Source organism: Kitasatospora sp. NPDC036755, from assembly GCF_040636595.1.
Lineage (GTDB): Bacteria > Actinomycetota > Actinomycetes > Streptomycetales > Streptomycetaceae > Kitasatospora.
The window spans coordinates 1-41,847 of sequence record NZ_JBEZUT010000031.1; the positions used below are offsets into that span (position 1 = coordinate 1).

Consider the following 41,847-nt stretch of genomic DNA (forward strand, 5'->3'; position numbering starts at 1 on the left):
CCGGCCGCCCGCCGCGCGGCCTCCTTCCCCCCCCCCCCCCCCCGCGCGGCGGCCCCGGCCCGGCCGCCGGGCGGCCCCCCCCCCCCCCGGCCGCTCGGCGGCCGCGGACTCGAAGGTGGTGGACCCGAAGGTGGTGGACTCGAAGGCCCTGGGGTCGAAGCCGCCGACCTCCGCCAGCGGGATCACCTCGAAGCGCAGGTGGGGGCTGAGCGGGTTCCCGTACAGCAGGGTGTTGAGCTCCTCGTGCGAGTCGACCCGGTAGATCAGCAGTCCGCCCGAGGCACCGACCCGGATCCAGTTGTGCCGGATGACACCCTTGTCCACCAACTCCTTGATGTACGCGAAGCCTTCGGGAAGCCGCCGACGGAAGTCGTCGGCGGAAATGCCGGTGGGGGACTGGGTCGCCAGGACCGCGAACAACGCCATCGTTCCTCCAGGACGGGGATCTCGACGTCCGAGTCTGGGCGGCCCCGGTCACCGATCGGTCGACGACCGCTGGAGCGGACGGTTCGGGGGAGACCACGGCACGTCGCCGGATGCTCGACCGGGCGCGGGCAGGCTCGGCCGGGTGAACTCCTCGCTCCCCGCCGACCGCCGGCCCGAGACGCCCTTTCCGCCCCCGCCGCGATGGCTCGTCACCGGGGCCGGCGGGCTGCTCGGGCACGAGGTGACGGCGGCGCTGGCCGCCGAGGGCGTGACCGCGGTCGCCCTGGACCGGCGGGCCCTGGACGTCACCGACCCCGACGCGCTCGTCGGGGCCTTCGCCCGGCACCGCCCCGACCTGGTGGTGAACTGCGCGGCCTACACGGCGGTGGAGGCCGCCGAGGCGGACGAGGCGCGGGCGCTGCGGGTCAACGGGGACGGGCCGCGGCAGCTGGCCGCACTGTGCGCCCGGCACGGCACCCGGCTGCTGCACCTGTCCACCGACTACGTCTTCCCCGGCGACGCCGACTCCCCGTACCCGGAGGGGCATCCGACCGCCCCGCGCAACGCCTACGGGCGCAGCAAGGCCGCGGGCGAGCGGGCCGTCCTCGCACTGCTGCCGGACCTCGGCGCGGTGGTCCGCACCGCCTGGCTGCACGGCGCGCACGGCCGCAGCTTCGTCGGGGTGATGGCCGAACGGGCCCGGGCCGGCCGGACCGTCGACGTGGTGGCGGACCTGGTGGGGCAGCCGACCTGGGCGGCGGACGTCGCGCGGCTGCTGCTCGCGCTCGGCCGGACCCCGGGCGCGCGGGGCGTCTTCCACGCCACCAACGCCGGCCGGGCCAGCTGGTACGAGCTGGCCCGCGAGGTGTTCCGGCTGGTCGGTGCCGATCCCGGCCTGGTGCGGCCGGTGCCCGCGGCGGCCGCACCAGGCCCCGCCCCCCGGCCGCGGTACACCGTTCTCGGCCACGACCGCTGGCACGAGGTGGGCATCCCGGCCCCCCGGCCCTGGCGGGAGGCGCTGGCCGAGGCGCTGTCGGCGGCGCCCCGGGAGGAAGCGGACCGGCCCCGCTGACGGCGGGGCCGGGTGCCGATCCGGCCGACTCAGCCGGTCCATGCGGCCCGCCGGTGCCGGTGGGTCAGCCCTTCGAGGACCGGGACCAGATCGGCGGGCGAGGGCATGGCCCCGATCTCGTCCCGGAGCCGCGCCGCCCCGCGCGCGAACGACGGGTCGTCGAGCACCCGGGTCACCAGCCCGTGCAGCTCCGCCGGGGTCAGCGGGCCGGTGCCGGACCAGCGCACTCCCGCCCCCGACCGCTCGATCAGCTCCGCCCGGGGGCGCAGGTCCCACAGGTCGTTGGGGACGACGACCTGCGGGACGCCGTGCACCAGCGCGTTCTGCGCGGTGCCGAAGCCGCCCTGGTGCACGATCGCGGAGCAGGACGGCAGCAGCGCGTCCAGTGGGACGAAGTCCACCGCCCGCACGTTGGCCGGCAGCGGGCCGGCCTCGGCCAGCTGCGCCGTGTCCAGGGTCGCCACCACCTCCGCGTCCAGCTCGGCCAGTGCCTCCAGCAGCACCTGCACGGAGGTTCGTTCGCCGCCCATCACCTCGCGGAAGGAGATCCCGAGGGTCAGGCAGACCCGGGGCCGGCGCGGTGGTTCGAGCAGCCACGGCGGCAGCACCGCCCGCCCGTTGTACGGGATGTGCCGCATCGGCACCCAGGGCAGGTCGGTGGGCGTGCGCAGCGCGGCCGGCGCGGGGTCGAGGGTCCACTGACCGGTCACCAGGTCCTCGCTGAACCCGCCGCCGTACCGGGCCGCCGTCCAGTCCAGCCACTCGGCGAGCGGGTCCTCGCGCAGCTCCCCGGGCCGGGCGGTCAGTGACTCCCGGTGCCGATGCCGCATCGTGCCCACCAGGTCCAGGCCGTAGAGCAGGCGCGCGTGCGCGGCGCCGGCGGCCCGGGCGGCGACGGCCCCGCCCATCAGCAGGGTGTCCCAGACGACGAGGTCGGGGCGCCAGCGCCGGGCCAGCGTGACCAGGTCGTCGACGGTCTCCTCGGCCGAGAAGTTCTGGAAGATGGCGGAGGTCATCACGGTGAACAGGCCGTCGAGGAAGTCGGGCGTCAGGTGCTCGGGCCGGTCCTCGGTCATCCGCATGAGCTCCTGGGCGTCGGGCGGGTCCGTCAGGCGCTCGGCCGCCCGCTCCTGCCGGCGCCGCAGCTCCGCCACGGACTCCTCCTGGGCGAGCGGCGGTCCCACGGCGGTCGCGGGCAGGCCGGCCGCGACGACGGTGTCCAGCAGGTCGGGCTGGCTGGCCACGCGCACCTCGTGGCCGGCGGCGCGCAGCGCCCACGCCAAGGGCACCTGGACGTGGAAGTGGGCCTTGGCGGCCACGGTCACAAAGAGCACTCGCATGGGGGTGAGCGTAGGAAGGCGGCCTCGACCCCACCTCGACGCGTTCTCGACCCCGTTCCCGGCCCGGTCCCCCGGGGGGACGTCACCGGGCGGGCAGCCACGCCTCGTCGTCGGTGGCGTGCGCCAGCACCCGCTGGAGGAGCTCGCGCAGGGTCTCGATCTCGTCCGGGTCGAGGTCGCCGAGCAGGTCCGCCTCCACTCGTGCGAGCGGGCCGTCGATCCGGGTCAGCATGTAGCGGGCCGTGTCGGTGAGTTCCAGCCGGCGCGAGCGGTCGTCGGCTCCGGGCCGGCGGCGCACGTGGTCGGCCTCGACCAGTTCGCCGACGAGCCGGTGCACCGACTGCCGGGCGATGCCGAGCTGACGGGCCAGGTCCGCCATGGTCAGCCCGGGTTCGTGGGACAGCTGGATGAGCAGGCCGTACTGGCGGACCGTCAGATCGTAGTCGTGCAGACGCTCGTCCACCCGGCGCGTCGCCACCGTGCTGGCCACGGCCAGGAGGTAGGGGATGTGGGTCCTCAAGGGCGGTTCACCTCAACCGGGGGAGCGGTGATCGTTTCCTCTCCGACGGTACGTCATGTCCCGCTGCGGTGACGACAGGGGCGGTGCTCGGCGACCAGGCGCTCCAGGACCGGCACCAGCCCCCGGGGGGCCGGCGTGCCGAGCAGCTCGGCCCGCACCCGGGCCGCGGCGCGCGCGAACGAGGGGTCCTCCAGGACCCTGGTCACCATCGCGCGCAGCCGGCTGGGGGTCAGCTTCTCCGGCGGGCAGGTCAGGGCCAGGCCGGCGGCCCGAGCCCGTTCGGCCCGCGGGGTGTTGCACCACATCCGGGCCGGCACCACGACCTGCGGCACCCCGTGGGCCAGCGCGGTGAGGAAGGTGCCGGCACCTCCGTGGTGGATGACCGCGGAGCAGCTCGGCAGCAGCTCGTTCAGCGGGACGAAGTCCACCGCGCGCACGTTCGGCGGCAGCGGCCCGATCGAGGCCAGCTGTTCGGAGTCGAGTGTGGCCACCACCTCCACGTCCAGGTCGGCGACGGCCGCGAGGAGGTCGCCGACCGACGCCTGGTCCCCGCCGACCACCTCGCGGAACGAGACGCCCAGGGTGAGGCAGATCCGGCGCCGGCGGGGCGGCTCGTCCAGCCAACCGGGCACCGCCGCCGGGCCGTTGTACGGCACGTAGCGGACCGGGACGCGGGGCGTGCGGAGCGGCAGGGCCAGGGAGGTGGGCACCGGGTCGATCGTCCACTGCCCGACCACCAGTTCTTCGTCGAAGCCGCGGCCCGGACCGGTCATCCCGTACCGCTCCAGGACCTGCCCCAGCCACTCCTCCAGCGGATCGTCCCGCAGCTCGGCCGGCCGCCGGCCGAGCACGGCCAGATAGCGCTCGCGGAGCAGGCCGACCAGGTCGAGGCCGAACATCAGCCGGGCGTGGGCGGCGCCGCAGACCCGGGCGGCGACCGGTCCCGCGAAGGTCATGGTGTCCCAGACCACCAGGTCCGGCCGCCAGTCCCGGGCGAACGCGACCAGGTCGTCGATCATCCGGTCCGGCACCGTGTTGCGGTGCACCAGCGGTGTCCAGGCGGCGAAGACACCGTGCAGGTGGTCGGCGGACAGCCGGGCCGGGCGGATCTCGCCCGGATCGAGGATCCGCAGCCAGGCGTCGTCGCGCAGTTCCGCCGGCAGTCCCGTCTCGTCGGGGTTCATCTTGGCCGCGACGTGCAGCGGTTCGCCGACCGGCACCGCGGTGAGGCCGGCCCGCGCGACGGACTCCGCCGCGTCGGGCTGGGTGGCGACGCGCACCTCGTGCCCGGCGGCGCGCAGCGCCCACGCGAGCGGCACCTGGGCGGCCACGTGGGTGGCGGCGGCGAACGGCTGGAACAGGACCCGCATCCGGGCGTTCCCCTCTCGGACGGGCCGGCGCGGTGGTCGGCGGTTCGGCGGTGGTCGGCCCGGATCTAGGTGAGCGAGAGGCCGCCGTCCACCGGCAGCACCAGGCCGTTGGCGTACCCGGCCTCGGGCCGGGTGAGCTGGACGATCCACCAGGCGATCTCCTCGGGGCGGGCGACCCGGCCGCTCGGTGTCCGGGCGGCGGTCTGCTCCAGGAAGGCCGCGTACCGCGGATCGGCGCCCGGGCCGCCCGGCGCCGGCTCGGGGGCGGTGTCGGTCACCCCGGGCGCGAGGCCGACCACCCGGATGCCGTGCGGGGCCAGTTCGACGGCCCAGGACCGGGTGAGGAAGTCCAAGCCGGCCTTGGTGGCCCCGTACAGGCTGTTCTCCGGCCAGGAACGCAGGCCGAGCGCGCCGGCCGAGCCGATGTTCACCACCGTGCCGGAGCGTGCGGCCAGCGGCGCGAGCGCGGCCCGGGTAAGCAGCACCGGCGCCAGCAGGTTGGTGTCGAGCTGGCGCCGCGCCTCGGCCCGGTCCAGGGCGTCGAGCGGGCGGTACCCCAGCGCGGCGGCGTTGTTGACGAGGACGTCGATGCCGCCGAGCTCGCGCACAGCGGCGTCGACGATCCGCTCCGGGGCGTCTGGGTCGGTGAGGTCGGCGACCAGGGTGTGGACGCCCGCGTGCCCGTCGGCGGCCTCGGCCAGGGTGGCCGCGGTGCGGCCGACGACGAGCACCCGGTCCCCGTGCGCGGTGAAGGCGCGGGCGGTGGCCCGGCCGATGCCGGTGCCGCCGCCGGTGACGACGATCCCGCGCGGGGCACCGGCCCCGGACCGGCCCGGGTGGTCGGTGTTCTCGGTTCGTGTGGTCATGCCGGACAGGATCGGGAGCGGGCCTCGCATCCGCCTCGACCCTCGCGCAGCGGCGGGGTGTGTCCGACGATTCCGGTCGGACTCGCGAATCGTCGGAAACGCCCCGGGACCCTGCGGTCAGCCGTCAGCCGTCAGCCGTCAGCCGTCAGCCGTCAGCCGTCGGCCGTCGGCCGCGAGCCCCGCCAGGTCGGCGGCGAGCTCGGCCGGGGTCGGGGCCGCCGCCACCTCATCGCGCAGCCGCCCGGCCGCGGCCCGGTAGGAGGGGTCGTCGAGCAGTCGCTCGATGCCCGACCTGATCGTCGCCTCGTCGGCGAGTTCCCCGGAGACGTGCAGCGCGGCCCCGGTGCCGGCCACCCGCTCGCCGGAGATCCGCTGCTCGGCGGCGAAGCTCGCGATGAACTGCGGCACCCCCGCCCACATGGCCGTCAGCGAGCTGCCGCCGCCCCCGTGGTGCACGACCGCCGAGGCGCCCGGCAGCAGGGTGGCCAGCGGTAGGCGCTCGGCCACCCGGACCGGGGGCGGCACCGTCCCGAGCTCGGCCAGGTCCCGGGCGGTGGCGGTGACCAGCACCTCCGCGTCCAGGCCGTCGAGGGCGGCGACGATCCGTGGGAGCAGGCAGGAGTCCGGCCCCGAGACGGTGGACAGCGCGGTGGACCAGGTGACGACGACCCGGGGCCGCTCCGGGCGCCGCGCGGTCCACGCGGGCGCGGACGCGGCGCCGTTGTACGGGACGAAGCGGACCGGCAGCCGTTCGGCCTCGACCGGCACCTTCAGCGACGCCGGGTTCGGGTCCACCACCCGCTCGATCATCGACACGTCGAACGCGCCCAGGCCGTACCGGGGGAACGAACCGCTGTGGTCGGTGGGGACGATCCGCATGTGCTCGGGGTCGTGCGGGCTCGCGGGCCCCCACAGGCACAGCGCCGACGGCACGTCGAGCAGCTTCGCCACCAGTAGCCCCTCCAGGCTCCCGGGGTCGTGCAGGACCAGCTGCGGCCGCCAGTCCCGGGCGTGGGCCACGGCCGCGTCGAAGCCGCGGGCGGCCTCCTCGGCGAGCCCCGGAGCGGTCCGGCTCTCGAAGTGCGCGAGGTCGAACGCGTCGAGCCGGTCCAGCCGGTCACCCGTCACCGGGTGGGGCGGAAGCCACGGGTACGGCCAGATCCCGGCCACCGCCTCCGCGTGGTACTGCAGCCGCAGCCGCAGGACCTCCGGCATCCCCGAGAGGACCGGCACGGGCAGCAGCCCGCACCGGGCGACCGGATCGGTCTGGGACGGGTCGCACAGCACCCGCACCTCGTGGCCGGCCGCCTGGAACGCCCACCCGAGCGGCACCAGCGCCGCGTACTGGGTGGGCCAGGACGACACGGTGAACAGCACCCGCACGGTCGGTCCCCCCGTCTCACTTCGCGCCGAGCGCGGTCCACACGTCGGCGTCCATCCACCGGGGCAGGGTGTCCTCCCCGTTGGTGCCCTTCTCGACGAAGACGATGTTGTGGTACGCGTGCACCCCGACCACGCTGCTCTGGGTGGGGGTGGGGTTCGTGACGGTGGGGTCCCGGTGCTCCCGGTGGTGCAGGTCGTCGATCAGCTCCTTGACCAGCCCGAGCGAGGTGTCCGGGCCGGCGACGCCGCCGGGGCTGCCGCCGAAGTCGGAGTAGTAGGCGGTCTGCAGGTCCTCGACGACGTACAGGCCGCCGGGCCGCACGTGCGGGAAGAGGGCCCGGAACGAGGTGCGCACGTGCTCGTTCAGGTGGCTGCCGTCGTCGATGACGATGTCGAACGGGCCGTGCTCCCGGGCCAGTTCGGTCAGGAAGTCGGGGTCGTTCTGGTCGCCGACCAGCGCCGTGAGCCGGGGCTCGGAGAGCGAGGTCTTGTCGTACAGGTCGAGCCCGAAGACGGTGCCGCGGGGGAAGTAGCGCTTCCACATCTTCAGCGAGCCGCCGCCGAGGTCGTCCTCGAACCCGCCGATCCCGATCTCCAGCACCCGTACGGGCCGGTCCCGGTAGCGGGCGAAGTGGTGCTCGTAGTGCGCGGTGTACCAGTGGAAGCTGGCCCACTTGTCGGAGCCGTACCGGATGGACAGCTCCCCGAGCTCCGGGGCGCGCCCGGTGCAGCCGGCCATCAGGGTGGCGGTGGCCTGGGCCGCCGCGCGCAGCACGATGTCCATCTCGCCGAGGAGTTCGCGCAGTCGACCGGGGTCCTCGGGGGTGGGCATGAAGGTGTTGTGGAAGTCCCCGGTGCGCGGGGAGTCCACCGGCCCGAAGAGCCGGCGGAGCAGCCCCGCGGCGGTGAAGGTGATCCGCGAGCGGACCTCGGCGGACTCCTCGGCGACCAGGCGGACCGGCTCGTCGCGCACCACGCGCAGCGCGGCCGAGTGCCGCTCCCCGCCGTGGGTGAGGTCGAGCGCCACGTCGACGGGGGCGGTGTTGGCCGGCTCCGGGCAGCGGAACCGCACCTCGTCGACGAGCACCCGGGCCACCTCGGACAGGCCGACGTCCTTCAGCAGGGCGTCGATCTCGTCGTCGGAGCCGGCTCCGGCTCGGATCAGGCGTCGGATCAGGGCGTTCTCTGCGGCATCCACCATGGCGGCGTCCCATCGGTCCACGAAGCGGTCCCGACCACCGTCGAGGGAACGCCTGGAGAGTGGCTCGACCGCCGCTGAACGCCGCCGGGCCCCGGCCTCAGAAGTCCGCGCGGTGGTCGGCCACCCACTGCGCGAACGTGCGGGCGGGCCGGCCGGTGACCCGCTCGCAGGTCGGCCCCACCGGGACGTCCACCGGGTCCTGGAGCAGCCAGTCCACGGCCTCGGCCGGCATGCCCTGGCCGAGCCACAGTTCACGGGCCGCGGGCACGGTCAGCTCCTCGAATCCGATGTGCCGGCCGAGGACCTCGCCGAGCACCCGCACCTGCTCGTGCTTGGACAGCGACTCCGGGCCCGCGAAGGCGTACGCCCGTCCGGCGTGCCCCTCCGCCAGCAGGGCGGCCAGCGCCACGTCGGCGATGTCGGCCTCGTGCACCGGGGCGCTGCGGGCCGCCCCGAACGGGGCGCGGACGGTGTTCTCGGCCCGGATGGTGGGGGCCCACCAGGACAGCAGGTTGGTCATGAACTCGCCCGGCCGGACGTGCGTCCACTCCAGTCCGGAGGCCTCCACGGCCCGCTCCACCACGCTGTGGTGGTCGCCGCTGTAGTCCCCGGCGGCGTACTCGGCCGCGATCGAGGAGAGCACGACGATCCGCCGCACCCCGGCCTTGGCGGCCCGGGCGGTGAACTCCTCCGCGGTACCGGGGAGCGGGAACAGGAAGGCCCGGTCGACCCCGGCGAGGGCCGCGTCCAGGCTCGACGGATCCGCGAGGTCGCCGCGGACCACCTCCACTCCCTCGGGCAGCGTGGCGCGCTCCGGCGTGCGGGTCATCGCGCGCACCGGCACGTCCGCCGCCAGCAGGCCCGCCACCACGTGCCGGCCCACGTTGCCGGTGGCTCCGGTCACCAGAACGGTCATGGTTTCGTCTCCTTCTGCTTCTTCTCGGGTACTGCGCTTCGTCGTGTTCAGGGGGCTTCGGGCGCGGCTTCCGCCGCGACTTGAGCGCCCGTCGAGCGGCCGTTGCCATCGTCGGGGCGCCTACGTACGTTCCACGTCACGATCCGGGAGGAACCATGAGCGGCACGGATGGACGGGTGGCCGTCGTCACCGGTGCGACCAGCGGGATCGGCCTCGCCGTGGCCCGAGCGCTGGGCGCCGGGGGGCTGCGGGTCTTCCTCTGCGCCCGGGACGGTGCGGCGGTTGCCGACACCGTGACGCTCCTGCGGGAGGAAGGGGTCGACGCCGACGGGCGGAGCTGCGACGTGCGTTCCACCGAGGAGGTGGACGCCTTCGTGCGCGCCGGCGTCGACCGGTTCGGCCCGATCGACGTCCTGGTCAACAACGCGGGCCGCAACGGGGGTGGGGCCACCGCCCAGTTGACGGACGAGCTGTGGCTGGACGTCGTCGACACCAACCTCACCAGCGTGTTCCGGGTGACGAGGGCCGCCCTGACCAGCGGCGGCATGCTGGACCGCGGCCGGGGCCGGATCGTCAACATCGCCTCCACCGGCGGCAAGCAGGGTGTGGTGCTGGGAGCCCCGTACTCGGCCTCGAAGCACGCCGTGGTCGGTTTCACCAAGGCGCTGGGCCTGGAACTGGCGAAGACCGGCATCACCGTCAACGCGGTCTGCCCCGGCTACGTGGAGACGCCGATGGCCGAGCGGGTCCGGGCGGGCTACGCCGAGGTGTGGGGCACCACGCCCGAGGCGGTGCTCGAACGGTTCGAGGCGAAGATCCCGCTGGGCCGGTACACCACGCCCGAGGAGGTCGCGGGGCTGGTCGGCTACCTGATCACGGACACGGCGGCGCCGATCACCGCCCAGGCCCTCAACGTGTGCGGCGGGCTCGGCAACTACTGAGCGCGGCCAGGTCACGGCAGCTCGTCCCAGTCCCCGCCCCCGCCCCCGTCCCCGGCGCCGACGTCCGGGTCCGGGGGCGCGGGCGTTCCCTTGAGCTCGTGGAAGCCGGGGGTGCCGGCCAGCAGTAGGGCGGCGTCCCACAGCCGGCCCGCCTCCTCTCCGCGGGGCACGCGGGAGAGGACCGGCCCGAAGAAGGCCACCGGAGGACGTCCGGGCCGTGCCGGGTCGGTGACGGCCACCACCGGTGTGCCGGCGCGCGGGCCCAGCAGGCCGAGGGCTTCGGCGTGCGAGGCGCGCAGCGCCGCGTCGTGCGCGGTGGAGGTGCCGGCCGCCGCAAGGGCGGCCGGCAGACCGGCGGCGACCAGCGCCGTGGCCGGGTCGGTGATCCAGCGCCGGCCGCTGCCGGCCCACAGAGCGCGGTGGAAGCGGACCAGGGCGTCCTGGCCGTGGGCCTGCCGGACGGCGGTGGCGATCCGCACCGGCACCAGGAGGTAGCCCTCGGGGTCCCCTTCCGGGTCGTCGTCGCGGCCCTCGTTGAGGAGCGCCAGGCTCATCAGGTGCCAGCGCGGAGCCAGCGGGCGGACCAGTGCCGCCTCCCGTAGCCAGCGGGAGGTCAGCCAGGTGTAGGGGCAGGCGGGGTCGAACCAGACGTCCACGGTGCGGGCGCCGGGGCCCGGCGCGCTGCGGTCGGTCACGGTGGCTCCCTCGGAGGATGTGATGCTTCGTCAGGGGCGGGTACTACGCTGAGGCGTTGCGCATGCCGCGGATCCCGGCCGCGACGCCCAGCATCGCGATGGCGCCGGCCGCGAGGAATCCGTACAGGACCACCGATTCGGTCAACTGACCGTCGAACAGGGCGCGTTCGGCCTCGACCACGTGGGTCACCGGGTTGATCCGGCTCAGCACGTAGAGCCAGGTCGGCGCGGCCGCCTCGGTGATCGGCAGCAGCACCCCGGAGAGAAGCAGCAGCGGGAAGAAGACCACCTGCTGTACCCCGTAGAACAGGGTCTGCCGGCGGCGGGAGTGGAGCGCCAGGGTGAAGGACAGCGCGCCGATGCCGACGCCGAAGACGCTCAGCAGCACGAGCCCGGCCAGGGCGCCCGGCAGGTGCAGCCGGAAGTCGGTCGGCAGCAGCAGGAGGAGGATCAGCAGGGCCTGGGTGAGCAGGACCACGACCTCCTTCAGTGTCCGGCCGACCAGCATGGCGGCCCGGTTGAGCGGGGTGACGAGCAGCCGCTCGAATGCGCCCGAGGAGATCTCGCCCAGCAGCGAGGCGCCCGACCCCGCGGTGGCGGACAGGCCGAGCAGGACGAGCATGCCGGGGACGAACCACTGCCAGGGTGAGCCCGCGCCGGCCGGCCCGCCGCCCGCGCCCGGGCCCGAGTTGGAGAGCAGCGGCGCGAAGAGGGCCAGCAGCAGGAACGGCAGCATCATCGTGAAGAGCAGGCCGACGGGCTGGCGCAGTTCGGGCTTGAGTTCGCGGGCGAACGCGGTGCGGGTGTCGGTGAGCACCTTCATGGTCAGGCTCCCTGGTGAGGGGTGGTCGGGATGCCGGCGTCGGCGCTCTCCCGGAGGGTGCGGCCGGTCAGGGTGAGGAAGACGTCGTCGAGGGTGGGGCGGGTCAGCCGGGTGCTGTGCACCCGGATCCCGGCCGCGTCGAGGTCGCGCAGCAGCTCCGGCAGCCGGACGTCGCCGTCGGAGGTCCGGACCCGCACCTCCCGGTCCTCGACGGTCACCTCCCGAACGGCCCGCAGGGTGCGGGCCCGGGTGGCGGCCGGGCCGGTGTCGGCGGGGTCGGAGGTCGTGAACGTGATGAGGTCGCCGGCGAGTTCGGCCTTGAGGCGCTCCGGGGAGTCGTCGGCGATCACCCGGCCGTGGTCGATGACCAGCACCCGCCCGGCCCACAGGTCGGCCTCCTCCAGGTAGTGGGTGGTGAAGACGATGGTGGTGCCGAGGTCCTTGTGCAGGCGCAGCACGTGCTCCCAGATGTTGGCGCGGCTGTGCGGGTCGAGCCCGGTGGAGGGCTCGTCGAGGAAGAGCAGGTCCGGTTCGTGGACGAGGGCCATGGCGATGTCGAGCCGGCGGCGCTGGCCCCCGGAGAGGGTGCCGACCGTCCGCCGGGACAGCCCTTCCAGTTCGAGGGCGTCCAGCAGGCGTTCGGCCCGGGCGTGCGCCTCGGTGCGGCCCAGGCCGTACGCGCGGCCCTGGGTGACGAGTTCGTCCATGACCCGGAAACCGGTGCCGGCGCTGTTGCCCTGGCCGAGGTAGCCGATCCGGCGGCGCACCCCGGCCGGGTCGGTCACCACGTCGTGCCCGGCGACGGTGGCGGTGCCCGCGGTCGGCGGGAGCAGGGTGGTCAGCATCCGCAGACTGGTGGTCTTCCCGGCGCCGTTCGGGCCGAGGAAGGCCACCACGGAGCCGGCCTCGATGTCGAGGTCGAGACCGCGGACGGCTTCGACGGTCTCTCCCTTGGCGCGGAAACTTCGGGTGAGTCCGCGGGTGTGGATCATGAGGTCTCCCGTACGGGGGCGTGGAGGGGCACGGAGGTCACGGCTGCCGGGCGGGGCCGGTCGGAGCGGCCCCGGGCAGGCGGAGGAGAAGTCGGCTGCTCCGGGCTCTTGACTTCTGAGAGCTTAGAAGCGTCAATAACGTCACTGTCAGCGCCGCTGACAGTTCTCTTCCCACCCTCGGAAGCTCGTTCGAGCGCGCCGCGTACCAGCGACCCTCCACCGGCCCGCCAGCGACGGACCCCAGGCTGACCGCCGACGGACGATCGGCCGCAGGCCGCACGGGAAGGTCGGTGAACCCCATGGCAGGACTCACGCGCAGACGGTTGATGGAGCTCTCGACCATGGCCGGGGGAGCCGCGCTGCTCGGTGCCCCGGCCGCCGCCACTCCGGCGGCCGGAGCGCGTGCCCCCCTGGGGCCGGTGGTCCTCGGCCCGGACGACCCCCGCTACACCGAACTCACCACCCGCGGGCACAACGGCCGCTTCACCGGCTCCCCGGACGTGGTGCACCTGGTCGGCTCGCCCGGGCAGGTGGTCGCCGCGGTCGAGCAGGCCGCCCGGGACCGCAGGCGGATCGCGGTCCGCAGCGGCGGCCACTGCTTCGAGGGCTTCGTCGACGACCCGGCCGTCCGGGTCCTGATCGACGTCTCCGAGATGACGGACGTCTCCCACGACCCGGAGCGGCAGCTCTTCGCCGTCGCGGCCGGCGCCACCCTCGGGCGGGTCTACCGCACGCTCTACCTGGGCTGGGGCGTGACCCTGCCGGGCGGCAGCTGCCCCGGCGTCGGGGTGGGCGGCCACGTCGCGGGCGGCGGCTACGGGGCACTGTCCCGCCGGTACGGGCTGGTCGTCGACCACCTGTACGGTGTCGAGGTCGTCGTCGCGGACCGGTCCAGCCGGGCCCGCCAGGTCACCGCCACCCGGGACTCCACCGGGCCCGAGCGCGAGCTGTGGTGGGCCCACACCGGCGGTGGAGGAGGCAACTTCGGGGTCGTCACCCGCTACCTGTTCCGGTCGCCGGGCGCCGCCGGCGCGCCGGGCGACCTGCTGCCGAAGCCGCCGACCGCCGTACGCTCGGTGTCCCTCGGCTGGCAGTGGCAGGACCTGAACCAGGAGGCGTTCGCCCGGCTGCTGCGAGCCCACGGGGACTGGCACCAACGGCACGCCGGTACGGACACGCCCTACGCCGACCTGTCGAGCGGCCTCACCCTCGGCCACCGCGCCGCCGGGCGGGTCTCGGTGGACGCCGCCCTCGACGCCTCCCGCCCCCGCGCCCGGGACCTCCTGGACGCCTTCGCCGCCGAACTGACCGCCGCGGCCGGCGTCCCGCACACGGCGACCACCACCGAGACGCCGTGGCTGAAGTCGGTGCTGGGCGTGGTGCAGTGGCCGGGCGGCGCCCGGTTCAAGTCCAAGTCCACCCTGCTGCGCAAACCCTGGTCCGACCGGCAGATCGCGGTCCTGCACGACCACCTGAACCGGGGCGGCGAGGAGTTCGCCACCGCCGGCGTCTACCTCACCTTCCTCGGCGGACGGATCAACACCGTGCCCCAGGACGCCACCGCCCTGCCCCACCGGGACAGCCTGTTCAGCGTCGTCCACGAGACCCTGTGGGGCGAGCCGGAGCAGACCGAACGCCACCTGGCCTGGGTGCGTGGCCTCTACCGGGAGCTGCACGCCGACACCGGCGGCGTCCCGGTGCCGAACGAGGCCAACGGCGGTGCCTACGTCAACTACCCGGACACGGACCTCGCCGACCCCGGCTGGAACACCTCGGGCGTGCCGTGGAGCGCCCTCTACTACCGGGACAACCACCGGCGGCTGCAACGGGTCAAGGAGCGCTGGGACCCGCTGGACCTGTTCCACCACGACCTGGGCGTCCGGCCGGCCGGCTGACGGACGGCGATGGGCCCGGCCCAGCGGTTCTCGAGTCACCGACCAGAGCCGGCCCCGACCCTGGCTCCGCTGACCGACAGCGGAGCCGGAGGAGGACCATGTCACGTCCCGGAACCCACTACACCGAACACTCGATCACCGTGTCCGCGTCCCCGCGGCGCGTCTACGACCTGATCGCCGACGTCGGCCGCTGGCCGGAGACCTTCCCGCCCACCGTGCACGTCGAACGCGTCGAACGGGGCGACACCGGGGAACGCATCCGGATCTGGGCCACCGCCAACGGCGAGGTGAAGACCTGGACCTCGCGGCGGCTGCTGGACCCCGGCCGGCTCAGCGTCCGCTTCCGGCAGGAGGTCTCCCAACCCCCGGTGTCCGCCATGGGCGGGGAGTGGATCGTCGAGCCGCTCACCGACACCGAGACCAGGGTGCGTCTGCTGCACGACTTCCGGGCCGTCGACGACGGCGCCGAGAACGCCGCCTGGATCCAGCGGGCGGTCGATCACAACAGCGGCGCCGAACTGGAGGCCCTGCGCGCCGCCGTCGAGCGCGAGGAGGCCGGGGCCGGCCCGGTGCTCACCTTCGAGGACACCGTCGCCTTCGACGGCGACGTCAAGGCCGCCTTCGCCTTCGTCGACGAGGCGCACCGCTGGCCCGAGCGGCTGCCGCACGTGGCCCGCGCGGAGCTGACGGAGGATCAACCCGGCCTCCAGGTGCTGGAGATGGACACCCGGGCGCCGGACGGATCCACCCACACCACCCGGTCCGTCCGGATCTGCTTCCCGCACGACCGGATCGTCTACAAGCAGCTGCGCACCCCCGCGCTGATGACCGCCCACACCGGGCAGTGGCTGTTCCGGGCGGACGGTGAAGGTGCCCGGATCACCTCCGTGCACACCGTGGTCCTCGACGAGGAGGCCGTGCCGGCCGTCCTCGGAGCGGATGCCACCCTCGCCGACGCCCGCGCCTTCGTGCGCGACGCGCTGGGCCGCAACAGCACCACCACCATGGAGCACGCCGTGGCGCACGCCGGCCGGCCGCGGGCGTAGCGCGACCAAGGGTGGGGGGAGGGCCGGGACAGCCGGCCCTCCCCCCACCCGTCACTCAGGCCTTCGGGCCGCCGAGCACCGCCTCGGACAGCCAATCCACCGCGTCGGGATAGGTGAACGGGTGCATGAACGCGCCCGCCCGCACGTCCCGGTAGAGCCGCGACAGCGGATGCGCCCCCGCGTAGGAGGCGCCGCCGATCACCACCAGGCAGTCCGAGACGATGTCGGGTGCCAGCCGGTTCACCATCAGCTTGGCGCACTGGAAGTCGGCCATCATGCGCCGCCCGCGCTCCGCCGGATCACCGTCGAAGCCGTACGCCAGCCAGTCCGCCACCGACAGCGTGCCTGCCACCGTCGTGCGCAGCGCGTACAGCCGGGCCTCGATCTCCGCGAGCAGCGTGCGCGTCGCGGCCGCCGCCGCCGAAAGCCCGCCCCGCTTGGCGAGTTCGGCCACCACGACGTCCCGCGCCGCCTGCGCCACCCCCGCGTAGATCCCCAGCATGGTGATCGAACTGACCGTCTGGCCCGCCAGGGACGCGTCCGACTGCTCCCCGACCGGCCCGCGCAGGAACACGTCCCCGGCCCGGATCGGACAGTCCTCCAGTACGACGTCCACGGTGCCGGAGGCCCGCATGCCCAGCCCGTCCCAGTTGTCCAGGACGGTCAGGCCCGGGGTCCCGCGCGACAGCACGGCCGCCGCCGAGCGGGCCACACCGGCCACCTCCACCTGCGCCGAGACGACGAAGTCGGTCGCGAACGGCGCCATGCTCGCCAGGGTCTTGCGGCCGGTCAGCACCCAGCCGCCGTCCGGGGCCGGCCGCAGCCTGGTCGCCACCCGGCCGCCGGGGGCGTCCTTGACGGTGGTGCACACCACGGCCTCGCCCGAGCCCATGCCGCGCAGCAGCCGCTCGGCCAGCGCCCGCGGCCCGTCGTCGCCGTGCCGCCACTCGTGGGTGAAGGTCAGCCCCCGGCTGAGCTGCATGTGCAGTGCCAGCGCGGTCGACGCGTCCGCCTCGGCGACCGTCGTCAGAGCCAGGGCGACGTCGTGCAGGGAGGTGACGCCCAGACCGCCCAACTCCCGCGGCACGGTGGCGCCGAGCACGCCGCCGGCGCGCAGGGCCGCGAACACCTCGGTGCGGAAGGCCCCCTCCCGGTCGGCCGGCCGGGCGCCGTCCCGGATCGCGGGCAGGTGCCCGGTGAGCCGGTCCAGCAGGGCCCGGCCGGCTGCGGTCCTCGGTGTGCGCAGATCCGCCGTGACCGCCCGGTATCCGTCGTGTGTCGCCATCGCGTTCCCGCTTCCTTCGCTCGATATCCGGCCGCCCGGTGCGATCGGGACGGCCTCGATGATGTCCGGTGCGGTTCGACGACCGTTCGAGAGTCGCTGCCCGTCCCGAAAGTCCCCGTCCCGTACCGGAGTTCGGCCGGTCCGGCCGGTCAGGCACCGGTCTCCCGCAGATAACGGTCCAGCGCCCGCCGGTGGTAGCCGGGCCCGAAGGGGGGCCCGGCCGACCCGGGCACCAGCCGCCGCAGCTTCGCCACCGACGGGCAGTGCGAGAAGGCGCTGTCCCCGCCGCCGACGAGTTCCTCGGCCGCCTCCAGGCCCAGTCGCCGCTTCAGGTGGGCCACCAGATCCCGGACGTCCACGCAGTCGCCGGAGGCCACGTTCACCGTCTCGTTGCGCACGCCCGCGGCGAGCAGCCCGTCCACGAGCCGGACGAAGTCCGCCACGTGCAGCAGGTCGCGCCGGGCCCCCGGGTGCACCCGGACCAGCCCCGTCCTGACCTGCGCCAGCAGGGTCGGCACCAGCCGGAAGTCGGGCTCGTGCGGCCCGAGGACGTACGCCAGGCGCAGCACCAGGTGCTCGACGCCGGACTCCCGGATCACGGTCTCCAGGGCGTGCTTGTGCCGGCCGTAGCGGGTGCTGGCGACGATCGGGTCGTCCTCCCGCCCCCGGCAGCCCGGGCCGCCGTACATGCTCACCGTGGAGAGGAAGACCAGCAGGTCACCCCGGTCGCGGCAGCGCGCGACCGTGTCCCGCACCAGCGCGGCCTCCCGCTCGTGCTCGGAGTCCGGCAGGTGCTGGCGGGGTACGCCCGCGGCCAGCACCGTCACCCCGGGGTAGGCCTCGCGCAGCGGCCGCAGGTACCGGGCGATGAATCCCTTGCCGATGATGTCCATGACCGCGTCACGCTAGGGCGTGGGTGCCACGCCCCCCTCGTGCCCGGCTCGACAGCCCGCCCGGACCCGGCCACGGGAAGTCGAGGGGTGATCGAGGGGACCTGCCTAGCGTCCTTCCCCATGACAGCGAGCATGACCGACGGCGAGTTGGGGCGTGTGCTGCTGACCCTGCGCGGCGTGCAGTGGATCCTGGGCACCAAGGGCGATCCGTACGCGCTGCTGCTTCGTGCTGCCGGGGACGACCGCGCCGAACTGGGCCGGCGGGTCCGCGAGCGCGGCCCCCTGTACCGCAGCAGCGCCGAGGCGTGGGTGACGGCGGACCACGAGGCGGCCACCGCCGCGCTGGCCGACCGGCGGCTGACGCCCCGGCCACCGGGGGCCGGGGCGTCAGCCGGTGAGCCGGCCGGCGAACCGGCGCCCTGGGACGTTCCCGCCCTGCACGAGGCACTGCCGCTCGCCGAACTGCCCACCGGACTCGACCGCGAGGAGTACGAGCGGCTGGCGCGCTGGGCCGAACCGGTCCTCGGCGAACGGGCCGTGGGCCGCCTGCGGGCACCGGCCGTACGGGCCTACCGGAGCCGGACGGCCGCCCTCGGCGAGCGGTTCGACCTGGTGGACGACCTGATCCGGCCGACCACCGTCGAGACGGCCCGGGTGCTGCTCGGGCTGCCGCGGCACCGGGCCGAGCGCTTCGCCGAACTGTGCGGCGCGACCGCCGGAGCGCTGGACGCGACGCTCTGCCCGCCCAGGCTGGACACCGCCCGCCGGCTGGGCGCCGCCCTGCCCGAACTCCGCGCCCTGCTCGCCGAGACGGTCGCGGACGCGGAGAAGGCGGTCGCCGGGAACACGAACGCCGGGAAGACGGTCGGGCGTGCGACCGGGGGCGGCCTGCCCGGCCGGCTGCTGCGGCTCCCGCCCCCGGACGGGCGTCCGGCGGCCGCGGCCGACGACGTGCTGACCGTGAGCGTCCTGCTCGCGACGGTCGGCGTCGACGTCACCACCACGCTGGTCGGCAACGCGCTCGCCCTCCTGCTGGACCACCCCGAGCAGTGGCGGGCCCTGGTCGAGGACCCCGGGCTCGCCACCGCCTGCGTCGCCGAGACCCTGCGGCACGCGCCGCCGGTCCGGCTGCGCCGACTGTACGCCCGGCAGGACCTGGAAATCGCCGGGACCGGGGTGGCCGCCGGCGAGGAGGTGGTGGTGCTGGTCGAGGCCGTGCACCGCGACCCCCGGCGGCACCCCGACCCCGACCGCTTCGACCTCCGCCGGCCCGCCCCCGACCGCCGGCTGCTCCCCGAGGACGGCCACCACGGCGGCCTCGTCGTCCCGGCGGCGCGGCTGGCGGCCGACGCGGCCCTGCGGGCCCTCGCCGCGGAGCTGCCCGACCTGACCCGAACCGGCGAGGTGCTGCGCCGGCTCCGTTCACCGATCACCAGCGGGGTGCTCCGCTTCCCCGCCGCCCGCCACGGAACCGTCCGGCGGCAGATCCCGCCCCGGGCCCGATGAATCCCGAGGAAGGCCCCATGTGCCGTGTCTGTGGAGGACCCGTCCGTCAGTTCTTCGACTTCGGGCGCCAGCCACTGTCCGACGCCTTCGTGGACCCAGAACGCGTCGACGAGGAGTACTTCTTCCGGCTCGCCGTGGGCATCTGCGAGTCCTGCGGCATGACCCAGCTCCTGGAGGAGGTCGCCCGGGACCGCATGTTCCACGAGGCCTACCCCTACCACTCGTCCGGCTCGGCCCACATGCGGCGGCACTTCGAGCGGACCGCCGCCCGGCTGTCCCGGGACCACCTGCGTGGGCCCGACCCGTTCGTGGTGGAGATCGGCTGCAACGACGGGGTGATGCTGCGCGCCCTGGCCAAGGAGGGCATCCGTCACCTCGGTGTCGAGCCCTCCGGCGGCGTGGCCGAACTCGCCCGCCAGCAGGGCGTCCGGGTCCGCTCCGAGTTCTTCGAGGAGGCGACGGCGGCCGCGATCCTGGCCGCCGACGGCCCCGCCGACCTGGTCTACTCCGCCAACACTGTCTGCCACATCCCCTACCTGGACTCCGTCTTCCGGGGCCTCGACACCCTGCTGGCCCCGGACGGCGCTTTCGTCTTCGAGGACCCGTACCTCGGTGACATCCTCGAACGCACCACCTTCGACCAGATCTACGACGAGCACTTCTACTTCTTCACCCTGACCTCGGTGCGGAACGCGGCCGCCCGCCACGGCTTCGAGGTCGTCGACGTCGAACGGCTGCCGGTGCACGGTGGCGAACTGCGCTACACCCTCAAGCGGGCCGGCCGCGGCACCCCGAACCGGGCCGTGGCCGAACTGGCAGCCGAGGAGCGGCGCAGGGGGCTGGACAACCCCGAGGTGTTCGACGAGTTCGCTGTCCGGATCGAACGCATCCGCACCGAACTGACCACGCTGCTGAGGAAGTTGCGCGCGGAGGGCAAGCGGGTCGTCGGCTACGGCGCCACCGCCAAGAGCGCCACCGTGACCAACTACTGCGGCATCGGACCCGAGTTGATCGAATGGGTCTGCGACGTGACCCCGGCCAAGCACGGCAAGCTCATGCCCGGCTCGCACATCCCGGTCCGCCCCAGCGAGGCCCTGGCCCAGCCCTACCCGGACTACGTGGTGCTGTTCGCCTGGAACCACGCCGAGGAGATCATGGCCAAGGAGCGGCTGTTCCGCGAGTCCGGCGGGCGCTGGATCGTCTACGCGCCGGAGGTCCGCGTCATCTGACCCCGCACCATCCCACCGCCGGTCCCCGCCGGCGCCACCACCAGCAACGAGGACGGTGACATGGAGTCGCGACAACTCGCCGTGGCCGGCGCGTTCGAGTTCCGGCCGAAGGTCTTCACCGACGAACGGGGGCTCTTCGTCTCCCCGTTCCAGGAGACGGCCGCCCGCGAGGCCCTGGGGCATCCCTTGTTCCCCGTGGCCCAGACCAACCACAGCCGCTCCCGGCGCGGCACGATCCGGGGCGCCCATTACACCCTCACGCCCCCGGGGGTCGCCAAGTACGTGTACTGCGCGCGCGGCCGGGCGCTCGACCTGGTCATCGACGTCCGGGTCGGCTCGCCCACATACGGCCGCTCGGACGCCGTCCTGCTCGACCAGGAGGACTTCCGCGCCGTCTATTTCCCGGTCGGCGTCGCCCACGCCTTCGTGGCCCTGGAGGACGACACCGTGATGTCGTACATGCTCTCCGGCGAGTACGTCCCCGAGCACGAGCTGTCGCTCTCCGTCCTCGACCCGGCGCTCGGCCTGCCGCTGCCGCGCGACGTCGACCCGGTCATGTCCGAACGGGACCGGGCCGCGCCGACCCTGGAGACGGCCGAGAAGAGCGGCACCCTCCCGGAGTACCGCGCGTGCCTCGACCTCGAACGGGCACTGTGCGGACGCCCGGCCCGATGACCGCCGGGCCGCGGACGGGCGCCGTCGCCGTGATCGGCGCCACCGGCTGGGTCGGCGGCGCGGTGACCGCCGCGTTCGCCCGGGCCGGCCGGCCCGTGGCCGAGGTCGCGCGCCGCCGGCCCCCGGACACCGCCGGCCGGCGCTTCCACGCCCTCGACGTCGCCGCCGCGGACCCGGCCGAGCTGGCCGCACTGCTCGCCGAGGCCGACGTGGACACCGTGGTCAACGCGGCCGGCGGCTGGGTCACCGGAGCGGCCGAGAACGAGCGCGCCCACGTCCGGCTGGTGGAGAACCTGCTGGCCGCGTGCGCGCGCACCCCCCGCCCGCCGCGCCTGGTGCAGATCGGCTCCGTGCACGAGTACGGACCGCTGCCCGCCGGCACCGCCGTCGACGAGACCTGGGCGCCGAACCCCGGCTCCGTCTACGCCCGCACCAAACTGGCCGGCGCCGAGGCGGTGCTCCGCGCCACCCGCGAGGGCGCGGTGGACGGCGTGGTGCTGCGCGTCGTCAACCTGTGCGGCCCGGGCGTCGCGGCGGGGTTCCTGGGCGCCGCGGTCCGCCTGCTGCGCGCCGCCACCCCGGACCGCCCGGCCGAGCTGACCGTGGCCGACGCCCACCGCGACTACCTCGACGTCCGGGACCTGGCCGGCGCCGTCCTCGCGGCCGCCACCGCCCCGGTGACCGGCCAGGTGATCAACGTGGGTCGCGGCGAGGCAGTACCTGTGAGCCGCCTGATCGACCTGCTCGTCGCCGCCGCGGCCCCGCCGCCCGGCGCGGTCCGGCGGCGCACCGCCCCGGTCGACTCCCGGGGCGGTGACTGGACCCTCGCCGACATCGCCCGCGCGGCCCGGCTGCTGGGGTGGCGACCGCAGGTGGACCTGCCCGCCTCGATCAAGGACATGTGGGACGCGTCCCGCACGGACCACCTGGAGCGAGCATGACCGAAGCAACCGCACGACCCGCGAGCCGGCGGCGCACCGCCGCCACCCCCCTGCGCGTCGCCGCCTCGGCCCGCGCCCGGCCCGACGGGCCCGCCTCGCGCCAGGACTTCCGCGACTGGTTCGCCGAGGCCGCGAAGCGCACCTTCACCTGGGTGGAACGGGTCCCGCTGGACGAACTCGCCGGCTGGCGCACCGACCCCGGCACCGGCAACCTGCGCCACCACACCGGTGGCTTCTTCACCGTGGAGGGCCTGGAGGTGCGGATCCCGGACGGCCCGGTGCCGGCCTGGAGCCAGCCCATCATCAACCAGCCCGAGATCGGCGTCCTCGGCATCCTGGTCCAGGAGTTCGACGGGATCCTGCACTGCCTGATGCAGGCCAAGGTCGAGCCCGGCAACGCCAACGGGCTGCAGATCTCGCCGACCGTGCAGGCCACCCGCAGCAACTACACCGGCGTCCACGGCGGCCGGCCCGTACCGTACCTGGAACTGTTCCGGGACCCGGGCCCGGACGGCCCGCTGGTCGACGTGCGCCAGTCCGAACAGGGCTCCGCCTTCCACCACAAGCGGAACCGGAACATGGTGGTCGAGGCGTACGGGGACGTGGAGGTGCACGAGGGCTTCCGCTGGTTCACCCTCGGCGAGCTGCACCAACTCCTCGCCGAGGACGACCTGGTCAACATGGACGCCCGGACCGTGCTGTCCTGCCTGCCGTTCGCCGACGCCCGGCTCGCCCGCGAACTCGGCCCGCCCGACGACGAGTTCCGGGCGGCCCTGTTCCGCTCCTGCGACCCGTCCGCCGGGGCCCGGCACTCGCTGGACTCCGTGCTGAGCTGGATCACCGAGGCCCGCACCCGCACCGAGGTCCGGGTGCGCCGCGTCCCGCTCGCCGGACTTCCTGGCTGGCACCGCACCCCGGAGCGGATCTCGCACGAGAGCGGCGCCTTCTTCGACGTCATCGGCGTACGGGTGGAGGCCGGCGGCCGGGAGGTCGCCCAGTGGTCCCAGCCGATGATCGAACCGCACGGCACCGGCGTGGTCGCCTTCCTGACCCGGCCCATCGACGGGGTGCTGCACGTCCTGATGCACGCCCGGGCCGAGGCCGGCTACATGGACGTGGTGGAACTGGCCCCCACCGTCCAGTGCACCCCCGACTCCTACGCGCACCTGCCGGGCAGCGCCCGGCCGCGCTTCCTCGACGCGGTGGAGGCGGCGGACCCGGGCCGGATCCGCTTCCGGTCCGTGCTCTCCGAGGAGGGCGGACGCTTCCACCACGCCCGCAACCGCTACCTGATCGTCGAGGGCGACGCCGACACCGACGTCGCCCCCGACGACCCCGACTACCGGTGGATGACCGTGCACCAGCTCGTCGAGCTGCTGCGCCACAGCCACTACCTGAACATCCAGGCCCGCAGCCTGGTGGCCTGCCTGCAGAGCCTGCTCGTCCCCGGCGAGCCGGCGCCGACCGCGGAGAGGAAGGTGCCGTGATGCACCCCGACAACGTACGCCCGGTCACCCGGTGCCGGGTCTGCGAAGCCTCGGACTGGCAGGAGGTGGTCTCCTTCGGCGACGTGCCGCTGGCCAACGCCTTCCTGGAACCGGCCGCCTCCTACGTGGACGAGCCGGCCTACCCGCTGGGCGTGGTGTCCTGCCGCTCCTGCCGGCTGATGAGCGTCACCCACGTGGTCGACCCCGAGGTGCTGTACCGCACCTACAGCTACGTCACCTCGGACTCCGAGACCATGACCCGGCACATGGCGAGGGTCGCCGACCTGTGCCGGGAGCGGGCCGGCCTCGCCGCCGGCGACCTGGTGGTGGAGCTCGGCAGCAACACCGGCCAGCAGCTCGCCGCCTTCGCCCCGCACGGGGCCCGGCTGCTCGGCGTGGACCCGGCCCGCAACCTGACGGCCGCCGCCGACCGGCTCGGAGTCCCCACCGTGCCCGAGTTCTTCACCGCCGCCACCGCCGGGGCCGTCCGCCGGGACCACGGCCCGGCCCGGATCATCCTCGGCCGGCACGTCTTCGCCCACATCGACGACCTCGCCGGGGTGCTCGCCGGGGTGCGGGAGCTGCTCGCGTCCGACGGCGTGTTCGTCATCGAAGTCCCGTACGCGGTCGACCTGTTGGAGAAGAACGCGTTCGACACCATCTACCACGAGCACCTGTCGTACTTCCTGGTCCGCACGCTGGACACGCTGTTCACCCGGCACGGCCTCAGCCTGTTCGACGTGCAGCGGCTCCCGGTGCACGGTGGCTCCCTCCTCGCGTTCGTGGGCCGCCCCGAACAGGGGCGGCCGGTCGGCGCGACCGTCGGGGCGCTGATCGCGGCCGAGGAACGGGCGGAGCTCGGCAGCGAGGCCGGTTACCGGGAGTTCGTTCGCGGCGTCCAGGCCGTCCGGGAGGAACTGCCCGCCCTGGTGCGATCCCTGGTCGAGGAGGGCAACCGGGTCGCCGGGTACGGGGCGTCGGCCAAGGGCACCACGATCCTCAACATCTGCGGGCTCGGCCCGGACGAGGTGGCGTACTGCACCGACACCACCGTCCTCAAGCAGGACAAGGTGCTGCCCGGCACCCACATCCCGGTGCGCAGCCCCGACTGGGCGCGGACCGATCCGCCGGACGTCTACCTGATGCTGGCGTGGAACTACGCCGACGAGATCCTGCGCAAGGAGGAGGCCTTCCTGCGGGCCGGCGGCCGGTTCGTGCTGCCGTTCCCGAAGCCCGTCATCGTCTCGGCGGACTCGCTGCGCTGACGGCACGCCGGCGCCGACGGCCGGACGAGCGAGGCCCGGCGGAACGTCACCAGGACGTTCCGCCGGGCCTCGCGCCGTGCTCAGGGCCGGTCGTCGCGGGTCACGTACCGTTCGCGCACCCGCCACTGGCCGTCCTCGACGACCAGCAGGTCCTCGCACACGCACATCAGCAGCAGCCGGGGGTCCTCGCCCTGGCGGGTCGCCACCACCTGCACGTACGAGCGCACCCGCACCGAGCCGTCCGGTGCCGCGCGCTCCACCGCCGCCGTGGACAGCACGTGCCGGCGGACCTCGCCCCCGGCCACCAGGGCTGCGTGCGCGGTGCGCACCCCGGCGGCCAGGGCGGCGCGGCCGCGGACCGGCTCGGGCAGCGACGGCGGCGCGAACAGGCCGTCCGCGGTGAAGGTGGCGGCCCACGCCTCGGCCTCGCCGGAGTCCAGCAGCTGCATCTGCCGGGCGTAGAAGTGCCCCAGGTCGGCGCAGAGCGCCGGGTACGCCTCCTGCGCCGGGCTGACGGTGTCCGTCATGGTTCTCCCTCCTCGCCCGCGGGATCGCGGGACGCTGCCCGGATGTTCGCGCCCGCGCTTGGAGCCGGGCTGGTGCCCGGGCCCGCCTCCGGCTCCAGCCCGGCTCCACCGTTGTTCCGGAGCCGGCCGGGAGGATCCGGAGCCCGACGCCGCGGCCGGCTCCGACCCGGGGCCCGGCCCGAGGTTGCGGCCCAGAGGTTGCGGCCCAGAGGTTGCGGCCCCGAGGTTGCCGCCCCGACCCCACGGAGGTGCCCTGTGCGGCTCATCGACCTGTCCTCGCCGGTGGACGCCACGCTCTGGGAACCCGATCCCGTGGAGCACGAGGTCCTCACTCCCCGCGAGGGCGCCGTGCACATGAGCGAGGAGATGCGCACCCACTTCGGCATCGAGGTCGGCCCCGACGAACTGCCCGACGGTGAGTTCCTCTCCCTGGACCGCCTCACCCTCACCACCCACACCGGCACCCACGTGGACGCGCCCTCCCACTACGGATCGCGGGCCGGCTACGGCGACGGCGTGCCGCGGCACATCGACCGGATGCCGCTGGACTGGTTCCTGCGGCCCGGTCTGGTCCTCGACCTCACCGACGCGCCCACCGGCGTCATCGGCGCGGACCGCCTGGAGCGGGAGTTCGCGCGGATCGGCCGCCGCCCCGCCCCGCTGGACATCGTCCTGCTGCACACCGGGGCCCAGCGCCACCAGGGCACCCCGAAGTACTTCACCGAGTTCGCGGGCCTCGACGGGCCGGCCGTCCACCTGCTGCTGGACCTCGGCGTCCGGGTCATCGGCACGGACGCGTTCAGCCTGGACGCGCCGTTCGGCGACATCATCGCCCGCTACCGGGCCACCGGGGACCGCTCGGTGCTGTGGCCCGCGCACGTGATCGGCCGGGACCGCGAGTACTGCCAGATCGAGCGGCTCGCCAACCTGGAGGCGCTGCCCGGCCCGGACGGCTTCCGCGTCTCCTGCTTCCCCGTCAAGGTGGCCGGGGCCGGGGCCGGCTGGGCCCGCGCGGTGGCGATCGTCGACGAATGAGCGTCCGCCGCCCGTGACCGGGCCCGCACGCCTGCCCGCACGTGTACCCGCACCCGCACCGAAGGAGTCCGATGTACGGTCAGGACCTGGCGGAGGTCTACGAACTGGTCTACCGCTCGCGCGGCAAGGACTGGGCCGCGGAGGCCGCCGCGATCACCCGCCTGATCCGGGAACGGCTGCCCGGGGCGGACTCCCTGCTGGACGTCGCCTGCGGCACCGGCGCCCACCTGGAGACCTTCGCCGGGCGCTTCGGCCACACCGAGGGCCTGGAACTCGCCCCGGCGATGCTGGAGCGCGCCACCCGCCGGCTCCCCGGGGTGCCGCTGCACCGGGGCGACATGCGCGCGTTCGACCTCGGGCGCCGGTTCGACGCGGTGGTCTGCCTCTTCACCGCCATCGGCTACCTGCCGGACCTGGCCGGCCTGCGGGCGGCGGTCGCCGCGATGGCCCGCCATCTGCGGCCCGGCGGGGTGCTGGTGGTCGAACCCTGGTGGTTCCCGGAACGGTTCCTCGACGGGTACGTGGCCGGTGACCTCGCCAGTGACGAGCGGCGCACCGTCGCCCGGATCTCGCACTCCACCCGACACGGCCGCACCACCCGCATGGAGGTCCGGTTCGTGGTCGGCGAGGCCGACGGCATCCGGGAGTTCACCGAGATCGACCTGCTCACCCTGTTCACGCAGGAGGAGTACCTGGCCGCGTTCACGGACGCCGGCTGCCCGGCGGAGTACCTCCGGCCGGACTGGACGGCGCGCGGGCTGTTCGTCGCCCGCCGCGACTGACACCGGCACCGGTGTCGAACCGGGTGCGAGACGGATGCGAGTGCCGTCGGCTGGGATCGGAGCCCGCCGGCGCCCGGTCCGAGCCCGGTCCGAGCCCGGCCCGAGCCCGGTCCGAGCCCGGTCCGAGCCCGCCGGAGCTTGTCGGAGCCTGTCGAAGACGAAAGAGAAGAGAGTTCTTGTGACCATTCGCGTATGGGGATATCTGGACGAGTACGCCGCGGAACGGGAGGACATCCTCGACGCGGTGGACACCGTCTTCGGCTCGGGCCGGCTGGTCCTCGCCGACAGCGTCCGGTCGTTCGAGGAGGAGTTCGCCGCCTGGCACGGCGTCCCGCACTGCGTCGGGGTGGACAACGGCACCAACGCCGTCAAGCTCGGTCTGGAGGCCCTCGGGGTGGGGCCCGGGGACGAGGTGATCACCGTCTCGAACACGGCCGCCCCGACCGTGGTCGCCATCGTCGGCACCGGGGCGACCCCGGTCTTCGTCGACGTGGGCGAGGACTACCTGATGGACGTCTCCCAGGTGGAGGCCGCCATCACCCCGCGGACCCGCTGCCTGCTGCCGGTCCACCTGTACGGCCAGTGCGTGGACATGGCGCCGTTGGAGGAACTCGCCGAGCGGCACGGCCTGGCCGTGCTGGAGGACTGCGCCCAGGCCCACGGCGCCCGTCACCACGGCCGCCCGGCCGGGACGATGGGCCGGGCCGCCGCCTTCTCCTTCTACCCGACGAAGGTCCTGGGCGCGTACGGCGACGGCGGCGCCGTCCTCACCTCCGACGCCGAGGTCGACGGCGCGCTGCGCCGGCTGCGCTACTACGGCATGGAGGAGCGGTACTACGTGACCGCGCTGCCCGGCCACAACAGCCGGCTGGACGAGGTCCAGGCCGAGATCCTGCGGCGCAAACTCCGCCGCCTGGACAGTTACGTGGTGGCTCGGCAGGACATCGCCCGGCGCTACGCCGTGGGGCTCGCCGACACCGACCTGGTCCTCCCGGAGACGGCCCCCGGCAACGAGCACGTGTACTACGTCCACGTGGTGCGCCACCCGCGCCGGGACGAGATCATCGAGGCGCTGCGGCCCCGGGGCATCGAACTCAACATCAGCTATCCGTGGCCGGTGCACACCATGACCGGCTTCGCCCACCTCGGTCACGGGGAGGGCTCGCTCCCCGTGACCGAGCGGCTGGCCGGTCAGATCTTCTCGTTGCCGATGTACCCCTCGCTGACCGCGGACGCCCAGGACCGGGTGATCGAGGCCCTGCGCGAGGTGCTCAAGAACCTGTCCTGACCGGCCGGTCCGTCCCGTCCGCCGCCGGCCGGGAGAGCCGGGCCGCGTAGAGTCCGTTCTCGCTCAGGCTCAGCGACCGCAGCGCGGTGGCGTGCGGGACGAAGTCCGGGTGCCCCACCGCGCGCCGGAAGGAGTCCCGGTCCCGCCACACGGCGAGGTTCACGTAGCGGGCCGGGTCGTCCACCTCCCGCAGCAGGGTGTGCCGGACGAATCCCGGCTGCCGGGCCATGAAGGCGGAGGTGCGGTCGAAGACCTCCTCGAACTCCTCGGCCGGCCCGAGCACGGTGAACCGGTTGACGAACGTCACCTCGGCGCCGCCGGGTGCTTCGGGGGACACGTGCTCTTCGTTCGGCATGGCGGGATCGTCCTCGTCTCGTGTGGGCGGATCGGCGGGCGGGGTGTCCGGCACCTCGCCCGGGCGCCTGCGCGCGGCAGCCGCGGACGCGTGCCGCCGAGCCTGACGGCCGGCTGTGGAGGATGCCTCGACAGCCGCTGACCGCCGTCGCGGGCCCGGCGGGACCTGCCGGGCCCGCCTCAGCGCACCGCCGCCTGCTGGACCAGCGGCCGGGCGGCCAGCGCGTCCTCCCGCCGCTCCCGCGCGTAGGCGCGGGCCAGCCGGTCGAAGACGTAGCGGCCGATCCCGTCCCCGCGCCGGTCGGTGGCCAGCAGGTGGTGGTCCGCCAGCTCCTCCAGGATGGTCTCCAGGTCCTGGGCCGGGCGGCACAGCAGCTCGGCGGCCCGGCTCGCGGTGAACGGCGACTCGTCCACCTCGCTGAGCAGCCGGAAGACCTCCTGCTCCGCGCCGGTCAGTCCGTGGTAGCTCGCCTCGAACCGGGAGCGCACGTCCAGCTCGCCCAGCCGGGCCACGTCCAGGATGCGGGGAGTGGCCCCGAGCCGGTCGGCGAGCACCGCGAGCGAGAGGCCCGGGCCCGCCGCGAGCCGCCCGCCCACGCAGCGCAGGGCGAGCGGGTGACGGCCCAACAGCTCGACGATCCGCAGCGCGGCCTCCGGCTGCCGCTCGACGCGGTGGCGGCCGGCCAGGGCCGCCAGGATCTCCAGGGCCTCCTCCCGGGGCGGCGCGTGCAGTTCGACGTGCTCGGCCTCCACCAGGGCGGCCATCCGGCGGCGGCTGGTGACCAGCAGCGCGCAGCGCGGGTCGGCGGGCAGCAAGTGCCGGATCCGGGCCGAGGACTCGACGTCGTCCAGCAGCACCAGGATGCGCCGCCCGGAGGTGCGGGAGCGGAACAGCGCCCCGCACTCCTCCAGGCTCTCCGGGATGCGTGAGGCCGGGACTTCGAGGGCCCGCAGGAAGCCGCGCAGCACCTCGGCGGGGTCGCGCGGCTCGGTGGAGGAGCCGCGCAGGTCCGCGTACAGCTGTCCGTCGGTGAAGCGGGTGCGGAGCAGGTGGGCGAGGTGCACGGCCACCGCGCTCTTGCCGATCGCGGGCGGTCCGCTGATCACGCCGATGCGGGCCGCGGTGCCGTGGGCCTCGGGGTCGTCCGGCTCGCGCAGCGCCGCCTCCAGCTCCTTGAGGACGGCCTGCCGGCCGACGAACCCGGCCAGTCCGGCGGGCAGTTGGGCGGGTGTCCCGATGGAATCCGGCGGCGAGAGGGGCGGCGCCGGGAAGACCGCGGCGGGCGGCAGGAGGGTGGGGGAGTGGGCGGGCGCGGGCGCGGGCGCGGGCGTGCGCTCGCCGGCCGGGGCGAGGGCGGGCGCCACCGGTGCGGGCTGCGGGCCGCGCGGCCCCGGGGGTTCGGCGGGCGGGTCGGAGAGCAGGGTGTACTGGAGCCGGGCGAGGTCGCCGCCCGGTTCGAGCCCCAGCTCGTCGATCATCTTCTGGCGCAGGATCCGGTACACCTCCAGTGCCTCGTGCCGGCGGCCGGATCGGTGCAGGGCCACCATCAGCAGCCCGTGCAGGTGTTCGTGCAGCGGGTGGGCCAGGACCAGCGCCTTGAGCTCGCTGATGAGTTCGCGGTGCCGGCCGGCTTCCAGGTCGGCCTCGATCCGCAGTTCGAGGATGCGGAAGCGCAGTTCCTCCAGCCGGGTCACGTAGGAGAAGAGCCGTCCGCCGGTCTCGACGTCGGCGAGGGCGGGGCCCCGCCACAGGGCCAGGGCCCGCTCGAAGCTCTCCAGCGCCGCCGCGGACTCGTTCCGCAGGAGGAGTTCCTGGCCCCGTTCGGCCTCCCGCTCGAAGAGGCTGACGTCGAGGGTGTCCTCCGGGATGCTGAGGACGTAGCCGCCCGGCTGGGTCTGCAGGAGGTTCCCCAGGCCCTGCTTCAGCAGGAGCTTGCGGAACTTGTAGATGTACGTCTGGAGGGTGGTGACCGCGCTCGGGGGCGGGAGTTCGGGCCACAGCTCGTCGATCAGTTCGGGTGCCTGCACGACGGTGTCGTGCCGCAGTATCAGCAGGGATATGACCTGACGCGGCTTGGGCGCGGTCGGCATGATGTTGCGCCCCCGCCACAGGATCTCGACGGGGCCCAAAAGCCGGAACTCCAAGATGTTCCTCCCGTTCAGGTGGGGCCTGACATCTTGTCGTGCTCGTAGCGGAGTGGTGGGGTCGCTCCGGATGAGATCGAGCACGCATCTCGTCATCAGGTGATCGTCACGACTTCACCGTAAGTCCTTAAATACACCTGGTCAATGACCGGCAGCGGGCCCGGAGGTGGCGGTCTGAATCACTGCCAAAAGAACGAGATGTCTTGTTTGTCTGGTTTTGCATTGCCCGCCGAAGGAAAAGTTCCCGTAAAGTCCGACCGATTGGGAAGTGGCGGATATTCGATCCCGGTGGGCGCGCGGCCGTGGTCGCCGCACGGTGCTCGTCAGCTCGCGGGTTCCGTCCTTCGACCGGGGTCGACGGTTCGGGCGCCGAGCGATCCTTTCCCGCCACCACTACCGCGTCCGCCACCCGCCACGACCGGCGGGGGCACCGCTCTCCCGGCCCCGGACCGCACTGCCGCCCAGGCGCAGTCTCCGCCCAACAGGCCCTGCATGCCCGCCTGTTCGAGTAGTCCTCCAGCGGGACTCGAATGGGGGAGCGTCCCACCGGACGGCCGGAGCGGACGTCGGACCCGCTTCCGGAGCCGCCGCCCAGCCCCCTGGCGACCCTCCACGGGCCATTGAGCCGAATGCGAGCCGATCCGCGCACGATCCCTCCGTGGGCATTACCGCCGGTGCCGGCCCGGAGATCCGCGGTGTCGGGACCGGGGCAGGGAATTCGGATGAACACACGAAGGTAAAGGGGGGGACGGAATGAGAGCGCCGGAGAATCGACGCGCGGTCATCACCGGAATCGGGATCGTGGCGCCCGGTGCGATCGGTGTGAAGCCGTTCTGGGAGCTGCTGACATCCGGCCGGACCGCCACCCGCACCATCACCGCGTTCGACCCCTCGCCATTCCGGTCCCGAATGGCGGCGGAATGCGATTTCGACCCTGCGGCGGAAGGGCTCACACCCCGGCAGATCCGGAGGATGGACCGGGCCGCGCAATTCGCCGTCGTCGCCGCCCGCGAAGGAATCCAGGACAGCGGCATCGACCCCGACGCCCTGGACCGTTCCCGGGTCGGCGTCGTCATCGGCAGTGCCGTCGGCTGCACCACCGGTCTGGAGAACGAATACGCCGTCGTCAGCGACAGCGGGAGCCGGTGGCTGGTCGACCACACCTATGCGGTGCCACACCTGTTCGACTACTTCGTCCCCAGTTCGATCGCCACGGAGGTCGCGCACGACCGCATCGCGGCGGAGGGCCCCGTCTCCCTGGTGTCGACCGGCTGCACCTCCGGCCTGGACGCGGTCGGCCGGGCCGCCGACCTCATCGTGGACGGCACCGCCGACGTGATGGTGGCCGGCGCGACCGAGGCCCCCATCTCGCCCATCACCGTGGCCTGTTTCGACGCCATCAAGGCGACCAGCCCCTACAACGACCGGCCGGCCGAGGCGTCCCGGCCCTTCGACCGCACCCGGCGCGGCTTCGTCCTCGGCGAGGGCGCCGCGGTCTTCGTCCTGGAGGAGCGGGAGCACGCCCGCCGCCGGGGCGCCGAAGTCTACGCCGAGATCGGCGGGTACGCGGCCCGCTCCAACGCCTTCCACATGACCGGACTGCGCCCCGACGGACGGGAGATGGCGGAGGCGATCCGGGCGGCACTGGCGGAGGCCCGGACCGACCCGTCGGAGATCGACTACGTCAACGCCCACGGCTCGGGCACTCGCCAGAACGACCGGCACGAGACCGCGGCCTTCAAACTCAGCCTCGGCGAGCACGCCCGCCGCACCCCGGTCAGCAGCATCAAGTCCATGATCGGCCACTCGCTGGGCGCCATCGGCTCCCTGGAGATCGCCGCCTGCGCCCTCGCCATCCGGCACGACGTGGTGCCGCCCACAGCCAACCTGCGCGAGCCCGACCCGGAGTGCGACCTCGACTACGTGCCGCTGGAGGCCCGTTCGGTGGCCGTGTCCGACGTCCTCACGGTCGGCAGCGGCTTCGGTGGCTTCCAGAGCGCCATGGTGTTGACCGAGCCCGGCAGCCGGGGACGGGCCGCCGCGTGAGCGGGGCCGACCCGGTCGTCACCGGGATGGGCGTGCTGGCCCCGACGGGCCTGGGCCGTGACGAGCACTGGACGAACACCCTGGACGGCGTCTCGGCGATCGGCCCCGTCACCCGCTTCGACGCCGACCGCTACCCCAGCCGGCTCGCCGGCGAGATCCCCCGGTTCGTCGCGGAGGAGCACCTGCCCGGCCGGCTCCTGCCGCAGACCGACCACATGACCAGGATGGCGCTGGTCGCCTCCGACTGGGCGTTCGCCGACGCCGGGGTCGATCCGGCCGCCCTGCCCGAATACGGGGCCGGAGTCGTCACCGCCGCCTCCGCGGGCGGCTTCGAGTTCGGCCACCGGGAGCTGGAGAACCTGTGGGGGCGCGGCCCCGAATACGTCAGCGCCTACCAGTCCTTCGCCTGGTTCTACGCCGTCAACACCGGACAGATCTCCATCCGGCACGGGCTGCGCGGCCCCGCCGGCGCGCTGGTCACCGAACAGGCCGGCGGCCTCGACGCCCTGGGGCAGGCCCGCCGCGACCTGCGCCGCGGCCAGCGGATGGTCCTCGCCGGCGCGGTGGACGGATCCCCCTGCCCCTGGGGCTGGGTGGCCCAGCTCAGCACCGCCCGGATGAGCCGGCGGACCGACCCCACCCGGGCCTACCGCCCCTTCGACCCCGAGGCCGACGGCTACGTGCCGGGCGAGGGCGGCGCGTTGCTCGTCCTGGAGCGCGAGGACGCGGCCCGTACGCGGGGAGCCCTGGACGACGGCCGCTGGTACGGCCGGATCACCGGCTACGCGGCCACCTTCGACCCGCCGCCGGACTCCGGCCGGCCCGCGAACCTGCTGCGCGCCGCCCGAGCGGCCCTCGACGACGCCGGGCTGCGGCCCGGTGACATCAGCGTGGTCTTCGCCGACGCGGCCGGCACCCGGGCGGAGGACGCGGTCGAGGCCGAAGCCCTGCGCGGCCTCTTCGGCCCGTACGGCGTACCGGTCACCGCCCCCAAGACCATGACCGGGCGGCTGAGTTCGGGTGGCTCCGCGCTCGACGTGGCCACGGCGCTACTGGCCCTGCGCGACGGCGTCATCCCCCCGACCGTCAACGTCGCCCGGCCGCTGCCCGACCACACCCTCGACCTGGTGACGAGCCCGCGCCGGGGCCCGCTGCGTACGGCGCTGATCCTCGCCCGCGGACACGGCGGGTTCAACTCGGCCCTGGTCGTGACCGGACCCGGCGGGCCCCCGTCCGACCCCACCCAACCGTGACCGGAGAAGAGACCACCATGACCCACCTGACCACCGACCGGCTCCTGGCGATCCTGCGCGAGTGCGCCGGCGAGGGTGACCCCCTGGAGCCCGCCGACCAGCCCGAGGAGCTCGACTTCGCCGTCCTGGGCTACGACTCGCTGGCCCTGCTGGAGACGCTCAGCAGGCTGAAGCGCGAGTTCGGCATAGACATCGAGGAGGACGAGTTCGCCGCCGTCAGGACCCCCACCGAGCTCACCACGCTCGTCAACCGCCTCCTGGCGCGGTCCCCCTCCGCCTGACGGCCCTCGCCACACCCGACGGCCGCATCCCCCCGATGGCCATCGGCGGCGGCACCACCCCACTCTGACACTCCGGAGTGGCCGCCCTCCGGGCCACCGGATTGGCTGCCTCCGATGCCGTCGACCACGTCCTCGGCTACAGCTCTCCCCAACAAGCCGAAGATAGGCAATAAGTTGGTCGAGCGTCGGGCACTGTAGTCATCGAGGAGTTGGCCACGATCAAGCCCGGATCTGCCGAATCATCCAACCGAGGCAACCCCCGCGAGCGCGGGGCCGACGGCGAGGACGACGTGGTCCGCACCGCGGCGCTGGAGTAACCCCCGCGAGCGCGGGGCCGACAAGGCGCGCGCCGCGGCCCGCCAGGGCGAGAAGGAGTAACTCCCGCGAGCGCGGGGCCGACAACTTCCTGCGCTACCCGAAATTGCCGAACCTGGAGTAACCCCCGCGAGCGCGGGGCCGACACCTGCGAGGTGATCAAGGAGCTGTTCGCCTGGGAGTAACCCCCCGCGAGCGCGGGGCCGACGGCGGAGTCGGACATCGGCGCTCCTCCTACTCGGAGTAACCCCCGCGAGCGCGGGGCCGACTCGGCATCGTGGCCGGTGCGGTGCACCACGATGGAGCAACCCCCGCGAGCGCGGGGCCGACGGCCTGTGGCTGGTCAACCGGCTCGCGGCCCGGGAGCAACCCCCGCGAGCGCGGGGCCGACCGCGGACAGCAGGACGAACCGGTCTACGAGGCGGAGCAACCCCCGCGAGCGCGGGGCCGACTGCGTGCCCGCCCACCGCGCCAGGCGTGCGCGGGAGCAACCCCCGCGAGCGCGGGGCCGACGAAATCCACGGTGCTCTACATCCCCGTCGTGCAGAGCAACCCCCGCGAGCGCGGGGCCGACACCAGACCAGTGCGGTGCGGGCGGGCTGTCACTGAGCAACCCCCGCGAGCGCGGGGCCGACGGGGAGTGGCCGCTCAGGTCCTGGCCCAGGACGGAGCAACCCCCGCGAGCGCGGGGCCGACATGGCGGGGCAGGGGCCGGTGTGGTGGGCTCCGGAGCAACCCCCGCGAGCGCGGGGCCGACTGCGGGCAGCCATCGGTGTACCCGTGGATGGCAGAGCAACCCCCGCGAGCGCGGGGCCGACAACCTGTGGATAACTCCGGTATTTCGCTGCCGGGAGCAACCCCCGCGAGCGCGGGGCCGACACTTCCTGACCTGCGGTGATTGGCGTCAGAGGAAGCCGGCTGATTCAGTTCGATCGGCCAGCAGTTTGCCGATCACTATATATGTCCAGTCGTCATATCCGCTTGCCTGCAAGCTCGTTGTCAGCGTCGTGGCCTACGCTCCCGAAGCGTACTCGCGCGTGGAGGTCGGGATGATGGTCGAGGACCGCTGGCGGTGGTATCCACCCGAGGTCAGGGGCTGGTTGGGCGCGCTGTGGGGTAAGTCCGCGGGGCGGGCCGGGGGGACGGTCAACCTTCTGCTGTCGCACATGCTGGACACTGCCGCCGTGGCGGAGATGATCTGGGACCGCTACCTGCCGCCGGTGACGCGATGGCGTCTGGACGCCATCGCGGGTGGCCCGGGAATGGGCCGACGTCTGTTCGCCTGGCTGTGCGGGATCCACGACTGCGGCAAGGCCACCCCGGTGTTCCAGCAGCTCGACGCTGCCGGCGAAGCCGCAGTCCGTCAATCGGGCCTCACCTGGGACAAGTACGCGGTGAAGGGCGCCTCTTGGAGGCATGACAAGGCCGGCGCCCGCGTGCTGAGGGCGCTGCTCGCCGAAGCGAAGTGGGCGGGCGACCAGATCGGCTGGGTGTGGCCGCTGGTCGCCGGCCACCACGGGCTGATCCCGACAGTGGGACAGTTGAGCCCACCGAAGAAGAACGAAAAGCTTCAGGGATCCAGCCGACCTTGGAAGATGGCGCAGTCGGCGCTTGTGGAGGTCTTCTCCCGGGAGCTCGGCTACGAGAGTGAGGCGCCGCTTGCCGCTGTGGAGCCCGCGTTGGTGCCGAGTCGTGCGGTGCAGCTCCAGTTGTCCGGGTTTGTGGTGATGGCAGACTGGATCGCCAGCGATGAGCGGCACTTCGAGGGCGTGTCCGATCTGACAACGGTCACGCTGCCCCAGGCGCGGCAGCGGGCCGCCGCGGCGTGGTCGAGGCTCGAACTGCGTGGTGGGTGGGGGGCGTTGGCGGTGCCCGGCCCCGAGTCGTTTCGGGACCGCTTCGGCCATGGGCCCAGGTCCTCCCAGGAGTTGGTCCCCGATGTGGTGCGCCGGATGGGCGGGCCTGGCCTGGTGATCGTCGAGGCGCCGATGGGGGAGGGGAAGACGAAGGCCGCGTTGGCGGCGGCCGAGCTGCTGGCCGCGCGTCACGGTGCGGACGGGGTGTTCCTGGGCATGCCGACCCAGGCGACCGCGGACCCGATGCTCACCCAGGTCCGGTCGTGGCTGCGCAAGGTCGAGGACGGCTTGGAGGACCAGGTCGCGCTGCTGCACGGCAAGCGGATGTTCAACAAGGAGTGGCGCTCCCTGCTGGAGGGCGCGGGGGAGTGGGGGCAGGAGGCCGACGACCCCTTCGCGTCGGTGGGGGAAGACGAGTTCGGCATGCGGACCGACTGCTTCGACGGCTGCGAGGGCGGGGAGCGCAGGGCTCCCGCCGAGTGGTTCCTCGGCCGTCGCCGTGGCCTGCTGAGCCCGTTCGCGGTCGGCACCATCGACCAGCTCCTGTACGCCGCGACCCGGACCAAACATGTGATGCTCCGGATGGCTGGTCTGGTGGGCAAAGTCGTGGTCCTCGACGAGGTCCACGCGGTCGACGTCTACATGTCGCAGTTCCTGTTGGAGGGCCTGTGGTGGCTCGGCCAGGCCGGGGTGCCGGTGGTGCTGCTGTCAGCGACCCTGCCGCCCGAGCAGCGGCGCAGCCTGGCCGCCGCTTACCTGGCCGGTGCACGGTCGGCTGAGGTCTCGGACCATCCGGACCATCCGGATCTCCCGGGGCTTCCGGAACCGCAAGGGTACCCGAACGTGACGGCCGTGTGGGCGGAGCAGGGCGGGCGTCCGGGCTTCTTGGTGGAGAGCACGGAGCCGTGGCGCGACGACCTCCCGGTGCGCGTTGAAGTGCTTGACGAACCGCCGGTGCCGCACGGGCCCCGCGACCACCGGAGTGGCGTCGAACCGGCGGGTGCGCAGGTAACCGACTACCTGCGGGAACGCCTGGCCGACGGCGGGTGCGTCCTGGTCATCCGCAACACCGTCGCCCGCGCCCAGGCCACGTTCGGCGCCCTCCGGAAGGAGTTCGGCGCCGATGTCCGCCTTCTGCACGGCCGCCTGCACGCAGGACACCGAGCCGACCGGACTCAAGAGGTGCTGGAACTCCTCGGACCGCCGGCCAAGGGGGTCAAGCGCCCCGACCGGCTGATCGTGGTCGCCACCCAGCTCGCGGAGCAGTCCTTCGACGTCGACGCCGATCTGCTGATCACCGACCTCGCCCCGATCGACCTCCTCCTCCAGCGTATCGGCCGCCTCCACCGCCACGACGGGGTGAAGCGCCCCCGTTTGCTGGCCCAGCCCACCGTCGTCGTCACCGGCATCGGCCTCCGAGGCGACGACGCGCCACGCATCCTGGAGGCCTCCGAGAAGATCTACGGCCGCTATCTCCTGCTGCGCACGGGCGCCGAGGTCATGCGGACGGCGACGAGCGGCGCAGGCGTATGTGTCTGGAGCATCCCCGGCCGGGTCCCGGACCTGGTCGCCCGCGTCTACGGCACCGATCCCGTCGTTCCGGCCGAGTGGGCCGAGGCCGAGGTGCAGGCCCTGCGGGTCTGGGAGGAACGGCAGGCCAAACGCCGGGCGGAAGCCGCCCAGTACGTGCTGACCCGCGCCGGGGAGCACGGGGAGCCGACCTTGGCCGGCCTGCACTACGGAGCCCACAGCACGCTGGCGGAGGGTCAGTTCGAGGCACTTGTCCGCGACGGGGACCGCAGTGCGGAAGTGGTCCTGGTGCGCCGCACCGACCGCGACCTTCACACGATGACGGGTCGCAAGCTCGGGCCGAACGGCGAGGTCGCGGCGGAGATGGTGGACGACGTGCTCTCCGGAACGGTGCGCTTGCCCGCCGGCCCGACCGAGGTGGCCGAGCAGGTGCTCGGCCCCCTGTCGGGCTGGCGCGACCACCCGTGGCTGCGATTCAGCCTGGCCCTCGAACTCGACGAGGACGGTGCCGCGGTCCTCGGAGACTTCCGGCTGCGCTACGACGACCGGCTTGGCCTCGTGGTGAGCGGAGGGCGCCGTTACGGATGACGGCGAGTCGGTGGGCTGGGCAGTTGCCAGCCCACCAACGCAACCCCGCGAGCGCGGGGCCGACTTGCAGCCGACACCGGCTCGCAAACACGGCCAGGGGCCATCCCCGCGGACGAAGCCCGCGGGACCGAGGGGTAATTCAAGCATTTACCCCACAACGGGTCACCACCGGTGCCACGATGAACGAACGGCAGGCTAAACATGGCTAGTTGGGAGAACAGCGCGTGCCTGGGTACAACCTTGTCGACGAACCGTGGCTGACGGTGCGGCCCGTCGGCGGCGGGCCGCCCGTGGAGCTGGGGATCGCCGAGGTCCTGGCCCGGTGCCACGAGCTTGAGGGCCTCGTCGTGGAGTTCTCCACCCAGCTCCCGGCCGTCTTGCGCCAGGTCCTGCTGCCCGTCGTCGCCGATGCCACCGGTGCGCCCCGGAGCTTCCGGCAGAAGGGCGAACGACTCATGCGGGAGGGCGGGTTCACGAAGGACGAGCTGGGCAGTCTCCAGAGGTACCTCGACGAGCACCGCGCGAAGTTCGACCTCTTCGATCCCGTGGCTCCGTTCGGGCAGGTGGCCGGACTGCGCACCGCCAAGGGCGAGACGAAGGGCTCCGCCGCCCTCGTGGCGACCGCCGCGAGTGGCAACAACGTCCCGCTGTTCGCCAGCCGTACGGACGCGGATCCGCTCGACCTGACACCGGCCCGGGCCGCCCACTGGCTCGTGCACACCCACTGCTGGGACACCGCAGCGATCAAGACCGGTGTCGTCGGAGACGACCAGGTCAAGGCGGGAAAGACGACCGGGAACCCGAAGGGCCCGCTCGGCCAGCTCGGCGTCATCGTCCCCATCGGACGCACTCTGTACGAGACCCTCCTGCTGAACCTCCCGCTCACCCCGCCCAAGGCTCTCGGTGTCCCGCAATGGAAGCGCGGGCCGCACGGACCGGTCTGGGAGTCCCGCGCGGCCGAGGGCCTCCTCGACCTGTGGACCTGGCAGGCCCGGCGGATCCGGCTCATCCCGCACCAGGACGACGCGGGCCGGCTGAAGGTCACCCGGGTGGTCATCAGCGCAGGCGACCGGCTCACGCCCACGTCCGAGCAGGAGCCGCACACGGCCTGGACGTTCACGGCTCCCGCCAAGAAGTCCGCCTCGGTCCTGCCCGAGCGCAGGCCGCGCCGCCACACCCAGGGCAAGGCCGCCTGGCGCGGCCTGGACGCCCTCCTCGCCCCGATCCGCCAGGGCCCGGACGGCGCCTTCGAGACGAGCATCCTGCTCGACGAGGTCAGCGCACTGCAGGAGGAAGGCGAACTCCCCGCCGACTACCCCCTTCAGGTCGAGACCTTCGGCATGGTCTACGGCACCCAGTCCTCCGTCGTCGAGGACGTCATCCACGACGCGATCCCGCTGCCCCTGCTCGCCCTCCACCAGGACAGCGAGGCTCACCAGCTCCTCCTGGACGTGGCCGAGCAGGCGGAACAGCTCGCCCAGGCCGTCAACAACCTCTCCGCCGACCTGCGCCGGGCCGCCGGCACCGACCCCATCCCGGGGGACAAGGGCCAGCGCCCCGGCGATCTCCTCCTGCACACCCTCGACCCCCTGGTGCGCCGCCTGCTCGCCGGCGTCCGCGACGCCGGAACCGACGACGACATCCTGGAGCGGGGCAGGCTCGCCTGGGAGGAACTCGCCCACCGCCGCGCGCGGGACGCGGCGAACGAGCTCCTGCTGGCCGCCCCCGCCACCACCTTCGCGGGCCGCGTCGTCAGCCCGGCCGGCACGTTGGGCAAGCCGCAGACCTACCGACTCGGCACGGCGGGCGGCAACTTCCGGCACCGGCTCGACGAGATCCTTCCCCGCTACGCCGACGCCGTCAGGGAAGCGGCCGCCGTCAGGGAAGCGGCCGCCGCCCGGGCGGCCGAGACCGGACCCGACCTCGAACCCGACCGTGGAGCGGACCTTGACGACTGAACACACCCTCACCGCCAAGCGGCGCCGGTACTGGGATCAGGTCACCGCCCCCGACCACACCTGGCGCGTCAACCCCCACACCCAGCAGCCGCGCCGCCCCCCGGGTGAGGACCTCGCCGCCATGCGCTCCGGTCTCGGGCGCCCCGTCATGGACAGCCCCAAGATGTGGCCGCTCTACAGCTGCGAGGTCAACGACGTCCTCGCGCTGCGCGACGAGGTCTCCGACGAGCAGAAGGCCGAACACGCGGCCCTCGCCCTCTACGGACTCCACCAGCAGAGCCAGTCCACGCCGATGCACCGTCGCGGCGTCAAGCTCGGCGAGGCGCTGCGGGCCCTGCGCCGCAGCGGCAAGTTCAGCGAAGACGCGCTCGACACCCGCGTCGCCCAGCTCGCCGGAGCGACCAGCGTGTCCGCACTGCTGGTCCACCTGCGCGGCCTGGTCACCCAACTTCGCACCGTCGGGCAGCCGTTGGACTACAACCACCTGATGGCCGACATCCAGGCCTGGCACCACACCGACCGGCGCCCGCAGGTCCGCCTCAAGTGGGCCATCGGCTACCAGGCCTGGAAGGACAACGAAAAGGACAAGGGCCCCGCCGCTAGCTGACCGCACCGGCGAACAGTCACCACCCCGGCACGCCCACCGCCACCCTTCGAGGAGAAGCGCATGACCGCCCGTCTCTACATCGACGTGCACATCCTGCAGACCGTCCCGCCGGCGAACCTCAACCGGGATGACAACGGCAACCCAAAGGAGGCCTACTTCGGCGGCAAACGCCGCTCCCGCGTCTCCTCCCAGGCCTGGAAGCGCGCCACCCGCGTCCACTTCGCCGAGAGCCGCGACCGGCAGGACCTCGCCACCCGCACCAAGCGAATCGCCGCCCAGCTGGCAAAGGGCATCGCCGAGCGCGGCGGCATCGCGGTTGAGGACGCGCAGCGGGTCGCCGACGCGCTGATCAAGTCGACCGGGATCTCTGCTGGGAAGAAGGACGGCGACACCGCCTACCTCCTCTTCTACGGGCGCCGCCAGCTGGACGGCATCGTCGCCCTGGTCGCCGACACCGGCGCCGACCTCGCCGCCCTCGACGCCAAGGGCCTCGACGAGGCTGTCAAGGCCCTGCC

Annotated in this window: 36 protein-coding genes and 1 CRISPR repeat array; of the genes, 20 read left to right on the forward strand and 16 right to left on the reverse strand. The window is 73.7% G+C overall.

What is annotated here, in order from left to right; all coding sequences use genetic code 11:
- On the reverse strand, positions 1–426 hold a 426-nt coding region (locus AB0E96_RS07335), incomplete at its 3' end, for a muconolactone Delta-isomerase family protein (RefSeq protein WP_359819692.1).
- A gap of 142 nt (positions 427–568) precedes the next feature.
- On the opposite strand from AB0E96_RS07335, the gene rfbD reads away from it, so the two are divergent.
- Positions 569–1,498 carry a dTDP-4-dehydrorhamnose reductase gene (gene rfbD / locus AB0E96_RS07340; protein WP_359819694.1) on the forward strand — a complete coding sequence of 310 codons (930 nt, stop codon included), beginning with the start codon at positions 569–571 and terminating at the stop codon, positions 1,496–1,498.
- Between the two features lie 29 nt (positions 1,499–1,527).
- On the opposite strand, the gene AB0E96_RS07345 is transcribed toward rfbD, so the two are convergent.
- From AB0E96_RS07345 to AB0E96_RS07375, 7 genes are all read right to left on the reverse strand, one after another.
- Complete coding sequence (locus AB0E96_RS07345; protein ID WP_359819697.1) at positions 1,528–2,838, reverse strand: activator-dependent family glycosyltransferase; 1,311 nt, start codon at positions 2,836–2,838, stop codon at positions 1,528–1,530.
- Positions 2,839–2,920: 82 nt separating this feature from the next.
- Entirely contained in the window at positions 2,921–3,358 is a 438-nt protein-coding gene (locus AB0E96_RS07350) for a MarR family transcriptional regulator (RefSeq protein ID WP_359819700.1), read from the reverse strand.
- Positions 3,359–3,411: 53 nt separating this feature from the next.
- Entirely contained in the window at positions 3,412–4,728 is a 1,317-nt protein-coding gene (locus AB0E96_RS07355) for an activator-dependent family glycosyltransferase (RefSeq protein WP_359819703.1), read from the reverse strand.
- Positions 4,729–4,793: 65 nt separating this feature from the next.
- Positions 4,794–5,594 (reverse strand): SDR family oxidoreductase, encoded by an 801-nt coding sequence (locus AB0E96_RS07360; RefSeq protein ID WP_359819706.1) that lies wholly within the window; start codon positions 5,592–5,594, stop codon positions 4,794–4,796.
- 138 nt (positions 5,595–5,732) lie between these two features.
- Positions 5,733–6,977 (reverse strand): nucleotide disphospho-sugar-binding domain-containing protein, encoded by a 1,245-nt coding sequence (locus tag AB0E96_RS07365; protein WP_359819708.1) that lies wholly within the window; start codon positions 6,975–6,977, stop codon positions 5,733–5,735.
- A 16-nt stretch (positions 6,978–6,993) separates the two neighbouring features.
- Complete coding sequence (locus tag AB0E96_RS07370) at positions 6,994–8,178, reverse strand: class I SAM-dependent methyltransferase (protein ID WP_359819711.1); 1,185 nt, start codon at positions 8,176–8,178, stop codon at positions 6,994–6,996.
- Between the two features lie 97 nt (positions 8,179–8,275).
- A complete protein-coding gene (locus tag AB0E96_RS07375; RefSeq protein WP_359819713.1) occupies positions 8,276–9,094 on the reverse strand; it encodes an NAD(P)H-binding protein in 819 nt (272 codons plus the stop codon).
- Positions 9,095–9,249: 155 nt separating this feature from the next.
- On the opposite strand from AB0E96_RS07375, the gene AB0E96_RS07380 reads away from it, so the two are divergent.
- A complete protein-coding gene (locus AB0E96_RS07380; protein WP_359819715.1) occupies positions 9,250–10,035 on the forward strand; it encodes an SDR family NAD(P)-dependent oxidoreductase in 786 nt (261 codons plus the stop codon).
- An 11-nt stretch (positions 10,036–10,046) separates the two neighbouring features.
- Here AB0E96_RS07380 and AB0E96_RS07385 read toward each other — a convergent pair whose 3' ends face one another.
- Genes AB0E96_RS07385 through AB0E96_RS07395 form a run of 3 tightly spaced genes read right to left on the reverse strand, consistent with a single transcriptional unit; the run spans position 10,047 to position 12,545 of the window.
- On the reverse strand, positions 10,047–10,730 hold the full coding sequence (locus AB0E96_RS07385) for a DsbA family protein (RefSeq protein WP_359819717.1): 684 nt from the start codon (positions 10,728–10,730) through the stop codon (positions 10,047–10,049).
- Positions 10,731–10,773: 43 nt separating this feature from the next.
- Positions 10,774–11,553: an ABC transporter permease gene (locus tag AB0E96_RS07390; protein ID WP_359819720.1), complete on the reverse strand. Its 780-nt coding sequence runs from the start codon at positions 11,551–11,553 to the stop codon at positions 10,774–10,776.
- A gap of 2 nt (positions 11,554–11,555) precedes the next feature.
- Complete coding sequence (locus AB0E96_RS07395) at positions 11,556–12,545, reverse strand: ATP-binding cassette domain-containing protein (RefSeq protein ID WP_359819723.1); 990 nt, start codon at positions 12,543–12,545, stop codon at positions 11,556–11,558.
- A gap of 299 nt (positions 12,546–12,844) precedes the next feature.
- Here AB0E96_RS07395 and AB0E96_RS07400 point away from each other — a divergent pair, with 299 nt between their 5' ends.
- Positions 12,845–14,440 carry an FAD-binding protein gene (locus AB0E96_RS07400; RefSeq protein ID WP_359819726.1) on the forward strand — a complete coding sequence of 532 codons (1,596 nt, stop codon included), beginning with the start codon at positions 12,845–12,847 and terminating at the stop codon, positions 14,438–14,440.
- 98 nt (positions 14,441–14,538) lie between these two features.
- Entirely contained in the window at positions 14,539–15,486 is a 948-nt protein-coding gene (locus tag AB0E96_RS07405; protein WP_359819728.1) for an aromatase/cyclase, read from the forward strand.
- A gap of 55 nt (positions 15,487–15,541) precedes the next feature.
- Here the strand turns inward: AB0E96_RS07405 and AB0E96_RS07410 are convergent, their stop codons facing one another.
- Together AB0E96_RS07410 and AB0E96_RS07415 are read right to left on the reverse strand one after the other, a co-directional pair.
- Positions 15,542–16,771 carry an acyl-CoA dehydrogenase family protein gene (locus tag AB0E96_RS07410; RefSeq protein ID WP_359819731.1) on the reverse strand — a complete coding sequence of 410 codons (1,230 nt, stop codon included), beginning with the start codon at positions 16,769–16,771 and terminating at the stop codon, positions 15,542–15,544.
- 149 nt (positions 16,772–16,920) lie between these two features.
- Positions 16,921–17,664, reverse strand: coding sequence for an NAD-dependent epimerase/dehydratase family protein (locus AB0E96_RS07415; protein ID WP_359819734.1), 744 nt, complete (start codon positions 17,662–17,664; stop codon positions 16,921–16,923).
- Between the two features lie 120 nt (positions 17,665–17,784).
- On the opposite strand from AB0E96_RS07415, the gene AB0E96_RS07420 reads away from it, so the two are divergent.
- The 6 genes from AB0E96_RS07420 to AB0E96_RS07445 are packed head-to-tail and all read left to right on the forward strand — an operon-like array spanning position 17,785 to position 24,767.
- The gene (locus tag AB0E96_RS07420; protein ID WP_359819737.1) at positions 17,785–19,170 is read left to right on the forward strand and encodes a P450-derived glycosyltransferase activator; all 1,386 of its coding nucleotides are present in this window, start codon (positions 17,785–17,787) and stop codon (positions 19,168–19,170) included.
- Between the two features lie 17 nt (positions 19,171–19,187).
- Positions 19,188–20,399 (forward strand): class I SAM-dependent methyltransferase, encoded by a 1,212-nt coding sequence (locus tag AB0E96_RS07425; protein ID WP_359819740.1) that lies wholly within the window; start codon positions 19,188–19,190, stop codon positions 20,397–20,399.
- A 60-nt stretch (positions 20,400–20,459) separates the two neighbouring features.
- Positions 20,460–21,074 carry a dTDP-4-dehydrorhamnose 3,5-epimerase gene (rfbC, locus tag AB0E96_RS07430; RefSeq protein WP_359819743.1) on the forward strand — a complete coding sequence of 205 codons (615 nt, stop codon included), beginning with the start codon at positions 20,460–20,462 and terminating at the stop codon, positions 21,072–21,074.
- Positions 21,071–22,015 carry an NAD(P)-dependent oxidoreductase gene (locus AB0E96_RS07435; protein WP_359819746.1) on the forward strand — a complete coding sequence of 315 codons (945 nt, stop codon included), beginning with the start codon at positions 21,071–21,073 and terminating at the stop codon, positions 22,013–22,015. Before rfbC ends, AB0E96_RS07435 begins: the two co-directional genes overlap by 4 nt.
- A complete protein-coding gene (locus tag AB0E96_RS07440) occupies positions 22,012–23,502 on the forward strand; it encodes an NDP-hexose 2,3-dehydratase family protein (RefSeq protein ID WP_359819750.1) in 1,491 nt (496 codons plus the stop codon). The genes AB0E96_RS07435 and AB0E96_RS07440 overlap by 4 nt, the downstream gene beginning before the upstream one ends.
- Positions 23,502–24,767, forward strand: coding sequence for a class I SAM-dependent methyltransferase (locus AB0E96_RS07445; RefSeq protein ID WP_359819752.1), 1,266 nt, complete (start codon positions 23,502–23,504; stop codon positions 24,765–24,767). Before AB0E96_RS07440 ends, AB0E96_RS07445 begins: the two co-directional genes overlap by 1 nt.
- 80 nt (positions 24,768–24,847) lie before the next feature.
- Here AB0E96_RS07445 and AB0E96_RS07450 read toward each other — a convergent pair whose 3' ends face one another.
- On the reverse strand, positions 24,848–25,294 hold the full coding sequence (locus AB0E96_RS07450; protein ID WP_359819755.1) for a nuclear transport factor 2 family protein: 447 nt from the start codon (positions 25,292–25,294) through the stop codon (positions 24,848–24,850).
- Between the two features lie 255 nt (positions 25,295–25,549).
- Here AB0E96_RS07450 and AB0E96_RS07455 point away from each other — a divergent pair, with 255 nt between their 5' ends.
- The 3 genes from AB0E96_RS07455 (at position 25,550) to AB0E96_RS07465 (ending at position 28,399) form a co-directional block, all read left to right on the forward strand.
- Positions 25,550–26,329: a cyclase family protein gene (locus AB0E96_RS07455; protein WP_359819757.1), complete on the forward strand. Its 780-nt coding sequence runs from the start codon at positions 25,550–25,552 to the stop codon at positions 26,327–26,329.
- 71 nt (positions 26,330–26,400) lie between these two features.
- The gene (locus AB0E96_RS07460; RefSeq protein WP_359819759.1) at positions 26,401–27,111 is read left to right on the forward strand and encodes a class I SAM-dependent methyltransferase; all 711 of its coding nucleotides are present in this window, start codon (positions 26,401–26,403) and stop codon (positions 27,109–27,111) included.
- 178 nt (positions 27,112–27,289) lie between these two features.
- A complete protein-coding gene (locus tag AB0E96_RS07465) occupies positions 27,290–28,399 on the forward strand; it encodes a DegT/DnrJ/EryC1/StrS family aminotransferase (protein ID WP_359819761.1) in 1,110 nt (369 codons plus the stop codon).
- Here the strand turns inward: AB0E96_RS07465 and AB0E96_RS07470 are convergent.
- Together AB0E96_RS07470 and AB0E96_RS07475 are read right to left on the reverse strand one after the other, a co-directional pair.
- Positions 28,383–28,754: an antibiotic biosynthesis monooxygenase family protein gene (locus AB0E96_RS07470; RefSeq protein WP_359819764.1), complete on the reverse strand. Its 372-nt coding sequence runs from the start codon at positions 28,752–28,754 to the stop codon at positions 28,383–28,385. The two genes, AB0E96_RS07465 and AB0E96_RS07470, sit on opposite strands and share 17 nt — an antisense overlap.
- Before the next feature lie 179 nt (positions 28,755–28,933).
- A complete protein-coding gene (locus AB0E96_RS07475; RefSeq protein WP_359819766.1) occupies positions 28,934–30,898 on the reverse strand; it encodes a BTAD domain-containing putative transcriptional regulator in 1,965 nt (654 codons plus the stop codon).
- Between the two features lie 753 nt (positions 30,899–31,651).
- On the opposite strand from AB0E96_RS07475, the gene AB0E96_RS07480 reads away from it, so the two are divergent.
- From AB0E96_RS07480 to AB0E96_RS07510, 7 genes are all read left to right on the forward strand, one after another.
- Positions 31,652–32,944: a beta-ketoacyl-[acyl-carrier-protein] synthase family protein gene (locus tag AB0E96_RS07480; RefSeq protein WP_359819769.1), complete on the forward strand. Its 1,293-nt coding sequence runs from the start codon at positions 31,652–31,654 to the stop codon at positions 32,942–32,944.
- A 26-nt stretch (positions 32,945–32,970) separates the two neighbouring features.
- Positions 32,971–34,197 (forward strand): ketosynthase chain-length factor, encoded by a 1,227-nt coding sequence (locus AB0E96_RS07485; protein ID WP_359819785.1) that lies wholly within the window; start codon positions 32,971–32,973, stop codon positions 34,195–34,197.
- 17 nt (positions 34,198–34,214) lie between these two features.
- On the forward strand, positions 34,215–34,478 hold the full coding sequence (locus tag AB0E96_RS07490; protein ID WP_359819772.1) for an acyl carrier protein: 264 nt from the start codon (positions 34,215–34,217) through the stop codon (positions 34,476–34,478).
- A 252-nt stretch (positions 34,479–34,730) separates the two neighbouring features.
- A CRISPR array of direct repeats spans positions 34,731–35,672; the repeat unit is 24 nt; unit sequence AACCCCCGCGAGCGCGGGGCCGAC.
- Between the two features lie 170 nt (positions 35,673–35,842).
- Positions 35,843–38,767 carry a CRISPR-associated endonuclease Cas3'' gene (locus tag AB0E96_RS07495; protein WP_359819775.1) on the forward strand — a complete coding sequence of 975 codons (2,925 nt, stop codon included), beginning with the start codon at positions 35,843–35,845 and terminating at the stop codon, positions 38,765–38,767.
- Positions 38,768–38,991: 224 nt separating this feature from the next.
- Complete coding sequence (gene casA, locus AB0E96_RS07500) at positions 38,992–40,725, forward strand: type I-E CRISPR-associated protein Cse1/CasA (protein WP_359819778.1); 1,734 nt, start codon at positions 38,992–38,994, stop codon at positions 40,723–40,725.
- Positions 40,715–41,332: a type I-E CRISPR-associated protein Cse2/CasB gene (casB, locus tag AB0E96_RS07505; protein WP_359819780.1), complete on the forward strand. Its 618-nt coding sequence runs from the start codon at positions 40,715–40,717 to the stop codon at positions 41,330–41,332. The genes casA and casB overlap by 11 nt, the downstream gene beginning before the upstream one ends.
- A gap of 60 nt (positions 41,333–41,392) precedes the next feature.
- The coding region (locus AB0E96_RS07510) for a type I-E CRISPR-associated protein Cas7/Cse4/CasC (protein ID WP_359819783.1) at positions 41,393–41,847 on the forward strand (455 nt) is incomplete at its 3' end.

Excerpts from the sequence above, each read along its gene's own strand:
- AB0E96_RS07345 (WP_359819697.1), bottom strand. The coding sequence starts at position 2,838 with ATGCGAGTGCTCTTTGTGACCGTGGCCGCCAAGGCCCACTTCCACGTC.
- AB0E96_RS07355 (WP_359819703.1), bottom strand. The coding sequence starts at position 4,728 with ATGCGGGTCCTGTTCCAGCCGTTCGCCGCCGCCACCCACGTGGCCGCC.
- AB0E96_RS07360 (WP_359819706.1), bottom strand. The coding sequence starts at position 5,594 with ATGACCACACGAACCGAGAACACCGACCACCCGGGCCGGTCCGGGGCC.
- AB0E96_RS07370 (WP_359819711.1), bottom strand. The coding sequence starts at position 8,178 with ATGGTGGATGCCGCAGAGAACGCCCTGATCCGACGCCTGATCCGAGCC.
- AB0E96_RS07375 (WP_359819713.1), bottom strand. The coding sequence starts at position 9,094 with ATGACCGTTCTGGTGACCGGAGCCACCGGCAACGTGGGCCGGCACGTG.
- AB0E96_RS07380 (WP_359819715.1), top strand. The coding sequence starts at position 9,250 with ATGAGCGGCACGGATGGACGGGTGGCCGTCGTCACCGGTGCGACCAGC.
- AB0E96_RS07390 (WP_359819720.1), bottom strand. The coding sequence starts at position 11,553 with ATGAAGGTGCTCACCGACACCCGCACCGCGTTCGCCCGCGAACTCAAG.
- AB0E96_RS07395 (WP_359819723.1), bottom strand. The coding sequence starts at position 12,545 with ATGATCCACACCCGCGGACTCACCCGAAGTTTCCGCGCCAAGGGAGAG.
- AB0E96_RS07400 (WP_359819726.1), top strand. The coding sequence starts at position 12,845 with ATGGCAGGACTCACGCGCAGACGGTTGATGGAGCTCTCGACCATGGCC.
- AB0E96_RS07405 (WP_359819728.1), top strand. The coding sequence starts at position 14,539 with ATGTCACGTCCCGGAACCCACTACACCGAACACTCGATCACCGTGTCC.
- AB0E96_RS07410 (WP_359819731.1), bottom strand. The coding sequence starts at position 16,771 with ATGGCGACACACGACGGATACCGGGCGGTCACGGCGGATCTGCGCACA.
- AB0E96_RS07415 (WP_359819734.1), bottom strand. The coding sequence starts at position 17,664 with ATGGACATCATCGGCAAGGGATTCATCGCCCGGTACCTGCGGCCGCTG.
- AB0E96_RS07420 (WP_359819737.1), top strand. The coding sequence starts at position 17,785 with ATGACAGCGAGCATGACCGACGGCGAGTTGGGGCGTGTGCTGCTGACC.
- AB0E96_RS07425 (WP_359819740.1), top strand. The coding sequence starts at position 19,188 with ATGTGCCGTGTCTGTGGAGGACCCGTCCGTCAGTTCTTCGACTTCGGG.
- rfbC (WP_359819743.1), top strand. The coding sequence starts at position 20,460 with ATGGAGTCGCGACAACTCGCCGTGGCCGGCGCGTTCGAGTTCCGGCCG.
- AB0E96_RS07435 (WP_359819746.1), top strand. The coding sequence starts at position 21,071 with ATGACCGCCGGGCCGCGGACGGGCGCCGTCGCCGTGATCGGCGCCACC.
- AB0E96_RS07440 (WP_359819750.1), top strand. The coding sequence starts at position 22,012 with ATGACCGAAGCAACCGCACGACCCGCGAGCCGGCGGCGCACCGCCGCC.
- AB0E96_RS07445 (WP_359819752.1), top strand. The coding sequence starts at position 23,502 with ATGCACCCCGACAACGTACGCCCGGTCACCCGGTGCCGGGTCTGCGAA.
- AB0E96_RS07450 (WP_359819755.1), bottom strand. The coding sequence starts at position 25,294 with ATGACGGACACCGTCAGCCCGGCGCAGGAGGCGTACCCGGCGCTCTGC.
- AB0E96_RS07460 (WP_359819759.1), top strand. The coding sequence starts at position 26,401 with ATGTACGGTCAGGACCTGGCGGAGGTCTACGAACTGGTCTACCGCTCG.
- AB0E96_RS07470 (WP_359819764.1), bottom strand. The coding sequence starts at position 28,754 with ATGCCGAACGAAGAGCACGTGTCCCCCGAAGCACCCGGCGGCGCCGAG.
- AB0E96_RS07480 (WP_359819769.1), top strand. The coding sequence starts at position 31,652 with ATGAGAGCGCCGGAGAATCGACGCGCGGTCATCACCGGAATCGGGATC.
- AB0E96_RS07485 (WP_359819785.1), top strand. The coding sequence starts at position 32,971 with ATGGGCGTGCTGGCCCCGACGGGCCTGGGCCGTGACGAGCACTGGACG.
- AB0E96_RS07490 (WP_359819772.1), top strand. The coding sequence starts at position 34,215 with ATGACCCACCTGACCACCGACCGGCTCCTGGCGATCCTGCGCGAGTGC.
- AB0E96_RS07495 (WP_359819775.1), top strand. The coding sequence starts at position 35,843 with ATGATGGTCGAGGACCGCTGGCGGTGGTATCCACCCGAGGTCAGGGGC.